Source organism: Plastoroseomonas arctica (genome assembly GCF_018128965.1).
Classification (GTDB): Bacteria; Pseudomonadota; Alphaproteobacteria; order Acetobacterales; family Acetobacteraceae; genus Plastoroseomonas; species Plastoroseomonas arctica.
In genome coordinates, this window is sequence record NZ_JAAEDH010000018.1 from 1 (window position 1) to 54,507 (window position 54,507).

General features: G+C 69.7%; 57 protein-coding genes (1 of these 57 only partly in view). 34 read left to right on the forward strand and 23 right to left on the reverse strand.

The annotated features are described in order from the left end of the window. The 3 genes from GXW79_RS15030 to speE all read left to right on the forward strand — a co-directional run. On the forward strand, positions 1 to 2,446 hold a 2,446-nt coding region (locus tag GXW79_RS15030), incomplete at its 5' end, for a hypothetical protein (protein WP_211875234.1). Positions 2,447 to 2,647: 201 nt separating this feature from the next. Then, positions 2,648 to 3,100, forward strand: coding sequence for an adenosylmethionine decarboxylase (gene speD, locus GXW79_RS15035; protein ID WP_211875235.1), 453 nt, complete (start codon positions 2,648 to 2,650; stop codon positions 3,098 to 3,100). Between the two features lie 75 nt (positions 3,101 to 3,175). Next, positions 3,176 to 4,039, forward strand: a complete 864-nt coding sequence (speE, locus tag GXW79_RS15040) for a polyamine aminopropyltransferase (RefSeq protein ID WP_211875236.1) — start codon at positions 3,176 to 3,178, stop codon at positions 4,037 to 4,039. Positions 4,040 to 4,072: 33 nt separating this feature from the next. Here speE and GXW79_RS15045 read toward each other — a convergent pair whose 3' ends face one another. The 4 genes from GXW79_RS15045 to GXW79_RS15060 all read right to left on the reverse strand — a co-directional run bounded on the left by GXW79_RS15045 (position 4,073) and on the right by GXW79_RS15060 (position 6,036). Next, a complete protein-coding gene (locus tag GXW79_RS15045) occupies positions 4,073 to 4,624 on the reverse strand; it encodes a hypothetical protein (protein WP_211875237.1) in 552 nt (183 codons plus the stop codon). A 90-nt stretch (positions 4,625 to 4,714) separates the two neighbouring features. Continuing rightward, complete coding sequence (gene fliP, locus GXW79_RS15050) at positions 4,715 to 5,455, reverse strand: flagellar type III secretion system pore protein FliP (protein WP_211875238.1); 741 nt, start codon at positions 5,453 to 5,455, stop codon at positions 4,715 to 4,717. Then, positions 5,452 to 5,715, reverse strand: coding sequence for a flagellar biosynthetic protein FliO (locus GXW79_RS15055; protein WP_211875239.1), 264 nt, complete (start codon positions 5,713 to 5,715; stop codon positions 5,452 to 5,454). The genes fliP and GXW79_RS15055 overlap by 4 nt, the downstream gene beginning before the upstream one ends. Positions 5,716 to 5,745: 30 nt before the next feature. Next, a complete protein-coding gene (locus tag GXW79_RS15060) occupies positions 5,746 to 6,036 on the reverse strand; it encodes a hypothetical protein (protein ID WP_211875240.1) in 291 nt (96 codons plus the stop codon). A gap of 108 nt (positions 6,037 to 6,144) precedes the next feature. Between GXW79_RS15060 and GXW79_RS15065 the strand changes: the two genes are divergently transcribed. The 9 genes from GXW79_RS15065 (at position 6,145) to GXW79_RS15105 (ending at position 13,436) form a co-directional block, all read left to right on the forward strand. Further along, a complete protein-coding gene (locus tag GXW79_RS15065) occupies positions 6,145 to 6,528 on the forward strand; it encodes a flagellar basal body protein (RefSeq protein WP_211875241.1) in 384 nt (127 codons plus the stop codon). Positions 6,529 to 6,542: 14 nt separating this feature from the next. Next, positions 6,543 to 6,950 carry a flagellar basal body rod protein FlgC gene (gene flgC, locus GXW79_RS15070; protein WP_211875242.1) on the forward strand — a complete coding sequence of 136 codons (408 nt, stop codon included), beginning with the start codon at positions 6,543 to 6,545 and terminating at the stop codon, positions 6,948 to 6,950. Then, positions 6,950 to 7,258, forward strand: coding sequence for a flagellar hook-basal body complex protein FliE (locus GXW79_RS15075; RefSeq protein ID WP_211875243.1), 309 nt, complete (start codon positions 6,950 to 6,952; stop codon positions 7,256 to 7,258). The genes flgC and GXW79_RS15075 overlap by 1 nt, the downstream gene beginning before the upstream one ends. A gap of 53 nt (positions 7,259 to 7,311) precedes the next feature. Next, entirely contained in the window at positions 7,312 to 7,572 is a 261-nt protein-coding gene (locus tag GXW79_RS21685; RefSeq protein ID WP_367614930.1) for a flagellar biosynthetic protein FliQ, read from the forward strand. Beyond that, the gene (locus GXW79_RS15085; protein ID WP_211875244.1) at positions 7,569 to 8,345 is read left to right on the forward strand and encodes a flagellar biosynthetic protein FliR; all 777 of its coding nucleotides are present in this window, start codon (positions 7,569 to 7,571) and stop codon (positions 8,343 to 8,345) included. The genes GXW79_RS21685 and GXW79_RS15085 overlap by 4 nt, the downstream gene beginning before the upstream one ends. After that, positions 8,345 to 9,406: an EscU/YscU/HrcU family type III secretion system export apparatus switch protein gene (locus tag GXW79_RS15090; protein ID WP_211875245.1), complete on the forward strand. Its 1,062-nt coding sequence runs from the start codon at positions 8,345 to 8,347 to the stop codon at positions 9,404 to 9,406. Before GXW79_RS15085 ends, GXW79_RS15090 begins: the two co-directional genes overlap by 1 nt. Beyond that, complete coding sequence (locus GXW79_RS15095) at positions 9,403 to 11,097, forward strand: ATP-binding protein (RefSeq protein ID WP_211875247.1); 1,695 nt, start codon at positions 9,403 to 9,405, stop codon at positions 11,095 to 11,097. The genes GXW79_RS15090 and GXW79_RS15095 overlap by 4 nt, the downstream gene beginning before the upstream one ends. 191 nt (positions 11,098 to 11,288) lie before the next feature. Continuing rightward, a complete protein-coding gene (gene recA, locus GXW79_RS15100) occupies positions 11,289 to 12,338 on the forward strand; it encodes a recombinase RecA (protein WP_211875344.1) in 1,050 nt (349 codons plus the stop codon). Positions 12,339 to 12,449: 111 nt separating this feature from the next. Beyond that, positions 12,450 to 13,436 (forward strand): Bug family tripartite tricarboxylate transporter substrate binding protein, encoded by a 987-nt coding sequence (locus GXW79_RS15105; protein WP_211875248.1) that lies wholly within the window; start codon positions 12,450 to 12,452, stop codon positions 13,434 to 13,436. 5 nt (positions 13,437 to 13,441) lie between these two features. Here the strand turns inward: GXW79_RS15105 and GXW79_RS15110 are convergent, their stop codons facing one another. Then, positions 13,442 to 14,659 carry an ABC transporter substrate-binding protein gene (locus GXW79_RS15110; RefSeq protein WP_211875250.1) on the reverse strand — a complete coding sequence of 406 codons (1,218 nt, stop codon included), beginning with the start codon at positions 14,657 to 14,659 and terminating at the stop codon, positions 13,442 to 13,444. 123 nt (positions 14,660 to 14,782) lie between these two features. On the opposite strand from GXW79_RS15110, the gene GXW79_RS15115 reads away from it, so the two are divergent. The 5 genes from GXW79_RS15115 to GXW79_RS15135 all read left to right on the forward strand — a co-directional run bounded on the left by GXW79_RS15115 (position 14,783) and on the right by GXW79_RS15135 (position 19,568). After that, complete coding sequence (locus tag GXW79_RS15115; RefSeq protein ID WP_211875251.1) at positions 14,783 to 15,790, forward strand: NAD(P)H-quinone oxidoreductase; 1,008 nt, start codon at positions 14,783 to 14,785, stop codon at positions 15,788 to 15,790. After that, entirely contained in the window at positions 15,787 to 16,563 is a 777-nt protein-coding gene (locus GXW79_RS15120) for an SDR family NAD(P)-dependent oxidoreductase (protein WP_211875252.1), read from the forward strand. The genes GXW79_RS15115 and GXW79_RS15120 overlap by 4 nt, the downstream gene beginning before the upstream one ends. After that, on the forward strand, positions 16,560 to 17,801 hold the full coding sequence (locus GXW79_RS15125) for an NAD(P)H-dependent oxidoreductase (RefSeq protein WP_246504029.1): 1,242 nt from the start codon (positions 16,560 to 16,562) through the stop codon (positions 17,799 to 17,801). The genes GXW79_RS15120 and GXW79_RS15125 overlap by 4 nt, the downstream gene beginning before the upstream one ends. 139 nt (positions 17,802 to 17,940) lie before the next feature. Next, entirely contained in the window at positions 17,941 to 18,798 is an 858-nt protein-coding gene (locus GXW79_RS15130) for a DMT family transporter (RefSeq protein ID WP_211875253.1), read from the forward strand. Then, entirely contained in the window at positions 18,795 to 19,568 is a 774-nt protein-coding gene (locus tag GXW79_RS15135) for an alpha/beta fold hydrolase (protein ID WP_367614925.1), read from the forward strand. Before GXW79_RS15130 ends, GXW79_RS15135 begins: the two co-directional genes overlap by 4 nt. A gap of 38 nt (positions 19,569 to 19,606) precedes the next feature. Here the strand turns inward: GXW79_RS15135 and GXW79_RS15140 are convergent, their stop codons facing one another. Genes GXW79_RS15140 through GXW79_RS15150 form a run of 3 tightly spaced genes read right to left on the reverse strand, consistent with a single transcriptional unit; the run spans position 19,607 to position 22,192 of the window. Further along, complete coding sequence (locus tag GXW79_RS15140; protein WP_246504030.1) at positions 19,607 to 20,566, reverse strand: Bug family tripartite tricarboxylate transporter substrate binding protein; 960 nt, start codon at positions 20,564 to 20,566, stop codon at positions 19,607 to 19,609. Then, positions 20,566 to 21,201: a flavin reductase family protein gene (locus GXW79_RS15145; RefSeq protein WP_211875256.1), complete on the reverse strand. Its 636-nt coding sequence runs from the start codon at positions 21,199 to 21,201 to the stop codon at positions 20,566 to 20,568. The genes GXW79_RS15140 and GXW79_RS15145 overlap by 1 nt, the downstream gene beginning before the upstream one ends. Before the next feature lie 19 nt (positions 21,202 to 21,220). Continuing rightward, entirely contained in the window at positions 21,221 to 22,192 is a 972-nt protein-coding gene (locus GXW79_RS15150; RefSeq protein ID WP_211875257.1) for a 2-hydroxyacid dehydrogenase, read from the reverse strand. A 119-nt stretch (positions 22,193 to 22,311) separates the two neighbouring features. On the opposite strand from GXW79_RS15150, the gene GXW79_RS15155 reads away from it, so the two are divergent. The 4 genes from GXW79_RS15155 to GXW79_RS15170 all read left to right on the forward strand — a co-directional run bounded on the left by GXW79_RS15155 (position 22,312) and on the right by GXW79_RS15170 (position 28,411). Beyond that, a complete protein-coding gene (locus GXW79_RS15155; protein ID WP_211875258.1) occupies positions 22,312 to 23,103 on the forward strand; it encodes an SDR family oxidoreductase in 792 nt (263 codons plus the stop codon). A 309-nt stretch (positions 23,104 to 23,412) separates the two neighbouring features. Next, a complete protein-coding gene (locus GXW79_RS15160) occupies positions 23,413 to 24,681 on the forward strand; it encodes a hydantoinase/carbamoylase family amidase (RefSeq protein WP_211875259.1) in 1,269 nt (422 codons plus the stop codon). Beyond that, positions 24,678 to 26,750 carry a hydantoinase/oxoprolinase family protein gene (locus GXW79_RS15165; RefSeq protein ID WP_211875260.1) on the forward strand — a complete coding sequence of 691 codons (2,073 nt, stop codon included), beginning with the start codon at positions 24,678 to 24,680 and terminating at the stop codon, positions 26,748 to 26,750. The genes GXW79_RS15160 and GXW79_RS15165 overlap by 4 nt, the downstream gene beginning before the upstream one ends. Continuing rightward, the gene (locus GXW79_RS15170; RefSeq protein WP_211875261.1) at positions 26,750 to 28,411 is read left to right on the forward strand and encodes a hydantoinase B/oxoprolinase family protein; all 1,662 of its coding nucleotides are present in this window, start codon (positions 26,750 to 26,752) and stop codon (positions 28,409 to 28,411) included. The genes GXW79_RS15165 and GXW79_RS15170 overlap by 1 nt, the downstream gene beginning before the upstream one ends. 52 nt (positions 28,412 to 28,463) lie before the next feature. Here the strand turns inward: GXW79_RS15170 and GXW79_RS15175 are convergent, their stop codons facing one another. Next, positions 28,464 to 29,771, reverse strand: coding sequence for a serine hydrolase domain-containing protein (locus GXW79_RS15175; RefSeq protein WP_246504031.1), 1,308 nt, complete (start codon positions 29,769 to 29,771; stop codon positions 28,464 to 28,466). A gap of 137 nt (positions 29,772 to 29,908) precedes the next feature. Here GXW79_RS15175 and GXW79_RS15180 point away from each other — a divergent pair, with 137 nt between their 5' ends. Both GXW79_RS15180 and GXW79_RS15185 read left to right on the forward strand, forming a co-directional pair. Next, positions 29,909 to 31,366 (forward strand): N-acyl-D-amino-acid deacylase family protein, encoded by a 1,458-nt coding sequence (locus tag GXW79_RS15180; RefSeq protein WP_246504032.1) that lies wholly within the window; start codon positions 29,909 to 29,911, stop codon positions 31,364 to 31,366. An 85-nt stretch (positions 31,367 to 31,451) separates the two neighbouring features. Then, complete coding sequence (locus GXW79_RS15185) at positions 31,452 to 32,474, forward strand: alpha/beta hydrolase (protein WP_211875264.1); 1,023 nt, start codon at positions 31,452 to 31,454, stop codon at positions 32,472 to 32,474. Here GXW79_RS15185 and GXW79_RS15190 read toward each other — a convergent pair whose 3' ends face one another. Continuing rightward, a complete protein-coding gene (locus tag GXW79_RS15190; protein ID WP_211875266.1) occupies positions 32,475 to 33,104 on the reverse strand; it encodes a hypothetical protein in 630 nt (209 codons plus the stop codon). 124 nt (positions 33,105 to 33,228) lie between these two features. Between GXW79_RS15190 and GXW79_RS15195 the strand changes: the two genes are divergently transcribed. The 3 genes from GXW79_RS15195 to GXW79_RS15205 all read left to right on the forward strand — a co-directional run bounded on the left by GXW79_RS15195 (position 33,229) and on the right by GXW79_RS15205 (position 37,269). Further along, positions 33,229 to 35,259: a hypothetical protein gene (locus GXW79_RS15195; protein WP_211875267.1), complete on the forward strand. Its 2,031-nt coding sequence runs from the start codon at positions 33,229 to 33,231 to the stop codon at positions 35,257 to 35,259. Positions 35,260 to 35,263: 4 nt separating this feature from the next. Continuing rightward, on the forward strand, positions 35,264 to 36,016 hold the full coding sequence (locus GXW79_RS15200; RefSeq protein ID WP_211875269.1) for a SapC family protein: 753 nt from the start codon (positions 35,264 to 35,266) through the stop codon (positions 36,014 to 36,016). 92 nt (positions 36,017 to 36,108) lie between these two features. Beyond that, entirely contained in the window at positions 36,109 to 37,269 is a 1,161-nt protein-coding gene (locus tag GXW79_RS15205) for a pentapeptide repeat-containing protein (protein ID WP_211875270.1), read from the forward strand. 12 nt (positions 37,270 to 37,281) lie between these two features. Here GXW79_RS15205 and GXW79_RS15210 read toward each other — a convergent pair whose 3' ends face one another. The 10 genes from GXW79_RS15210 to GXW79_RS15255 all read right to left on the reverse strand — a co-directional run bounded on the left by GXW79_RS15210 (position 37,282) and on the right by GXW79_RS15255 (position 46,080). After that, positions 37,282 to 38,589: a M28 family peptidase gene (locus GXW79_RS15210; protein WP_211875271.1), complete on the reverse strand. Its 1,308-nt coding sequence runs from the start codon at positions 38,587 to 38,589 to the stop codon at positions 37,282 to 37,284. Then, positions 38,586 to 39,554 (reverse strand): Bug family tripartite tricarboxylate transporter substrate binding protein, encoded by a 969-nt coding sequence (locus GXW79_RS15215; protein ID WP_211875272.1) that lies wholly within the window; start codon positions 39,552 to 39,554, stop codon positions 38,586 to 38,588. Before GXW79_RS15215 ends, GXW79_RS15210 begins: the two co-directional genes overlap by 4 nt. 72 nt (positions 39,555 to 39,626) lie before the next feature. After that, positions 39,627 to 39,995, reverse strand: coding sequence for a HesB/IscA family protein (locus GXW79_RS15220; RefSeq protein WP_211875273.1), 369 nt, complete (start codon positions 39,993 to 39,995; stop codon positions 39,627 to 39,629). Between the two features lie 10 nt (positions 39,996 to 40,005). After that, positions 40,006 to 40,380, reverse strand: a complete 375-nt coding sequence (locus GXW79_RS15225) for an SUF system Fe-S cluster assembly protein (RefSeq protein ID WP_211875274.1) — start codon at positions 40,378 to 40,380, stop codon at positions 40,006 to 40,008. Continuing rightward, on the reverse strand, positions 40,373 to 40,837 hold the full coding sequence (gene sufU, locus GXW79_RS15230) for a Fe-S cluster assembly sulfur transfer protein SufU (protein WP_211875275.1): 465 nt from the start codon (positions 40,835 to 40,837) through the stop codon (positions 40,373 to 40,375). Before sufU ends, GXW79_RS15225 begins: the two co-directional genes overlap by 8 nt. Further along, positions 40,827 to 42,092, reverse strand: a complete 1,266-nt coding sequence (locus GXW79_RS15235) for an aminotransferase class V-fold PLP-dependent enzyme (RefSeq protein WP_211875276.1) — start codon at positions 42,090 to 42,092, stop codon at positions 40,827 to 40,829. The genes sufU and GXW79_RS15235 overlap by 11 nt, the downstream gene beginning before the upstream one ends. Further along, positions 42,092 to 43,381, reverse strand: coding sequence for a Fe-S cluster assembly protein SufD (gene sufD / locus GXW79_RS15240; protein ID WP_211875277.1), 1,290 nt, complete (start codon positions 43,379 to 43,381; stop codon positions 42,092 to 42,094). Before sufD ends, GXW79_RS15235 begins: the two co-directional genes overlap by 1 nt. Then, positions 43,378 to 44,124 (reverse strand): Fe-S cluster assembly ATPase SufC, encoded by a 747-nt coding sequence (gene sufC, locus GXW79_RS15245; protein ID WP_211875278.1) that lies wholly within the window; start codon positions 44,122 to 44,124, stop codon positions 43,378 to 43,380. Before sufC ends, sufD begins: the two co-directional genes overlap by 4 nt. 28 nt (positions 44,125 to 44,152) lie before the next feature. Beyond that, positions 44,153 to 45,631 carry a Fe-S cluster assembly protein SufB gene (sufB, locus tag GXW79_RS15250; RefSeq protein WP_211875280.1) on the reverse strand — a complete coding sequence of 493 codons (1,479 nt, stop codon included), beginning with the start codon at positions 45,629 to 45,631 and terminating at the stop codon, positions 44,153 to 44,155. A 14-nt stretch (positions 45,632 to 45,645) separates the two neighbouring features. Next, on the reverse strand, positions 45,646 to 46,080 hold the full coding sequence (locus tag GXW79_RS15255) for an SUF system Fe-S cluster assembly regulator (RefSeq protein ID WP_211875281.1): 435 nt from the start codon (positions 46,078 to 46,080) through the stop codon (positions 45,646 to 45,648). A 134-nt stretch (positions 46,081 to 46,214) separates the two neighbouring features. Between GXW79_RS15255 and GXW79_RS15260 the strand changes: the two genes are divergently transcribed. Continuing rightward, positions 46,215 to 47,102 (forward strand): alpha/beta fold hydrolase, encoded by an 888-nt coding sequence (locus GXW79_RS15260; RefSeq protein ID WP_211875282.1) that lies wholly within the window; start codon positions 46,215 to 46,217, stop codon positions 47,100 to 47,102. A 4-nt stretch (positions 47,103 to 47,106) separates the two neighbouring features. On the opposite strand, the gene GXW79_RS15265 is transcribed toward GXW79_RS15260, so the two are convergent. Beyond that, complete coding sequence (locus GXW79_RS15265) at positions 47,107 to 48,405, reverse strand: SAM-dependent methyltransferase (protein WP_211875283.1); 1,299 nt, start codon at positions 48,403 to 48,405, stop codon at positions 47,107 to 47,109. Between the two features lie 85 nt (positions 48,406 to 48,490). Here GXW79_RS15265 and GXW79_RS15270 point away from each other — a divergent pair, with 85 nt between their 5' ends. Genes GXW79_RS15270 through GXW79_RS15290 form a run of 5 tightly spaced genes read left to right on the forward strand, consistent with a single transcriptional unit; the run spans position 48,491 to position 51,497 of the window. Further along, on the forward strand, positions 48,491 to 49,399 hold the full coding sequence (locus GXW79_RS15270) for an SDR family NAD(P)-dependent oxidoreductase (RefSeq protein ID WP_211875284.1): 909 nt from the start codon (positions 48,491 to 48,493) through the stop codon (positions 49,397 to 49,399). Continuing rightward, on the forward strand, positions 49,396 to 49,848 hold the full coding sequence (locus tag GXW79_RS15275) for a hypothetical protein (protein WP_211875286.1): 453 nt from the start codon (positions 49,396 to 49,398) through the stop codon (positions 49,846 to 49,848). The genes GXW79_RS15270 and GXW79_RS15275 overlap by 4 nt, the downstream gene beginning before the upstream one ends. Before the next feature lie 2 nt (positions 49,849 to 49,850). Further along, complete coding sequence (locus GXW79_RS15280; RefSeq protein ID WP_211875287.1) at positions 49,851 to 50,015, forward strand: hypothetical protein; 165 nt, start codon at positions 49,851 to 49,853, stop codon at positions 50,013 to 50,015. Beyond that, positions 50,012 to 50,824, forward strand: coding sequence for a nitroreductase family protein (locus GXW79_RS15285; protein ID WP_211875288.1), 813 nt, complete (start codon positions 50,012 to 50,014; stop codon positions 50,822 to 50,824). The genes GXW79_RS15280 and GXW79_RS15285 overlap by 4 nt, the downstream gene beginning before the upstream one ends. Beyond that, positions 50,817 to 51,497, forward strand: a complete 681-nt coding sequence (locus GXW79_RS15290) for an NUDIX hydrolase (RefSeq protein WP_246504035.1) — start codon at positions 50,817 to 50,819, stop codon at positions 51,495 to 51,497. Before GXW79_RS15285 ends, GXW79_RS15290 begins: the two co-directional genes overlap by 8 nt. Positions 51,498 to 51,520: 23 nt before the next feature. On the opposite strand, the gene GXW79_RS15295 is transcribed toward GXW79_RS15290, so the two are convergent. Next, positions 51,521 to 51,727, reverse strand: a complete 207-nt coding sequence (locus GXW79_RS15295; RefSeq protein ID WP_211875289.1) for a DUF4170 domain-containing protein — start codon at positions 51,725 to 51,727, stop codon at positions 51,521 to 51,523. Positions 51,728 to 51,818: 91 nt separating this feature from the next. Between GXW79_RS15295 and GXW79_RS15300 the strand changes: the two genes are divergently transcribed. Next, positions 51,819 to 52,787, forward strand: a complete 969-nt coding sequence (locus tag GXW79_RS15300) for an MBL fold metallo-hydrolase (protein WP_211875291.1) — start codon at positions 51,819 to 51,821, stop codon at positions 52,785 to 52,787. A gap of 46 nt (positions 52,788 to 52,833) precedes the next feature. On the opposite strand, the gene GXW79_RS15305 is transcribed toward GXW79_RS15300, so the two are convergent. After that, positions 52,834 to 53,820, reverse strand: coding sequence for an MBL fold metallo-hydrolase (locus GXW79_RS15305; protein WP_211875292.1), 987 nt, complete (start codon positions 53,818 to 53,820; stop codon positions 52,834 to 52,836). A 171-nt stretch (positions 53,821 to 53,991) separates the two neighbouring features. Here GXW79_RS15305 and GXW79_RS15310 point away from each other — a divergent pair, with 171 nt between their 5' ends. After that, positions 53,992 to 54,507 carry the 5' portion of a class I SAM-dependent methyltransferase gene (locus GXW79_RS15310; protein WP_211875294.1) on the forward strand. It continues 519 nt past the right edge of the window, so 516 of the gene's 1,035 nt are visible here — the first part of the coding sequence; its start codon is at positions 53,992 to 53,994; its stop codon lies beyond the right edge, outside the window.

Here is a 54,507-nt window from a genome sequence, read left to right on the forward strand (position 1 = left end):
GGCCCCGGCCTCCACCCCGGTCCGCGTAGCCCCGCCGCCCCTGGCGCGGCCCCCGGTGGCGGCGCCGCCGGCCGTGCCGCCGCCTGCGGAAGTCGTGGTGACACCGGCCCCGGTGCCAGCGGTCGTGGCCGCACCGCTTCAGCCCGAGGTTGCTCCGCCGCCGGTGGCGCCGACCGGCCGCGGCATCCGCATCCTTGTTGCCGGGCGCAGCATCGCGCTGCCCTCGCCTTCCGGGACGGGCATCGCGGTATTCCGTCGCGGGGGCGCCGTGCTCGCGGTCTTCGATGTGCCGGGCGCGCTCGACCTCGCCGGCCTGCGCGACGATCCCACCTTCGGCGAGGCGCGCAGCTGGATGCTGCCGGATGGGGCGGTGCTGCTGCTGCCATTGCCGGTCGGGATGACGGTGGAGCCGCGCCGCGAGGGCGAGACCTGGGTGCTGGAGGTGGAAGCCGTCGACGCGACGCGCCGCTCCGGCCAACGCCGCCGGCCGATCATGGCCGAGGCTGAGCCTGGTCCACCTGCCCGCCTCGTCATCGGCATCGAGGGTGGCAGCCGCGTCCTCGCCATGGAGGACCCCGAGACCGGCTCGCCGCTGCTGATCGGCACCCTGATCGTGCCTGGGCAGGCGCATGGGAGCGCCTGGCGCCTGCCGGAATTCGAGGTGCTGTCGACCCGCCAGGGTGCGGCGATCCTGGCGCGCAGCGATCGTGTCGCCCTGCGCAGCCTGCCGGGGCGTTTCACCTTGAGCGTACCGGGCGGGTCGATGCGGATCGCGATGCCGGGCGGGCTCGACCTGAGTGCGGAAGCGGTGCGCCTCACCCGCCTGCTCGATCTGCCGGCGCTGTCGGTGTCGGGGCTGCTGGACCGGCTGCGCAGCCAGCAGTCGAGCATCGCGACGTCCCTGCCGCTGGCGCGCGGCGGCACCCGGCGCGACACGGCGGAGACGCTGCTGGCCATGGGCATGCCGCACGAGGCGCAGGCGATGGCGGCGCTCGCCCTGCAGGAAGATCCGCGGATGCGCGGGGATGCCCGCCTGCTGCTCGCCTATGGCGCGTCGGCGTTGCTCGCCGGGCGCATCGGCGATGCCGCGGCCATCGAGGATGCGCGGATCCCGGCGAGCGACGAGGTCCTGGTGTGGCGCGGCCTCCTCGCGGCCGCGCGCGGCGATGCCGGGCTTGCGGCATCGGGCATCACGCCGGGAATGGCGCTGCTCTTCACCTACCCCGAGGCGCTGCGCCAGCGGCTGCTGCCGATGGCCGCGCTCGCGCTGGCGGAAAGCGATGCCGTGCCGGCCACGCGGCGGCTGCTCGCGGCGCTGCCGGAGACCCCGGCCTATGCCTATGCCCGCGCTCGGCTGAGCGAAACCGAGGGCGAGGCGGCCGAGGCTGCGCGGCAATACGCGGCGCTGACCGAAAGCGCGGACCGGCCGGCGCGTGCCCGCGCGATGCGACGGCTCGCCGAGCTGCGCCTGGTCGCCGGCGAGATCGACGCCAGGTCTGCCGCCGAAGCGCTCGACCGCGCCATCTTCTCCTGGCGCGGTGATGCGGATGAGCTGGCGCTGCGGTTGCGTGTCGCCACGTTGCGGCGTGCGGCCGGCGAACCGCGCATCGCCTTCGACCTGCTGCGCGAGACGGCGTCGCTTTTCCCCGAGCACGCCCCGCGGCTGCGCCCCGACATCGCGGCGAGCCTCGCCGAGGCGATCCTGCGCGAGCCACCGGTTGCGGCGGTGGCGTTGTTCGAACTGCATCGCGACCTCCTGCCGACAGGCGCCGAGGGCGCCGAGACCCTGGCGCTGCTGGCCGAGCGCCTTGTCGCGATGGAGTTGCCGCAGCGCGCCATCGCCCTGCTGCAGGAGGCCGCGGAGCGCGCCTCCACCCGCGAGGGCCGCGCCCGCCACGGCACCCGGATGGCGGTGCTGCGGCTCGCCGAGCGTGACGCCGCGGGCGCCCTCGCCGCGCTGGACGCGACCAGCCTGCCCGAGCTTCCGCCGCCCTTGATGACCGCGCGTGCTCTGCTGCGCGCGCGTGCCTTGGCCGCCAGCGGCGAGCGCGGCGCGGCCGCGACCCTGCTCGCGACAGTGGGGGCGGAGGGCCGCACCACGCTCGCTGCGATCCTCGCCGAGGCGCAGGACTGGACGGGCGCAGCCGCAGCACTCGGCGAGCACCTGGCCGAGGTGCTGCCGCCCGGCGACGCCGCCTTCGATCCGTCCCTGCGACGGGAGGTCGCGCGCCTCGCGGCCTTCCACGCCTTGGCCAGCGAGACGGTCGCACTTGCGGGCTTGGCGGCGCGGGTGGCGGGCCGAATGGGCGAGGGACCGGTGGCGGAGCTATTCGCGCTGCTCGTCGCGGACCCGATGCGCGGCATCGCGGATGCGCGGCGCCTGGGGCGGGAGCTTGATCTGTTCCGCGCCCTGCCGGGTCGTCTGTCGGCGCAGGGATTGTTCTGATTGGCGCAATGGACCGGTGAAGTTTCCCGCGTCCCCCGGGGGGAGACAAGCGGAGTGACGCGCCGCCCCAAGGGGGTAACCGCAGAATTTTCGGTCGCATCACCTTAATTTCTCTTGCGGTGCGGGCGCGCTTGCCCCATATGCGCGGCCCGTTGACCTGTATGTTGTGTTGGTCATCTGCTGGCTGGAAGGAGCCCAACTATGGAAGCTCTCGTCCAACTGGGGATGGTCTCGGACGCGCCGAGCGAAGCCCAGAGTGATGAGTCTCGTTCGGTGGAGGCGAAGGATTACTTCGTTGTCCGCGATGGTGTGCGCTACGCAGGCACGCACCTGATCATCGATTTGTGGGGTGCCACGAATCTCGGTGATCCCGAACATATTGACGAGGTGTTGCGCGAGGCCGCGATCGCCACAGGCGCGACGATCCTGCACGGGCATTTCCACCATTTCTCACCCAATGGTGGCGTCTCCGGCGTGCTGGTGCTGGCGGAGAGCCATGTCTCCATCCACACTTGGCCCGAGCGGGACTATGCCGCGCTGGATATCTTCGTGTGCGGCGAGTGCAACCCGTACAAGGCGCTGGCGGCCTTGAAGCGCGGCTTCCTGCCCGAGCGCGTGCAACTCGCCGAGCACAAGCGCGGCCTGATCGGCTAGCGTTCTCGTAGACAAAAACAAAAGAGTGGGGTCCGGGGAAATTCCTTTCCCCGGCCTTTTTTCTTGTGAGGCGCCATGACCGACATATGGGTGAACGAGGGTCTGTACCCCGCCTGGGGCCAGCGCTTCCGCGTGGTGCACGAGTTGGCGCGCGTGCGCTCGCCGTTCCAGGACATCATGGTGTTCGAGAGCGAGACCCATGGCCGCGTCATGCTGCTCGACGGCGTGGTGCAGATCACCGAGGCGGATGAGTTCGTCTATCAGGAGATGATCGTTCACGTGCCGATGCTCGCGCATGGCGATGCGTCGCGCGTGCTGATTATCGGCGCCGGCGACGGCGGCGTGTTGCGGCGCGTGCTGCAGCACCGCGGCGTCACGCAGGCGGTGATGGTGGAGATCGACGGCGAGGTGATCCGCCTCGCGCGCGAATTCCTCCCCGCGATTGGCGGCGCTGCCTGGGAGGATCCTCGCGCCGAGGTCATCGTGGGCGACGGCATCGACTATGTGCAGCGCGCGCCGGATGCGAGCGTCGACGTGGTGATCGTCGACAGCACGGACCCGATCGGCGTGGGCGAGGTGCTGTTCACCGATGATTTCTATGCGCATTGCGCACGCGTGCTGACGCCGCATGGCGTGCTGGTGAACCAGTGCGGCGTGCCCTTCATGCAGGCCGAGGAGCTGCGCGAGACGAGCCTGCGCCGCGCGCGGTTCTTTGCCGAGGTGTCCGCCTACGTCGCGGCTGTACCGACCTATGTGGGTGGCTTCATGACGCTGGGCTGGTCGGCCAAGGCGGCGGGGATGCGGGCGCTGCCGGTGGAGGTGCTGCGCGAGCGCGCCGCCGCGGCGGGGGTGCTGGGGACGACGCGCTACTGGTCACCGGAGATGCAGGCGAGTGCCTTCGTGCTGCCGCCCTACATCCAGGATCAGCTTTCAGTTTAGAAGATGTCGCACGCGCCGCGCTGACGCGGCACCTCAACGCGTCCCGGTCTCATCCTCGTCCGGGTCGCGCCCCGCGATCATCGCTTCCAGTCGTGGCCAGCTGCGCTTGAAGATTTCGCCGTAGATGGCCTTCTCCGCCTCTGTCCGGCCCTGCTGATCGGGATGGAGTTCGCGCGCCAGCAGGCGCTTCAGCCGCCGCCGCGTCACCGACATGGGGCGGGTCTTGGCCCCACCGTGTTTCTCGGAGACCGATTTGGCGATGTCGCGCGCGCTCTCCGCATCGTAGAGGGCGTGGCGCAACCGGGCCACCTCGACCTCCAGTTGCGCGATGCGGGCTTCGGGTGAGGGCGCGAAGGCCGGCTGCTGCCAGCGCCGCCGCCCTGAGGGCTGAATGGGGTGGTGCCAGCCAAGGCCGTTATCGGGCCCGATATACCCGTCCTGCTCGAGCCGCCTCAGCATGTCGTCGGCGGCCAGGTCACTGACCCCTAGCGCCTGCGCCAGGCTGTCCACGCTCAGGCGCTCGACGCCGGCGACCACCGCCAGCGCGTCTTCATATGTCGCAAACCGTGCCATCATCCCCATCACGACTTATTCCGGAAGGGATTCTAAACGGCTCGCCGCAAATCGCCAACAGAATCAACGCCGCACGCGAGGCATCGCGGATCAGCTGGGTGACTAGCCAGCCGAAAATCCCTGCACCAGGCTTGCGGCGAGAAGGCGCCAGCCATCCACGATCACGAAGAACACCAGCTTGAACGGCAACGCCACGACCGATGGCGGCAGCATCATCATGCCCAGCGACATGAGGATGGAGGCCACCACCATGTCGATGACCAGGAAAGGCAGGAAGATCAGGAAGCCGATCTCGAAGGCGCGCTTCAATTCGCTCACCATGAAGGCCGGTACCAGGGCGCGCCAGGGCGCCTGGGCGTTGGCCTCGGGCCTGGGCAGGTTGCCGAGTTCGAGGAACAGCGCGAGGTCGGATTCGCGCACATGGATCGCCATGAAGCGGCGGAAGGGTTCGGCCGCGGCCTGGATGCCGGGAAGCTCCGCGAGGCGCCCTTCGCTCATCGGCAGCAGCCCTTCGGTCCAGGCCTGCTGGAACACCGGCTCCATGACGAAAAATGTGAGAAATAGCGCGAGACCGATCAGCACCGGGTTGGGCGGGATGGATGGCGCGCCGATCGCGCTGCGCAGCAGGCCGAGCACGATGACGATGCGCGCGAAGGCGGTGCCCATCACCAGCAGGGAAGGGGCCAGCGAGAGCAGCCCGATCAGCGCGGTGAGCTGCACCAGGCGCGACGTGGTGCCGGGCTGACCGGCCGCGGCGCCGAGGTCGATCGCCACGCTCTGCGCCAGGGCCGGCAGCGCGAAGAGCAGCAGGATGGCGGCGACCAGGATCATGCGTGCGATCATGGCGCGGTCTCCGGCACCCAGCCGAGGCAGAGGTCGGTCGCCCCGCCGGTGAGCAGCACCATGGCGCGGCCATCGATGCGCACCAGCGTGAGGCGCCGGCGCGCATCGAGCGCGAGGCTTTCCTCGACCCGCAGCCGTTGCCCGCCACCGCGCGGGGCGAGGCCCGTCAGGCGCGCGGCGCGGCCGAGCAGCAGCATTAGCGCCACCATGGCGATGAGCGCGCCGGCGGCCCAGATCCATTGGGTCGTTTCGAGGAGCATGCCGCGGCCTCCTGCCGGCGGTTGAGGGTGTCAGGGCGGTGGCAGCGCGGCGTGCAGCTGTGCGAGTTGCTCACTGAGCGTTTCGAGCATCGGTCGCAGCGCCTGGCCTTCGGTGAGCGGCAGGGCGAGGATACCGGCGCAGAGGCGGCCGAACTCGTCATCGAGGCCGGCGAGATCGACGCGGCGCCCGCTTTCGATCAGCGCCGCGGTGATGCTGAGGATCATGCGCGCACCCTCGACCATGTCCTCGACGATGACGGCCGCATCGCTGCGGCGGGCCGTCCGGGCGGGCGTCAGCAATGCGTCGGCTGTCTGCTTCATGCCGTGATCGAAGCACGGTTTTCCTTACCGGATGGTTGCGCCCGGCGCGGTTTGCGGTGCCGTCGCGCATTAACCCGATATTGCGCATTGCCGTGCGAAGCAGGGTGCATGGACCCGACGCAAACCGGACCGATCGCCCTCGCCGAACGCCGCCTGCACTGGCTGGATGCGCGGCAGCGCGTGCTCGCCCAGAACATGGCGAATCTCGACACGCCCGGCTATCGGCCGAGCGACCTTCGCCCCTTCGCCGAGACGCTGGCGCGGACCGGTTCGGGCCTCGCGCGCACCAACGCCGCGCATGCCGGCGGTGGCCGCGCCAGCGATGTCCGCGCCGACCGCCAGCTGGTGGAGCGCACGCCGGATGGCAATGGCGTCTCGCTCGAGGACCAGGCGCTGAAGGTCGCCGATACCGACACCGCGCATGCTCTCGCGCTGTCTCTGCATCGCCGATTCCTGACCATGTTCCGCACCGCCCTCGGGCGCACCGGCTGAGGAGGCCGCTCACCATGGATATCGAAAGCGCGCTGCGTATTTCCGCGGCCGGGATGAACGTGCAGGGCACGCGGCTGCGGGTGGTGGCGGAGAACCTCGCCAATCGCGACAGCACCGGGCAGACGCCGGGCGGCGACCCCTACCGGCGGCGCACCGTGACCTTCGCCAATCGGCTCGACCGCGAGATCGGCGCGAACACGGTGCGCGTCAGCCGCGTGGGCACGGCGCAGGGCGAGTTTCCGTTGCGATTTGATCCCTCGCATCCGGCGGCGAACGCGCAGGGCTATGTGCGCACGCCGAATGTGGACTCCCTGGTGGAGACGATGGACATGCGCGAGGCGCAGCGCAGCTACAGCGCCAATCTCGGCGTGCTCGAAGCCTCCCGCGCCATGCTGACCCGCACGATCGAGGCGCTGCGCTGATGGCCATTCCCCTGGTCGCGGCCGGTGTCGCCGCCGCCTATCGCCGCGCCGATGGTATGGCCGAAGCGGTGGCACCGATCGCGGCGAATGATGGCGGCTTCGGCGCAGCGCTGACCCGCGCGGTGCAGGGCACGATCGAGGCGGGGCGCGCCTCGGACCGGATCGCCTCCGCGGGCCTGACGGGACAGGCGAGCGTGACGGACGTGGTGCTTGCGCTCAGCCGCGCGGAGCTTGCCTTGCAGACGGTGGTGGCGGTTCGGGACCGGGTGGTCGCCGCCTATCAGGACGTGATGCGCATGCCGATCTGAGGCGGTCTGCGCGTGGCGCCGCAGGATGCGGTGAGGAGTTCGACTTGGAACAGGTGATGCTCGCCTCGCGAGAGGCCCTGTGGGTCAGCCTGCAGATCGGCGGGCCTGCGCTGGTGGCGATGCTGCTGGTCGGCCTTGCCGTATCGGTGTTCCAGGCGCTGACGCAGATCCAGGAGGCGAGCCTGGGCTTCCTGCCGAAGATCGGCGCGCTGGCGGGCGTGCTCGTACTCCTCGGCCCCTTCATGGCCGGCGTGCTGCGCGGTTATGCGGAGGGGCTGTTCCTGACCATCGTCGCGGTGGGCGGCGCGCCTTGAGCGAGGCGGAACTCGTCGCGGCCCTGCCGGCGCTGGCGTTCCAGGCGGCGCTGCTCTTCGCGCGCGTTGGCGCGGCGGCGATGCTGCTGCCGGGCCTTGGCGAGCAGGAGGTCTCGCCGCAGATCCGTCTGGCACTGGGGCTCGCCATGGTGCCGCTGCTCCTGCCCGCGCTCGCGCCCGCGCTGCCGCAGGCGCCCGATGATGCGGCGGCGGCTGTGCTCCTGGTGCTGCTGGAAATCCTGGTGGGCGTCTGGCTCGGCGGATTGGCGCGGCTTGTCACGCTTGCTTTCGCCGTCACCGGGCAGGCGGTGGCGCTGATGCTGGGACTCGCGAGCGCCCTGGTCCCGGATGCGCAGTTCGGCGGCCAGGGCACGGCCACCAGCCGGATGTTCGCGCTGCTGGCGATCGTGCTGGTGCTTGGGACGGGCCTGTACATGCTGCCGCTGCGGGCCCTTGCGCAGAGCTACGCGGTGCTGCCGGCGGGCGGCGCCTGGCCGGCCGGCGACGCGGCCGAGACCTTCACGCAGGCCGCCGCCGACAGCTTCACCCTCGCGCTGCAACTGGCCGCGCCCTTCATGCTCGGCGGCATCGTGCTGAACGTCGCACTCGGCCTGCTGACGCGCCTGGCGCCGCAGGTGCAGATCTACTTCGTCGCAATCCCGGGGCAGATCCTGGCCGGGATCGCGCTGCTGGCGCTGCTGTTGCCCGCCATGCTCGGCGCCTATGCGGATGCCGCGCGCTTCGCCTTCGCTGGCCTGCCGGGCAATCGCTGATGGCCGAGGACCAAGGCGGCGAGGACCGCACGCAGGACCCCTCCGAACGCCGCCTCGAACGCGCGCGGGAGGATGGCAAGGTCGCGCTGTCGCGCGAGGCGGTGATGCTGGCGACGCTGCTGGCTGGCCTCGCCGGGTTGATGATCGGGCTGCCGCCGATGGCGCGCGATCTCGCCGCCGCGCTGCGCGGCATCCTCGCCGCCTCGCATCGACTTGAGCCGGGCGAGGCCCTCACCGCTCTGGCGGTACCAGCGCTGTTCGCGGTGCTGCCGGTGGCGGGGCTCACCGCGCTGGGTTCGCTTGCGGGGACCATGCTGCAGACGCGCGGGCTGGTCTCTGCCAAGGCGCTGGCGCCGGATTTCGCCAAGCTGAACCCGCTCACCGGCCTGCACCGGCTGTTGGGCGTGGAGGCGGCGATCGAGCTGTTGCGCACCGCGGTAAAGCTCAGCCTGGTTGGCCTCGCGTTGTGGACGGCGGTCGGCGATCCCGGCGGGTGGCAGGCGCTGCTGCACAGCCCGGTCGCCGCCGTGCTGGGCGTCTCGGCGGAGACCGCCTTCCGGCTGATGCGCGCCGCACTCGCCGCCTTCGCGGTCGTCGCGGTGCTCGACCTAGTCCTGGTCCATCTGCGCCACCGCAACAGCCTGCGGATGAGCCGCGAGGACATGAAGGCCGAGCAGAAGGAAGCCGACGGCGACCCGCAGGTGAAGGGCCACATGAAGCAGCTTCGCCTGGCAAAATCCCGGCTGCGTATGATGGCGGCAGTGCCGCGCGCGGCGGTGATCATCACCAACCCGACCCACTACGCGGTGGCGCTGGCTTATGACCGGGCCGGTTCGGCGGCACCGCGGGTGGTGGCCAAGGGCATGGACGCCGTGGCGATGCGCATCCGCGAGGTGGGGCAGGCCCATGGCGTCCCAATCGTGCCCAATCCGCCGCTGGCCCGCGCGCTGCACAAGATGGAGCTTGAGGCGGAAATTCCGCCCGAGCATTATCAAGCCGTGGCCGAAATCATCGCATTCATCTGGCGTCTCAACGCCCGCGCCGCCGAGGGCGTGCGATGACGCCCGAAGCAACCGCCGCACCGATCGACGAGCAGCTGAGCCTGCCCTTCCTTCCCGCGGCCATCGACGCGCCACGGCCGCGCCGCGGGCGCGACGTCAACGCGCGCGCCATGCAGCGCGACGTCAACGCCGCCGCCCTGCTGCGCGAGGCCGCGGCCGCGCTGCGCCCTCTCTTCGCGGCGGAGGAGGCGGGGCTCGCGATCCTCGACGCCGCGGGCCAGGTCGTCGCTGCCAACGCCGGATACGCGCTGCTCGCCGGCGGCGACGCCTGGGCCACCGCCGGCACCGCGCCGCCGCCCGCAGCATTGGTCGCACCCGGCGAGCGCGAGGCGCTGCGCCACCTGATCAAAGCTGCGCTCGACGGCCCGCGCGCGCCAGCACCCATCGAGCTGCGCCCGGCCGATCCGAACGCCACGCCCGATGCCTGCCTGCTGATCTCCTGCCGCCGCCTGCGTGCCGAACCCGGCGTGCTGCTGCGCGTGGCGGATGCCACCCATCGGCGCCGGCTGGAGCGCGAACTGGCCGAGGCGAGCCGGCTGCAGGCGGTGGGCGCGCTTGCCGGCGGCGTCGCGCATGATTTCAACAACCTGCTCACCGCCATCATCGGCAGCGCGGAAGCCGTGCTGGCGCAGGCGCCACCCCCCGAGACCGCCGACGAGATGGCCCGCGTGATGGACGCGGCCACCCGCGGCGGCACGCTGGTGCGGCAGCTGCTGGCCTTCGCCCGGCAGCAGGCGCTGCGCCCGCGCCTCGTGGCGCTCGACGAGGCGGTGCACAGCCTCGCCGTGCTGCTGCCGCGCCTGCTCGGCGGCGGGGTGCGGCTCACGCTCGGCCTCGATGCCGCCGGGGACGGCGTGATCGTGGATCCCGGGCAGCTCGACCAGGTGCTGCTGAACCTCTCGGTGAATGCCCGCGACGCGATGGGCGGTGGCGGCGAGCTGCGCCTCGCGACGAGCCGCATCCGGCTGCGGCGTCCGCGCACGGAAGCCGCCGGAGCCATCCCGGCCGGCGACTGGGCCGTGCTGGAGGTGGGTGATACCGGGCCGGGGATTCCGCCCGAAATCCTGCCGCGCATCTTCGAGCCGTTCTTCACCACGCGGCGCGAATCGGGCGGCACCGGCCTCGGCCTCGCGACCGTGCATGGCATCGTGCAGCAATCGGGCGGCCACCTGTCGGTCGCGAGTGATCCGGGCGTGGGGACGGTGTTCCGCCTGTGGTTCCCGCGCCAGGCGTTGGAGACGCCGGTCCTCACGGCGCCACCCTCAGCTGCCACCCGGCCGACGACGACGCAGGCGCATGTGCTGCTGGTCGACGACGAGCCGCTGATCCGCCGCATCGCCGAACGCACGCTGGTCGCCGCCGGCCACCGCGTGACCTTGGCTGAGGATGCCGAGGCTGCGCTCGACCTGCTGCCCGAGGGTGCGCGGGCGCCCGACCTTCTGCTCAGCGACATCAGCATGCCCGGCATGGACGGGGTGGAACTCGCCCAGCGCCTGCAGCGCCGCTTCCCTGATCTCCGCGTGCTGCTGGCGTCGGGGTATTCCGAGCGGCTCCTGGGCCTTGATCTCGACGCCGCAAGGCTGCGCCTGCTCGCCAAGCCCTATCGCGCCGCCGAACTCACCGAAGCGGTCGGCGCCCTGCTCGCCGGGGTCGTGGACCCGGCTGCTGTCGAAGGCTCGGCGACGCGTTAAGAATTTGTTTATGTATTGTTCTTGTTTGCGAAGGCCAGGGACCGCATAGTCTTGGCAACGGCGGCGTGTCGATTCGCGCGATCTTCTCGGGCAACGCGACAATACTGATGCGCGCGAGAAATATTATCGCTACACAACGTAGGGTTGACGCCGCTCTCCAGCGGCAGCGGAAGGATCGGGAGTTGGCAGCTATGGACAAGGGCAAGGCGCTGGATGCCGCGCTGGGGCAGATCGAGCGGGCCTTCGGCAAGGGTTCGATCATGCGCCTGGGCGCGAAGAACCTCACCGACGGGGTGGAGGTGATCCCGACCGGCTCGTTGGGCCTCGACCTGGCACTGGGGATCGGCGGGCTGCCCAAAGGGCGCATCGTCGAGATCTACGGGCCCGAAAGCTCGGGCAAGACCACGCTGGCGCTGCACGTGATCGCCGAGGCCCAGAAGGCCGGCGGGACCTGCGCCTTCCTCGATGCCGAGCACGCCCTCGACCCCGGCTACGCCCGCAAGCTCGGTGTTGATGTGGACAACCTCTTGATTTCGCAGCCCGATGCCGGCGAGCAGGCCCTCGAGATCGCCGATACGCTGGTGCGTTCGGGTGCGATCGACGTGCTGGTGGTCGACTCCGTGGCCGCCCTGGTGCCCCGCGCCGAGCTCGAAGGCGAGATGGGCGACAACCACATGGGCCTGCACGCGCGGCTGATGAGCCAGGCACTGCGCAAGCTCACCGGCTCGGTCTCCAAATCCAACACGCTGCTGATCTTCCTCAACCAGATCCGCCTCAAGATCGGCGTCATGTTCGGCAATCCGGAGACGACGACGGGCGGCAACGCATTGAAGTTCTACGCGTCCTGCCGGCTCGACATCCGCCGCATCGGCGCGCTGAAGGACCGCGACGAGGTGATCGGCAACCACACCCGCGTGAAGGTGGTGAAGAACAAGATGGCGCCGCCCTTCCGCGAGGTGGAGTTCGACATCCTCTACGGCGAGGGCATCTCCAAGGTGGGAGAGCTGATCGACCTCGGCGTGAAGGCCGGCATCGTCGAGAAGTCCGGCGCCTGGTTCAGCCATGACTCCACGCGGATCGGGCAGGGGCGCGAGAACGCCAAGCAGTTCCTGCGCGACCACCCCGCGATGGCCCAGGCCATCGAGCAGAAGGTGCGCAACCAGGCCGGGATCCTGGTGGACAAGATGCTGAACGGCGCCATCGCCGACGAGGTCGGGCCCGAGGCGAAGGCGGCGGAGTAACCACGCCCCAGCGGCCGGCGCCCCTTGCGCCGGCCTTACGCCGGTTTAAGTTTCTCGGCAGCAGAGCGGTGTCCAGCGTTTCGGAACACGCCGCCCCGGGAGACGATCCGAATGATCCAACGCCGCAGCATCCTCGGCGCCGCCGCGCTGATGCCTTTCGCCACCACGCCGCTTGGCGCCCTTGCCCAGGCACCGGCCTGGCCGGCGCAGCCAGTCCGCATGGTGGTGCCCTTCGCCGCCGGCGGCCCCACCGACGTGCCGGCGCGCCTGCTGTGCGACCGCCTGTCGGAGGCGCTGCCGCAGCGGGTGATCGTGGAGAACCGCACCGGATCGGGCGTGGTGATCGGCACCGACCTGGTCTCCAAGGCACCCAAGGACGGGCATACGCTGCTCTACACGACCGTGGCGCATTCGGTACTGCGCGCCTTGTTCCCGACGCTCCCGTTCGATCCGGCGGCGGATTTTGCGCCCGTCGCCTTCGTGGGCAAGGTTCCCATGCTGCTGCTGCTGAACAAGGACATTCCGGCCAATACTCTGCCGGAGTTGATCGCACTTCTGCGCGCCAACCCGGGCAAGTATGACTATGCGAGCAGCGGCAATGGCGGCGCCGTGCACCTGGCGACCGAGCTGTTCCTCTCCATGGCGGGCGGCCTGCAGGTCGGCCACATCCCCTATCGCGGCTCCTCCGCGGCGATGCCGGACGTGTTGAGCGGGCGCGTCGCGATGATCATCGATGTAGGCTTTGCCGGCCTCGAATACACCCGTCGGGGCGAGCTCAAGGCGATCGCGGTCAGCTCCCAGGCGCGCATGCCCCAGGCGCCGGACCTGCCGACCTTCATCGAGGGCGGGGTTGCCGGCTACGAATCCTACACCTGGCACATGGTGATGGCGCCGGCCGGCACGCCCGCCCCGGTGCTCACTGCGGTCAACGCGGCAGTGAACCGGGCGCTGGCGCAGGACGCGCTGGTGCAGCGCCTGGTCGAGCAGGGCATGGATGTGGTGCGCGATTCCACCCCGGACTCGGCGGCCACCTTCCTGCGCAGCGAGACCGAGAAATGGTCCGCCATCGTGCGCGCGCGCAACATCCGGGTGAATTAGGCGGCCTACCCGCCGAGCGGCGTGCGTAGCCGCGCCGTCGCGGCGGGCTCGGGCCCGATGACGTGCAGCGTCCCGGATTGCCACTGCATCAGGAAGGGCCGCGCCCGGGTATTCTGGCCTCGCTCGTCGAAGCGCAGGCCCCAGCCGGCGGGCGAGGCGCCCTCCGCGATCTCGGCCGCGAGCATGACGGCGCGGATGCGGTCCTTGTCGAGCGATCCGGCGCGATGAAACGCCTCGAAGGCGATCAGCCCGGCAGCGTAGTTCGCCAGTGACAGCGCCGATCGCGGCTCGCTGCCGTAGCGCCCCTTATAGGCCTCGACGAACAACGGCACGCTGGGCGCGAAGCTCTCCTTCACCGCGAAGGGGGAGAATTCCAGGGTGAGCACGCCCTCGAAGCCGGCGCCGACAGCGCGCGCCGTCTCCGCCATCGCATAGCCGGCGCCGGTGCCGAGCAGCATGGCCGGCCGCCAGGCCGCATCCTGCATGGCGCGGAACAGCGGCGCGATGTCGCCCTGCGGACCGCTATGGAGCAGGATCTGGGTATTGGCGGCGCGCAGTCGCTGCAGCAGCGGCGCAAAATCCATCATCCGCGCCGGGTAGGCGAGCCGCTCGACGGGAACCAGGCCGGCCGCCCGCAGCGCACCATCCTGCGCTGCCGCCATCGCCTGCGCGTCACCCTGGTCCTCGGCGAGTATGGACACGCGCAAGCCCTGTGCCTCCACCGCGAGGGCAGGGGCGAGGCTTTCGGCCACCGCCTCCACTGTCGCTATGGCGAAATCGGCAATGCGCGGGCAGGTGCGGAACAGGGTGCGAAAGCCGCGCTCGGTAATGGCGTCGGCGGTCGCGCCCATCTCGATATAGGCGATGCCCTGCAACTCCGCGATCTGCGAGGCAGCAACCGAGAGGGCAGAGGCGTGAGTGCCGAACATCGCCACGGCGCGCTCGGCCCCCAGCAAGCGGCGGATCTCGGCGATGGCCTGGGTCGCGTCCACCGCATCGGCCTTGAGCAGGCGGATGGGGCGGCCGAGGATGCCGCCGGCGGCGTTGCGTTCCTCCGCGGCGAGCTCGAGGCCGCGGAAACTCTCATCGCCTTGCAGCGCCAGCGGACCGGAGAGGGGGAACAGGGCGCCGAAGCGATGCTCCGCGCCTTGCGCCAAGGGCTCACCCGGAATGGCCGCGAGCGCGAGGGTGGCGAGAAGCGGGCGGCGGCGAAGGCGGATCAAGACGGGCGATCTCCGGATGGAGGCAGGCGCGACCCTCTTAGGAACCGTCTCTCCACGCAAGCCCGCTTGACGTGGTGGCCTTCAGGCGCGAACCCTCGGGCGCCAGAACCAAGAGGAACGCCGATGCGAACGCTGCCCGCCGAGATGAGTTTCATCGACCACGGCGCCGGTGGCGGGCCCGAGGTTCTGGTGCCGGGTCGGCGGCCGCTGCCGGTGCCGGCGGCCGATGAGGTGCTGATCCGCGTCGAGGTCGCCGGCGTCAACCGCCCCGACGTGCAGCAGCGCAGCGGCAACTACCCGCCGCCGCCGGGTGCGAGCCCCGTGATGGGCCTGGAATGCGCGGGCGAGGTGGTGGCGCTCGGCAGCGCGGCGGCCCGCTTCCGCATCGGCGACAAGGTCTGCGCGCTGACCAATGGCGGCGCCTATGCCGAATACTGCACCGCCCCGGAGGCGCAGACCCTGCCCTGGCCCGCCGGCTACGACGCGCTGCGCGCGGCCGCACTTCCGGAGACCTACTTCACGGTCTGGGCGAACCTGTTCGGCCACGGGAAGCTGGCGGCCGGGGAGACGGCGCTGGTCCATGGCGGCACCTCCGGCATCGGCGTCACCGCGATCAAGCTCGCGCGCGAATTCGGGGCGAGGATCTTCGCGACGGCCGGAAGCGCCGAGAAATGCGCGGCCTCCGTCGGCTTCGGCGCGGATGCCGCGATCAACTACCGCGACGAGGATTTCTACGAGCGCACCAAGGCGTTGACGGACGGGCGCGGCGTCGACGTGATCCTCGACATGGTGGGCGGCAGCTACTTCCAGAAGAACCTGCGCAGCCTGGGGCGCGACGGGCGGCTGGTGCTGATCGCCTTCCTCGGCGGCTTCAGCGTGGAGGCCGCGGATTTGCGGCCGATCATGCTCAAGCGCCTGGTCATCACCGGCTCCACGATGCGGCCGCGCACCACCGCGGAGAAGGGCGTGCTGGCCGATGCCCTGCGCGAGAAAGTCTGGCCCGTGCTCGAGGCCGGGCGCTGCGGGCCGGAGATATTTGCCAGTTTCCCTCTCGCGGAAGCGGCGGAGGCGCATCGCCTGATGGAGAGCAGCGCGCATATCGGCAAGATCATGCTGACGGTGGCGTCGTGAGCGGCGAGGGCGCCGCGGCCGAACCGCAGACCCATGCCGGCAAGGTCGCGATAGTCACCGGCGCCGGGCGGGGCATCGGTGCGGCCATCGCCACCCTGCTCGCCGCGCGCGGCGCCTGGGTGGCCGTGCTGGACTTGGACGTCGACCTCGCGCGCGAGACGGCGGCGCGCTGCGGCGGCTTCCCGCTCGCCTGCGATGTCGCCGATCGCGCCCAGGTGGAGACCGCCTGCGCCGCCGCCGAGGCGGAGCTGGGGCCGGCCGATATCCTGGTGAACAATGCCGGCATCAGCCCCAAGACCAATGGCCGCGCGCTCGGCGTGCACGAGATGCCGTGGGAGGAGTGGGACCGGGTGCTGGCGGTCAACGTCTCCGGCGCCTTCGCCATGATCCGTGCGCTGGCGCCGGGCATGATCGCGCGGAAATCCGGCCGCATCGTCAACCAGGCGTCGGTCGCGGGGAAGCGCTACACGCCGATCGTCGCCTGCCACTACACGACCTCCAAGGCGGCGCTGATCGGGCTGACCAAGCACCTGTCCGCGGAGCTCGGGCCGCACGGCATTACGGTCAATGCGCTCTGCCCGGGGCGGATTGGCACGGCGCTCGCCAGCACCGTCGATCCCCGGCTGAACGAGGATGTCCTGCGCGATACGCCGATGGGCCGCTTCGGCACGCCCGAGGAAGTCGCCCGCACCTGCTGCTATCTGACCGGGCCGGACGCCGCCTTCGTAACCGGGCAGGCGGTCGATATCGCGGGCGGGTGGATGCAGACATGAACCTGCACGCGAAGCTGGTCGCCCGCGCCGCCGAGGGCCGCCCGATCCGCGTCGCGCATATCGGCGCCGGCAAGTTCGGCTCGATGTTCCTGCATCAGGCGCGACGCATGCCGGGCCTCCATGTGCTGGGCATCGCGGACCTCTCCATCCCCGGCGCGCGGGCTGCGCTCGCGCGGGTGCACTGGCCGGATGGCAGCTACGATGCGGCGAGCCTCGATGACGCGGTGGCCTCGGGCGGCACCCATCTCACTCAGGATTCGATGGCGCTGATCGCCGATCCGCGCGTGGATGTTGTGGTCGAGGCGACCGGCAATCCTGCCGCGGGGCTGCGCCACGCGCGCCACGCGATCGCCCATGGCAAGCATGTGGTCATGGTCAACGTGGAGGCCGACGCACTGGCCGGGCCGCTGCTCGCGCGCGAGGCGCAGGCGGCGGGCGTGGTCTATTCCATGGCCTATGGCGACCAGCCGGCGCTGGTCTGCGAGATGGTGGACACCCTGCGTGCGGCGGGTTTTTCTATCGTCGCCGCCGGCAAGGGCACCAAGTACCTTCCCGCCTTCCATGCCAGCACGCCCGAGACGGTGTGGGATTTCTATGGCCTGACGCCGGAGGCGGCGCAGGCGGGCGGGATGAATCCGCAGATGTTCAACTCCTTCCTGGATGGGACGAAGTCGGGCATCGAGATGGCGGCCATCGCCAATGCCACGGGGCTCGACGTGCCTGAGGACGGGCTGGCCTTCCCACCCGCAGGGACATCGGAGATCCCGGACATCCTGCGCCCGCACAACGCAGGCGGCGTGCTGCCCCACGCCGGCATGGTGGAGGTGATCTCCTCCTTGCGGCGGGATGGCAGCGCGATCCCCGACGATGTCCGCTGGGGTGTGTTTGCCGTGTTCGAGGGCGAGACAGAGTACGCGCGGCGCTGCTTCGCCGAATACGGCGTCGCGACCGACAGCACCGGCCGCTACGCCGCACTCTGGCGGCCCTACCACTTCATTGGGCTGGAGCTCGGCGTTTCCATCGCCTCGGCGGCACTGCGCGGCGAGGCGACGGGCTGCGCGACTGCCTGGCGCGGCGATGTCGCCGCGGTGGCCAGCGCGACCTTCGCCGCGGCGAGGTGCTGGATGGCGAGGGCGGCGCGCTGGTCTGGGGCAAATGCATCCCGGCGGCGCGTGCGCGCGCGATCGACTCCGTGCCGATCGGCCTGGCGCACTGCGTGGCGCTGGCGCGCGACGTAAAGATGGGCGCCATCCTCACCGGCGCGGACCTCAGCGCGGCGTTTTCGGGCGATGCGGCGGAGATACGCGCGGCGATGGTGGCAGCCTGCGGTTGAGCGTCACTGGTGTCCGGCCGCCCGGTCGGGTTTAGTGCGCGACGATGCGCTCCGCCATTCCTCATCTCCTCGTGGCCATCGTGCTGTTCGGCGGCGCCTGGCCGATTACCAAGGCCGCCTTCTCGGATGCGACGCCGATGTGGTTCGCGGCCGGGCGCGCGGGGCTTGCCGCGGTGGCATCGGCGATCGCGCTGCTGGCGCTGGGCCGCCTGCATTGGCCGCGGCGGGCGGATTGGCCGGCGGTGATCGCACTCGGCACCTTACAACTCGGCGGCTATTTCGCGCTGGCGCACACCGCCGTCGCGATCGTGCCCGCCGGACGCACCGCGATCATCTCCGCGGTCACCAGCTACTGGCTGCTGCCCATGTCGATCCTGGTGATGGGCGAGCGCATCTCGGCGCGCGGCTGGCTGGGCGCCGCGTTCGGCCTTGCCGGCGTGGTGGTGCTTGCGGGGCCCTGGTCGCTGGACTGGGGGGCGCGCGACGTGGTGCTCGGCCATGGCATGCTGATGCTGGCCGCAGGGCTCTGGAGCGTCGCGATCATCGTCACGCGCGCGCGCATCCCCGCCTCGCCGATGATCGAGCTGCTGCCCTGGTGCTTCGCCATCGCCTTCGCGATGCTGGGGCCCTTCGCGATGTACCTGGAGCCCGAGGGCGGCATTCGCGGCCCGTCCTGGCCCATCATGCTGTATATCGGCGTGATCGTAGCGCCCATCGGCACCTGGTGCGTCATCGAGATCGGGCGGCGGTTGCCGGGCGCGGTGTCCTCGCTGGCCTTCCTGCTGGTGCCGGCCTTCGGGGTGACGCTGTCGGCGGTGTGGCTGGGAGAGGCGGTGGGCATGGACATCCTCATTGGCAGCGTCCTGATCGTGACGAGCGTCGCTCTGGCTGCCCGCGCATGACCGCGCTGCGCCTCAACGCGGTAGAGGTCGGCGCGGGCCCGCCCGTGGTGCTGCTGCACGGGCTGCTCGGCGCGGCGCAGAATTGGGGCACGATCCAGACCGCGCTGGCGCCCGACCATCGCGTGATCACACTTGACCTGCGCAATCACGGCGCATCGCCGCATGCGGCCGAGATGGACCACGGATCCATGGCGGCGGATGTCGCGCAGACGCTGCAGGCGCTGGGCGTGCCGCGCGCCGCGGTGGTGGGTCATTCGATGGGCGGCAAGGTCGCGATGATGCTGGCGCTGACCGCGCCGGCGCTGGTGGAGCGGCTTGTGGTCGCCGATATCGCGCCCGTGCCGTATCCGCCGAACCTTCGCGCGATCGTCGCGGCCCTGCAGGCGCTGCCGGTGACGCCGGGGCTCACGCGCCGCGCCGCCGACGCCTTGCTTGCGGCCACCATCCCCGAAGCCGGCATGCGCGCCTTCCTGCTGCAGAATCTGCGCTTCGATGCGACGCCGGCCTGGCGGATCGGCCTAGCCGAGATCGCCGCGGCGATGCCGGCGATCGAGGATTTCGCGGCGCCGGCGGCGGTGTTCGAAGGCCCGGTGCTGTTCCTCGCCGGGGCACGCAGCGACTACATCCGCCCCGAGCACGAAGCGGCCATCGCGGCGCTGTTCCCGACCGCGCGGCACGCGGTGGTGCCCAACGCCGGCCATTGGGTGCATGCCGAGAACCCCGGCGGCTTCCTCGACGCGCTGGAGCCATTCCTGGGCCAAGCGCCTTAAAGCGGGATGCGTTGCGGCGGCCTCGCCGAGAGCTTGCTCTAGTTCGCCGTCACACCCGCGCGGCGGATCACCGGTGCCCAGCGGGCGGTATCGGCGGCGAGGAAACCCGCGAAGGCGTCCGGCGACTCGGAGGGGATGATGTCTAGCCCATTCTCCTCCAGCCGCTGGCGCACCGTGGGATCGGCGAGCGCGCCGTTCAGTGCCGCGTGCAGCCGCGCCACCCGGTCCGGCGGGGTGCCGCCGGTCGCGAGCAGCGCATACCAGGTGGCCGCATCGACCTCCGGAAAGCCCTGTTCCGCCATGGTGGGAACCTCGGGCGTGGTCGCACTCCGGTTGCCGCCGGCGATGCCGATCGCGCGCACCGATCCGGCGCGGATATGCGGCAGCATCGGTGCAACGGCATTGCTCATCATCGACAGGCGGCCGGCGATGATGTCGTTCAACGCGGGACCCGAGCCGCGATAGGGGATGTGCTCGATCTCCACGCCAAGAGCCAGCGCGATCATCGCGCCCACCGCGTGGCTGGTGCTGCCGACGCCGGAGGAGCCATAGGTCATCGGGCGAGCACGCGCCTCGGCCTGCAATTCGCGCATGGTGGTGGCGCGCACCGATGTGTGGACGACCAGCACGTTGGCGCCTTCCACCATCATCCCGATCGGCGCGAATGCCGTCGCGGGATCATAGGGAATGGAGCGGCGCACCAGGTGGTTGATCGTGAGGCTGCCGCTGCCGCCGAGCAGCAAGGTGAGCCCATCCGGCGCGGCCTTGGCCACGACCTCCGCGCCCAGCGCGCCGCCGGCACCGCCGCGATTCTCGATGACGATGGATTGGCCCAGCCGCGGCCCCATCGCATCGGCGACGATACGGCCGACGATGTCGTTGGTGCCGCCCGGCGTCCAGGGAATGATCAGGCGCAGTGGACGATCCGGAAATCCCTGCGCGCGCGCGTGACCCGCCAGCGCGAGCGCAGGTGTGGCCAGAAGCGCGCGCCGGCGCATCACTTGCCCTGCTTCGCCGCCCACTCCTCGGGCGACATGCGGGGGATCTCGATGCGGTCGGTCGTGCGCGCGTACCAGCCGCGGCCATGCATGCGGCCGACCAGGTTGAGCTTCTCCGTGTCGATGTAGTTCTTCGCCTGGTCCAGCACGCAGTCGTCGCGCACATGCATCGCCAGCACGCGGCCGAGCACGATGGTGTGATGGCTCACCGGGATCAGCTGGAAGGTCTCGCATTCGAGTGCGACCGGGCTTTCCGCGATGCGCGGCGGCTTGATGAGGGTGGACGGCGTGGCGGTGAGCCCCGCCTCCTTCAGCTCATCCACCTCGGGCGGGAACTGGATGGCTGTGATGTTCATCTGCTCGGCGTTTTCGGCGGAGACCAGGTTCACCACGAACTGCCCAGTGTTGCGGATGTTCTGCAGCGTGTCCTTCTTGGAGCCCTCGGGCGTCGGGCCGCAGCCGATGGCGATCACCACGGGGTCGTCGGTCAGCGCGTTGAAGAAGGAGTAGGGGGCGGCGTTGTTGATGCCATCGGCATCCTGCGTCACCACCCAGGCGACCGGGCGCGGCACCACGGTGGAGACGATGAGCTTGTAGCGCTCGCGCGTCGGCAGCGTTGCGAAATCGAAGAACATCGTGAACTCCCGTGATGGATCAGAGGACGCGGTGCGGCGGCTCCTCGCCGCGCAGCAGCACCGCATCGAGATTGTCGAGCGCGCGGAAGCCCATGGCGTCGCGCGTCTCGATGGTGGCACTGCCCAGATGCGGCAGCAGCGCGACATTCTCCAGGCCAAGATACCCCGGAAAAATGCGTGGCTCGCCATCATAGACGTCGAGGCCGGCGGCGCGGATGTGCCCGCTGGAGAGCGCCGCGACCAGCGCTGCATCATCCACCGTGGTGCCGCGGCCGGTGTTCACCACGATCGCACCCTGGGGCAGCAGCGCGATACGTTCTGCATTTAGCCAGTGTCGTGTCGCCGCGCCGCCGGGGATGTGCATGGACAGGATATCGCACGCGGCGAGGAACGGCGCGTCATCGGCGTGGAAATGCGCGCCCTGCTCCTGTTCGAGCGGCAGCTGGCTGCGGTTTCGATAATGGATCTCCATCCCGAACCCACGCGCCATGGTCGCCAGCGCCCGCCCGATGCGGCCCATGCCGAGGATACCCAGGCGCTTGCCCTCCAGCGTCACGCCCATGAACTGCGTGGGCGTCCATCCCGACCAGGCGCCGGCCCGCAGCACGCGTTCGCTCTCGCCGGCGCGCCGCGCGGCCATCAGGATCAGCAACATGGCGATCTCGGCGGTCGCGACCGAAAGGACATCGGGCGTGTTGGCGATCAGGATGCTGCGGTCGGCGGCCGCCTTGAGGTCGATATGATCGGTGCCGACGGAGAAGGTCGCGATGATCTTCACCCCCTCCGGCAGCGCCGCGATGGTCTCCGCGTTCATCCGGTCGCCGGCGGCACAGAGGATGCCGGCCGCACCCGCCGCGCGCCGCGCAATCTCGGCGCTGTCATTGGCCCAGCCGGTGTCGCCGGAGGCGAGCCGCGCGTCGTAGTCGCGCGCGGCGCGCGCCTCGACAGCCTCGGGGAAGGTGCGGGTCAGCAGCAGGGGCGGCTTGGTCATCGGCGTCCTCGTCCTTCGCCGCACCATACCGGCGGTGGCGGGGCTGACCAGAGGGGGTCGCTTGTCACCCGACGACGAAGCCGGCAGGCTTGTCACACACAAGAAAGCGGAATGCGAACATGGATCTCGGTTTGAAGGGCCGTCGCGCCCTGGTGATGGGCGCGTCCAAGGGGCTGGGGCGCGCGATCGCCAACTCGCTCGCCGCCGAAGGTGCGGCGCTGGTCATCTCCGGCCGTAGCCAGGCGAGCCTTGACGTGGCGGCCGCGGAACTGCTCGCCCTCGGCGCCAAGTCCTGCGTCGGCATCCCCGCCGATGTCGCCAACGGCGAAGACATGGACCGCCTGGCCGATGGCGCTGTCGCCGCGATGGGCGGCGTGGATATCCTCGTCCTCAACCATGGCGGCCCGCCGCCGGGCACCGCCATGCAGATCACGGAGCCTGACCTGTTCACCTGGTTCCAACGCATCACCGTCTCGCCCATCCGCATCACCATGCGGCTGCTGCCCGCCATGCGCGCGCAGAAATGGGGGCGCATCCTGGTCGTCGGCAGCACCGGCATGCAGCACCCCATCCCGCAGATCGCGCTGTCCAACACGCTCCGCGCCTCCATCTGGTCGTGGCTCAAGACCCTGTCCGGCGAAGTCGCCGCCGATGGCGTGACCATGAACGTCATCGCGCCAGGCACCATCAAGACCGACCGCGTGCTTGAAACCGCCGGCAAGAACGCCGCGACCAAAGGCATCACCGTGGAAGAATCCCTCGCTGCCTCGGCCAAGGAAATCCCGGCGCAACGCCTCGGCATCCCCGAAGACTTTGGCCCCGCCGGCGCGTTCCTTGCCAGCGAACAAGCCAGCTACATCACCGGCACCATGATGCGCATCGACGGCGGCCGCGTCCGGGCGATGCTGTGATGGGTGAGGGGAGCAAGGCCAGGGGCGCTGCCCCTGGACCCCGCCAGGATCGTGTCGATCCTGAACCTCCATTTGTTGGTTCTTGGGATTGGGAGTGGGGCAGGCTCGCCGGAGGCGAGCCGGGTTGGGGAGAGGGCGCATGGAGGTAACATTGGCATGGGCGCATTCGCGACCCGCCCTCTCCCCAACCCGGCGCACATCGATGAAACACACCCCTACCCAAGCCAGGACCAACACACGCAGGCGTCCGGGGATCGGCGCGATCCCCGGCGGGGGTCCAGGGGGCAGCGCCCCCTGGCCCTGCTTCCCATGACCCTTCCCAACCTCACCCCGGATGTGGACCTCGCCGCTGCGTTGTTCGATGCGCTGCGGGAGCGGAGTTTTGATGGCGTTGGCATCACGCGCGAGGCCTATGGGCCCGGCGAGCGGATGGCGCATGCGTTGGTGCGCGCGGAGGCGGATGCGTTTGGGTTGGAGACGCGGGTTGATCCCGTGGGCAATTTGTACATGACGTTGCCGGGGGTGGATCGGGCAGCGAAGCGGGTGATTTTAGGGAGTCATTTGGATTCCGTGCCGCAGGGGGGAAACTTCGACGGCGCGGCGGGGGTGCTGGCGGGGTTGGCGGTGGTGGCGGGGATGCAGCGGGCGGGGTTCGTGCCGGGGCGGGATGTGACGGTGATGGCGATTCGCGCGGAGGAGGCGGGGGCCTGGTTTCCGACGTCGTTTCCCGGAAGCCGTGCGGCGCTGGGGACGATGGGGGCGGAGGAGCTGGGCGTGCGCCGCATGGATAGCGGGCGGTCGCTGGCGGAGCATATGGTGGAGGAGGGGTTTGACCCGGGGTTCGTCGCGCGGCGCGAGCGGGTGATCTCGCCGGAGGACACGGCGGCCTATGTCGAGCTGCACATCGAGCAGGGGCCGGTGCTGGAGGCGGAGGGCGTTGCGGTCGGGATCGTGACGGGCATTCCGGGGAGCCGGCGGCTGCGCGGGGCGCGGGTGTTGGGCGAGTACAATCATTCGGGCGGAACGCCGCGGAAGTATCGGCGCGACGCGGCGATCGCGCTGGCGGAGCTGGCGGCGTCGCTGGACGAGTATTGGTGTGAGCTGGATGCGGCGGGGCGGTCGCTGGTCTGCACCTTCTGCACGCTGGGGACGACGGCGGAGGCGGGCTTCACCAAGGTCGCCGGCGAGGCGCGGTTCATGCTGGATGTGCGTAGCCTCGACGTGCGGAATTGCGACCTGATTTTCGAGCGCCTTTCCATGCTCGTGCCGGCCATCGAGGCGCGGCGTGGCGTGCGGTTCGAGTTGGGTGCCGAAGGCGGCAGTCGCGCGAGCCCGATGGATGCCGGCGTGCAGACGGGGCTGCTGGCCGCGGCCGCGGCGCTGGGGGTTTCGCACAAGCCGATGCCCTCGGGCGGCGGGCATGATGCGGCGGCCTTTGCCCAGGCGGGGGTTCCCGCGGGGATGGTGTTCGTGCGCAACCAGCACGGCAGCCACAACCCGCACGAGGCCATGCGCATGGAGGATTTTGCAGCCGGCGCGGCCGTCATCTCTCGTTTTATCCAGGATTTTGGCGAATGAGCGCACGCCTGGCCGTCGATATCGGCGGCACCTTCACCGACCTCGCGCTGGAGCGCGACGGGCAACGCTGGACGGCGAAGACGCTGACCACGCCGCAGGCGCCGGAGGAAGGCGTGCTGGTCGGCACGCAGCAGATCTTGGCGGCCGCAGGGATGGCGCCGGCGGATATCGCGCTGGTGATCCACGGCACCACGCTGGCCACGAATGCGCTGATTGAGCGCAAGGGGGCGCGGACGGCGCTGCTGACGACGGAGGGGTTCCGCGACGTCATCGCGCTGGCCAATGAGGCGCGCTACGACCAGTACGACCTGAATATCGATTTGCCGCAGCCCCTCGTGCCGCGGCGCTGGCGCCTTACGGTGCCGGAGCGGCTGGACAATGAGGGCAAGGTGCTGCTGCCGCTCGACGAGGCGGCGGTTCGCACGCAGATCGAGGTGATGCGCGCCGAAGGGATCGAGGCGCTGGCCATCGGCTTCCTGCATGCTTTCGTGAACCCGGTGCATGAGCAGCGCGCGGCGGCCATCGCGCGCGAGATGTGGCCGGGGCTGCCGATTTCGTTGAGTGCCGAGGTGTCTCCCGAAATGCGCGAGTGGGAGCGGTTTTCAACCACCGTGGCCAATGCCTATGTGCAGCCGATGATGGCGCGGTATCTGGGGCGCCTGGAGACCGGGCTGCGCGAGGCGGGGCTCGGGTGCCCGCTGTTCCTTATGCTGTCGGGTGGTGGGCTGACGACCGTCGAGACGGCGGCGCGGTTTCCGATCCGCCTGGTGGAATCGGGGCCGGCGGGGGGTGCCATCTTCTCCGCCCATGTCTCGAAAGAACGTGGCTTGGAGAAGGTGCTGTCATTCGACATGGGCGGCACCACGGCGAAGGTCTGCCTGATCGACCACTACGCGCCGCAGGCGAGCCGCACCTTCGAGGTCGCGCGCGTGGGGCGGTTCAAGAAGGGGTCGGGGTTGCCGCTACGCATCCCGGTGATCGAGATGGTGGAGATCGGCGCCGGCGGCGGGTCCATCGCGCAAGTCGACAGCCTGGGACGGATCACGGTGGGGCCGGAGAGCGCGGGCGCGATGCCGGGGCCAGCCTGCTATGGGCGCGGCGGGACGAAACCCGCGGTGACGGATGCGAACCTCGCACTTGGTCGGTATGAGCCGGAGTTGTTTGCGGGCGGGGCGATGAAATTGCAGGTGGCGCCGGCGTTGGCGGCGCTGGGCGCGCATGTCGGCGGGAAGCTGGGGCTGGGGCCGGAGATGGCGGGGCTCGGCGTGGTCGAGATGGTCGATGAGAACATGGCCAATGCGGCGCGGGTGCACGCGATCGAAAGCGGGAAGGGGTTTGGCGGACGTGCGATCATCGCCTTCGGTGGCGGCGGGCCGGTGCATGGCTATCGCGTGGCGGAGAAGATCGGCGTGACGCGAGTACTGGTGCCGAGCGGGGCAGGGGTGGGCAGCGCGATCGGGTTCTTGCGCGCGCCGGTGGCGTATGAGGTGGTGAAGTCGCTGTACCAGCGGTTCGGGACGTTCGATGTGGCGGCGGTGAATGGTCTGCTCGCCGCGATGTCGGCGGAGGCGTACGGCGTGGTCGCGCATGGCGCGCCGGGAGCGCCGGTGCGGGAAAATCGCATCGCGTATATGCGCTATGTCGGGCAAGGGCATGAGATCGCGGTGGTGCTGCCGGCGCGCGCCCTGACGGTGGCGGATGTCGCGGCGGTTCGGGCTGCCTATGATGCGGAATACACGCGCTTCTATGACCGGCCGGTGCCGGGCAGCGACGTCGAAATCCTCTCCTTCGCGGTCACTGTCGCCACCGAAGTGCCCGACGTGGCGGCGGCGGCCGATGTGGCGGATGCCGCGGCACCCGCGCCGATCCGGGTACAGCAGGTGCGCGACACGCGGACGGGCGCGGTGGCGGCCTGGTCTGTCTACGACCGCGGCGAGATGGCACGCGGCGCGCGCGTCGCGGGCCCATGCATCGTTTCCGAGGATGAGACGAGCACGCTAGTCGGGCCGGGCTGGTCGTGCCGGGTGGATGCGCTGGGGTATCTGGAACTGACGCAGGAGGCTCGCTGATGGACGCGCTCGAAAAGATCCAGCGACAGATCCAATGGAATCGCCTCATCGCGGTCGTGGAGGAGCAGGCGCAGACGATGATCCGCACGGCCTTCTCCACCACGGTGCGGGAGGCGGGCGATCTCTCCGCGGGCGTCTTCGACCTGCAGGGGCGGATGCTGGCGCAGGCGGTCACCGGCACGCCGGGGCACGTCAATTCCATGATGGAATCGGTGGGCCATTTTCTCGCGAAGTTCCCGGCCGCGTCGATGAAGCCTGGAGACCACTACATCACCAATGACCCCTGGCTCGGCACCGGTCATCTGCATGATCTGACCGTGGTGACGCCGGCCTTTCGGCGCGGGGAGATCGTCGGGCTGTTCGCGAACACGGCGCACATCATCGACATCGGCGGCCTAGGCATGGGCCCCGAGGGGCGGAGCGTGTTCGAGGAGGGGCTGTATATCCCGATCGTCAAATGCTTCGACCAGGGCGTGCCGAACGAGACCTTCTTCGATTTCCTTCGCGTGGGCTCGCGCACGCCGGTGGAGCTTGAGGGCGATGTCTACAGCCTGTGCGCCTGCAACGACGCCGGCGCCAAGCGGCTCGTCGAGATGTTGGACGAGTTCGCGATGGACAGCATCGACGACCTCGCGGGATATATCTTTGACAGCTCGCTGGCCGCGACCATCGCGGAAATCGCGCGCCTTCCGCGCGGCACCTACAGCGCCTCCATCAAGTCGGACGGGTATGAGGCACCTGTGACTTTGCGTGCGGCGTTGACCATTCTTGAGGACGCCATCGAGGTGGATTTCGCCGGCACCTCGGGCCTGTCGCAGCGCGGCATCAACGTGCCGCCCGCCTATTGCCGGGCCTATTCGTGCTTCGGCATCAAGGTGGTGGTCGCCCCGGACATCCCCAACAACTGGGCCTCCCTTGCGCCCTTCCGCATGGTGATCCCGGAGGGGTGCATCCTCAACGCGCCGCGTCCCTATCCGGTGAGTGTGCGGCATGTGACGGGGCAATTGCTGCCTGACTTGATCATGGGCTGCCTGCACCAGGCGGTGCCGGACCGGGTGGTGGCGGAGGGGTCGTCATGCCTGTGGAATCCGCCGCTGCGTGGCGGCGCGCAGGTGAGCGGGCAGCAGGCGGAGGTCGCGGATTTCGAGGTGATCACCTTCAACTCGGGTGGCACGGGGGCGCGGCCGGGGAAGGACGGGTTGGATGGCACGGCGTTCCCGTCGGGCGTGCGCACCATGCCGGTGGAGGCGACGGAGAACGTCGCGCCGGTGATCTTCTGGAAGAAGGAGCTGCGGCCGGACAGCGCGGGTGCGGGCCGCACGCGCGGCGGGTTCGGGCAGATCATGGAGATCGGTGCGAAGGGCGATGCGGAGTTCGCGGTGAATGCGATTTTTGACCGCGTCGCCAATGCGCCGAAGGGCCGCGATGGCGGCGGAGATGGCGAGGCCGGCTGGGTTGGCCTGAATGATGCGAACGGCACGGTGCTGCGGACTAAGGGATTCCAGGTGATCCCGAAGGGCCGGCGGTTGCTGCTCAAGCTGCCCGGCGGTGGCGGCATGGGCGACCCGGCGGCGCGTGATCCTGCACTGGTCGAGCGCGACGTGGCGGATGGCCTGGTGACTGCGGACGCTGCGCGCCGCGTTTACGGCGCATCCAAGTAGCCAAAAATAAAAGATTGGGGGTCCGGGGGAAACTCCTTTCCCCCGGTCTTTCTTATCGCCTCAGGCTCTCCACCATCGCCCCATACACCAGGTCCTTGAAGATCATCCGCGTCCGTCCGCGGTTGCTCGGCCCCTGCGCCATCAGGATCGCCACCAGCCCTTCTGCGCGGTCGATGGTGAAGCTGGTCCCCCAGGCCCCCGCCCACATCGCATCGCCCGTAGACCCTGGCGCTGTCCCCATCCCATCCTGTCGCCGCACGGCGAAGCCAAGCCCGAAGCCGTAGCCTGGCCCGGTGGAGGCCGCGGGCGTGCCTTCGAAGCCGATCATGTGGTCCGAGAGCATGAAGTTCACTACCGGTGCCGCAAGGTAGCGGCGCCCGGTGAAGGTACCGTTGTTCGCGATCATCTGCGCGAACTTCGCGTAGTCGCTGGCGGTGGAGACGAGGCCAGCGCCCCCTTTGAGGTAGGAGGTCTCGCGCTCATCGGTGAGGATGCGGTAGGCGCGCCACATATCCGCCTTCAGCGGGTCTGAATCGAGCGTCTCGGCAAGACGCGGGCGCCGGTCGGGGCTCACGAACCAGGCGGTGTCGCGCATGCCGAGCGGGCCGAGGATGCGTTCCTCCAGCACGCGGTCCAGGCGCTGTCGGGCCACGCGCGCGACCAGAAGGCCGAGGACGTCCACGGCGATAGAATAGAAGAAGCGCGTCCCCGGTTCGAAGGCGAGGGGGATGGTGCCGAGGCGGCGCAGCATTTCGTCGCCGGTGATCGGCCCGTCGCCGGCCTGGATGTTGTTGCTCCGGTACGCGTCGCGGATGGACGCGGTGGGCGCTGCGTCGGCGTAGACGAAGCCTGCGGTGTGGCGCAGCAGGTCTTGCACGATGGGCTGACGCGCGGGTGCGACCAATTCGGTGTTGCCGTCGCGCACGCGTTCGAACTTCAGGTCGCGCAGCTCCGGCAGGTAGACCGCGATCGGGTCATCGAGCTTCAGGCGTCCTTCCTCGACCAGCATCATCGCGGCGGTGGAGACGATGGGCTTGGTCATGCTCGCCTGGAGGAAGATGGCGTCGCGCGTCATGCGGCGCGTCTTCGCCGCGTCGAGATGGCCATGGGCCTCGAAATGCACGGTCTCGCCCTGGCGGGCGATGTAGGTGACGGCGCCGGGGAAGCTGCCGCGTTCGGCTTCGGCCTGCATGACGGTGGCGATGCGCGCCAGGCGGTCCTGCGCGAAGCCGCGCATCAGCGGCCGGGGGCGCGGTGCGGCGCGCGGCGCGGTCTGCGCGGCGGCGGGCCGGGATTGCGCGAGCAGCAAGGCGCTCGCACCGAAAAGCCCGGCCCTGCGGCCAGTGGGGGTGTCGGTCATGATCATCTCCTCCCGCGGCGGCGATGTTTCCTGCCGGCTTCGCGCGGGGATGCTGCCCCCGGCGCGCCGGCGCGGCAAGGCGGCGTCTGGCGCGGCTCGGCTGCGCACGGCATCATCGCCACGCGAACAAGGACAACATGACCATGGCCCTGCGCTGCGACCTCATCATCCGCGATGCCACCATCTTCGACGGCACGGGCGCGCCGCGCGCGCTAGGCGACGTGGGTGTGACCGGCGACCGCATCGTGGCGGTGGGCGATCTCGGCGGGGCGAGTGCGGATCGCGAGGTGATCGCGACCGGCCGCGCGCTCGCGCCGGGCTTCATCGACGCGCACACCCATGATGACCGCGCTGTGCTGTGCGGCCCGGCCTGCACGCTGTGCAAGATGAGCCAGGGCGTCACCACGGTGGTGGTCGGCAATTGCGGCGTGAGCCTGTCGCCGTTGCGGCAGACAACGCGGCCGATCCCGCCGCTCGACCTGCTCGGCGATGAGAGCTGGTGGCAGTACGACAGCTTCGGCGACTACGCGCATGCGCTGAAGACCAAGGGATCGGAGCTCAACACCTACGCCTTCGTCGGGCACCAAACGCTGCGGGTGGAGGCGATGGGCGGCGATGTCTATCGCGCTGCGACGGATGGCGAGATCCAGCGCATGCATATGCGCGTGAAGCAGTCGCTGGCCGAAGGTGCCTCGGGGTTTTCGACGGGGCTGTATTACGCGCCGAATGCGCAGGCGAGCACGGAGGAGGTGATCGCGGTGGCCGAAGCGCTTCGCCCGACCCAGGGCCTCTATGCCACGCATATGCGCGACGAGGCGGACCGGGTCTGCGCCTCGATCGAGGAGACGCTGAAGATCGGCCGGCGCGCGGGGATCCAGGTCTGGATCAGCCACCACAAATGCTCGATGCCGGAGAATTACGGGCGCAGCACGCAGACGCTCGCACTGCTGGACGCGGCGGCGCAGATGCAGGACGTCGCGTACGACATGTACCCTTATCCGGCGGGGTCCACGGTGATGATGCCGGACAAGCTGCGCGACGATATCCGCGTCATCTGCACCTGGTCGGTGCCGCATCCGGAGATGGCAGGCAAGGACCTCTCCGACATCGCGCGCGGCTGGAATACGGACATGAAATCGGCTGCCGAAAAGCTGCTGCCGGCGGGGGCGATCACCTTCCAGATGGATGAGGAGGATGTGCGCCGCATCATGGCGCATCCGCTCTCGGTGATCGGGTCGGACGGTATTCCGCATGACGCGCATCCGCATCCGCGGCTGTGGGGCACCTTCCCGCGCGTGCTGGGCTTCTACGCGCGGCAGCTCGGGCTGTTCTCGCTCGAAACGGCCGTCCACAAGATGACCGGGCGCACGGCGCGGCTGTTCGGCATGGTGGATCGCGGCGAGATCCGCGTCGGCGCCTATGCCGACCTGGTGCTGTTCGACCCGCATACGGTCATCGACGTCGCGACCTTCGAGCAGCCGATTCAGGCCTCGCTCGGCATCGAGGAGGTCTGGGCGAATGGCGTGCCGACCTTCGCGCAAGGCAAGGCGACGGGCGAGAAGCCGGGGCGGCTGGTCACCCGGCACAAGGGCTGAGCGTATACTTGCGGCTCGGCGGCGTTTACCTTTTGCATTGGATGGGCGCACCGGCGGAGACTGACCCCAGACAGGGGAGGCTCCGATGCCCGACGTGTTCTTCATCACCAACCGCGACCTCGTGGGCCCCGCGAGCCTGCCCGACAGCTACACCGGCGCGCTGAGCGAAGGCCGGCTACGCACCGGCATCGCGCGCGTCACGCCGGCGGATACCCTGGCGCTCGTGGAGGGCAGCATCGAATCCATCGGCGCCGCAGCGCCCGACGAGTTCTCGGCCACCGCCGCGGCGGAGCTGAGAACGGCGACCAACCTGATCTTCTTCATCCACGGGTTTGCCAACACCTTCTCCGACGCCATCACGCGCGCCGCCTTCAACCGGGATTTCCTTGCGGCCTCAGGCGTGCCGGCGGCGGATTGCACCGTGCTGACCTTCACCTGGCCCTCGCCGGGCATCACGGTCACAATCAAGGGGGTCGTCGGGACGCTGGCGACGCTGGCCTTCACGCCCTTCGTCTCGCTCATCCATGGCCGTCTCATCACGCCGGCGGCGGAGGAATACCTCGCCGACCAGAAGCGCGCGACGGACTCCGCCGACGGTCTGGTCAGCGCCTTCGACCGCCTGGTCCCGGTGTTCGAGGCGGTGCGCAAGCGGGGGGGCAAGTGCTTCCTGATGGCGCACAGCATGGGTCACCAGATCCTCGGCGCCGCCCTGGCGCGGCCGCAGGCGCCGACCTCGATCCTGTTCGACGAGGCGTTCCTTTGTGCGGGCGACCATGAGAGCGCGCCCAAGGGCATGGCCCCGGCCTGGATCAAGACGCTGCAGATGATCGCCAAGCGCGTCCACATCTACGCGAGCCAGGCAGACGACATCCTCAAGGTCAGCCAGGGGGTGAACGGGCATGAACGCCTCGGCCAACGCGGCGAGGCCGGGCTCAACTTCGCGAAGGTGAAAGGCGTGCGCCGCATCGACTGCACCGGCACCAAGGCGCTCGACGTCACCTCGGACGGCAATACCGGCCACTACTATTACCGGCGCGTGCCCGCGGTGCGCGACGACATTGCGGCCGCGATGGCCGGCGGCAAGGCCGGCGCGGTGTCGCTGCCCTAATCAGGTGGGCACGCCGTACTGGAACACGCCGCGATTATACGGCCCGACCGCGCGCCAGCCCGATCCCGCGCCCACCAGGTAGCTGCGCAGCGTCTTGGGCAGCGTGTAGCGCCCGTCGAGCTTGATGAAGCTCACGTGCTTTTCGCCCAGCGCGATCTGCATCGCGAGCACGACGAACTGGCTGCACACCAGATTGGCCGGCTTGCCTTGGTCGCTTTTCGTGGCGAAGACGCCGTTGATGTACATCTCCTGCATCGACGCCTTCCACGCGGCCGCACCCGCGCCGTATTCGGCCGAGCCGAAGACGAGCGTCGCGTAGTTCGTGCCGAACTTCATCTTCGGCGCCAGCGCCTGGCAGACGCGCCAGAGATTGGCCGTGTCCGGATAGGTGAGGTTCGGGTTGGCGCGATAGACGGTGCCCTTGCCCTTCTCGAAATCCAGCAGCGAGCCGAGCAGCGGCACGCCGCCCATCGCATGCGCGATCTTGTCGTCTTCGACGCAGACGGCGCTGTGCGAGACGAGGACGGCTTCATCGCTGATGAGGATGTCGCCCGGCCAGATGCCCTTCGCGTCGAGGGGTTTTGCCGCGGGCGGGGCTGCGGCGGCGGCGGAACCGGCTGCGGCGGACATGATGACGTCTCCGTGATTGCGGCCTGACGCTAGCGCAACGATCGGGTTGCGTCATCGCCATACCGCCGCTTGAGCGCCCCACCCCCCTCGCCTAGTCTCCGCCCCAACTTCGGGAGATCGCCAGATGCGCCGCACGAGCCTTGCCCTGCTGCTGCTCAGCAGCACCGCGCTGTCGGCCGCCGACCTGCCGGTGCGCAGCGTCACGCTCTCCTCGGGCGGCCTCGCGCAGATCGAGCGGGTGGGGGAGGTTGCGGCCGGCGGCTCGGCGACTTTCCGCGCGCCGACCGACGACATCGACGACCTGCTGCGCAGCCTCGTCGTCGCCGACCCGGCTGGCACCGTCGAGGGCGTCCGCCTGCCGGCGCGCGACCTCGCCGAGGAAGCCTTTCGGGGATTGCCGCTGCGCCCGGCCGACTTCGCCTCCCGCGCCGCGCTCATCACCGCGCTGCGCGGGCAGGAGGCGACGGCCTCGGGATCCACGGGCCGCATCGCCGATGCCGCCGAGGTTCCGGCCGGTCTGCGCGTCACGCTCATCACGCCCACCGGCCTCGTCACCGTGCTGCTGCGTGAGGGTGAGGATATCCGCCTCGCCGACACCACGCTGGCGGCGCGCGTCGCACGGGCGGCGGAGGCGGTGGCCGCGTCGCGCACGAATGACGAAAGGCGGGTGGAGATTGGGCTGCGCGCCGATCGGGCGCGCGATGTCGCGGTCCTCTACGTGACCGGTGCGCCGGTGTGGAAGCCGTCCTGGCGGTTGCTGGTACCGGCGCCGGGGTCTTCGCAGACCGTGGCGCGGCTGCAGGGTTGGGCCGTGGTGGAGAATGCCTCCGGCACCGATTGGGATCGCATCCGGCTTGCCCTGGTCTCCGGCGAGGCCGCGGCCTTCCACCAGCCGCTCTATGACCCGATCCGGGTGCCGCGCATCGAGATGCCGGTGCGGGTGCCCGACGCGGTGCGCGTGACCGCCGATACCGGCACGCGGCCGCCGCCCCCGCCCGCACCGCCACCGGTCGGGCGCGCGGCGCCCGGCATGGCGGCAGCGATGTCGCCCGCGCCGATGGCGCAGGCCGCGCGCGGTGGCGCGGCCGAGCAGGGGCGTGCCGAACCCTCCGCGCCCGCCTTGCCGATCCAGGCCGCGGCGACGGCCGGTCGCGTCGCCTTCGTCCTGGGCGAACGCGTCACCATCCGCGCCGGCGAGACGGCCAACGTGCCCTTCCTCGATGCCCGCCTGCCGGCCGAGCGGGTCTGGTGGATCCAGGATCTCTCGGCGCGCAACCCGCTCTCCGCGCTGCGCCTGCGCAACGCATTGCCCACCGCGCTGCCCGATGGCCTCGCCACCGTCTATGGCGCCGAGGGCAACGAGGCCGGCGCCTTCCTCGGCGACGCCGAAATCCGCACCATGGCGGTGGGCGACACGCGCCTGCTCGCCTTCGCGCGCGATCGCGACGTGCAGTTCACCACGGCCTCCTCCTCGACGGATCGCGTGGTGCGCGTCGCCGCGGCGCGGGGCATCGTGAAGCTGGAGATCAGCCGTACCGAGGAGGTCGCGATCGCCATCGATCCGCGCGAGGGCCGCGGCCCACTGGTGATCGACCTGCCGCGCCGCCCCGGCGCCACGCCGCGCTTCCCGGTGCTGGCCGAGGGCGATTTCGGCCTGCGCGCGGAGGCGACGATGGCCGCCGCGCCAGCCACGCTGCGCTTTCCCTTTGAGCGCCAGGTCGGCCAGGACATCCCGCTGTGGGATCCGGGCCTGGGCGACCTGGTGCTGCTGCGCTGGCGGGAATTCGACATCGAGCAGAACCAGCGTCGCCTGCCCGGCGGGCCGGGGACGCTCGAGAACCTCCAGGCAATCCTCGGCCGCACCGCCGCGGATGTGCCGGGCCGCGCCGAGCTCGTCGCCACGGTGGAGGCCCTGCAGGGCGTGCGCCGCCAGTTCGACGATCTGCGCACCCGCGTGCGCGTCTGGCGCGTCTCCGAAGCGAGCTTGACCCGGGCCCGCCAGGCGGTCGAAGACCGCACCGGTGCCGAGCGTGCCGAAGCCCAGCGGCGCCTCAACCAGGCGTCGCGCGATTCCGAAACGGCGGCCGCGGCCGCCGACACCGCTTGGGAGGCATGGCTGCGCGCCGTGCAGGCCCTCATGGCCCGAGGAGCCTGAACCGATGTCCGAGACCAATCCCGCCCCCGACGCCGGCCCGATCCCCGCCATCTTCCGCGCGGTCGAGGCCGTCGAGGCCGGCCGCCACGCGGCGCTGCGCCTGGATCGTCGCACCGGCTTCGCCTTCGCCCGCCAGCTCAACGCGGTGCCGCTCGGCCTCACCGAGATCGTGGCGGCGTCCGAGATCCCGATCGTGCTGAGCGCGGGCCCCGTGCCGGTTCCGGTCGCGGTGCTCGGCGTGCGGGCCGAGGAAAACCTGCTGGTGCAGGAGGACGGCAACTGGCGGCCGGGCGCCTATGTGCCGGGCTGGCTGCGCTGCTACCCCTTCCTTCTGCTGCCGGCGACCGATGCCCCGGACAAGCTCGTCCTGGCCCTCGAGAGCGGCGCGCCGCTGCTCGGCACCGAGGCGGGCGAGCCCCTGTTCGCCGAAGGCCAGCCGACCGAGATCCTGAGCGCCGCGCTCCGCTTCGCCGCCGCGATGCGCGCTGCGCTGCAGGATTCCGTGGCCTTCGGCCGCGCGCTCAGCGACGCCGGCCTGCTGCGCCCGCAGCAGGCCGACCTGACCCTTCGATCAGGCGGCAGCATGCGCGTCGATGGCTTCCTCACCATCGACCCGGAGAAGCTGGACGACCTGCCGGACGAGACCTTCCTCGCCTGGCGCAGGCGTGGCTGGGTGGCGCCGCTCTACGCCATACTGCATTCCAGCCCGCGCTGGGGGCGGCTGCTCGACTGGGCCGCGGAACGCGCCACGGCGTAGGCTGCGCACTCCCGGCGTGGCGCGGGTCGCGAGACCCCGCCATTCTGCCGGGCAGGCACCGCCGATGCGCGGCGGGCACGAGGACCTCAACCGTGGCCGCTGAAGCCGCCGGCAACCCAGCGCTGTTCGACCGCGAGGGACAGGTCCTGGTCGCGCCGGCCACCGATGCCTCCCCGCGCGCGCTGCTGGAACGTCTGGTTCGCGAGGGCATCGTGCTCGAAGGTGCGGACCTCACGCGGCTGCTTCGTGACTGGCCTGGCGGGCACAGTCTCGACGGCGCGGCGTTGGACGGTGCGGACCTGCGCGGCTGCCAGGGCAGCGGGCTGTCGCTGCGTGGCGCCAGCCTGCGCGGCACCATCCTGCGCAACGCCGTATTGCGTGCCGTCGACCTGACCCAGGCGGATCTCTCCGGCGCGATCCTCGATGGCGCGGGCCTGCCGGGCGCGGTGCTGCGCCGCGCGCTGCTCGGGCCGATGCCGCAGGAGCGCGGCGCGCCGGCGCGGCACATCCTGCGGCCGGAGGCGGATGAATTCGTCCCTTTCCATCGCTGCCTGATCCGCACTGCCGACCTCTCCCGCGCCGACCTGCGCGGTGCGAGCATCCTCTATGCCGAGCTGTCCAGCGCGGAGCTGTCGCAGGCCGACCTCCGCGGCGCCCGCATCGAGCGCTCCACCTTCCAGGGCGCGGATCTGGGTGGCGCGCGCTTCGACGGCGCGCTGGTGTTTCGCTGCCTGCTCTCCTCGCCCAACCTGCACGAGGTGACCGCCGCGGGCGCGGTGTTCCGGTCGAACGTCTACATGGAGCTGCCCGCGCTGCCGCAGATCCTGCTCGCCGGGTGGCGGTTTCCGTTGCAGCTGTTCCGCTACCTGCGCGAGGAGGCGCAGCAACGCAAGCTGCTGCCGCGCGAGATCCGCACCGATCTCGATCGGATGCTGGGCATGCGCCTGTTCGTGCTGCTGTCGATTCCGCTTGCGGTGACACTGGCCTGGCGCAGCATCGAGACGGCGCCGGGCGTGAGTACAGTGCTCGCCTTCGGCGCGGTGAGCGTGTTCGCGGCGCGCCGCTACGTCACCATGGCGCTGCAGGCGGTGATCGTCACCATCCTCGGCCGGTTGAACGACGCCGACGGGGCGCTGCGGGCGGGACGCCCCGGTGCGGCGCTTGCCGTGCTGTTCCTGCCGGGCATGGCCTCGCACCGCATCATGCCGCGCGAGCCGGAGGATGAGGAGCCGCCGCCGCCGCCGTCAGCTTGATGGCGCACCGGTTCAGACGGGAAGCGGTGCCAGGACCTTCATGGCCTCGGCCACGCTGTCCGCGTCCTGGCGAAGGGCGTCGAGCTCCGACTGCGTCGCGGTCAGCCCGCGCCACAGGATCGCACCGGCCACCTCGGTGGCTTGGCGCAGTTCCGTCAGGGGCACGCAGCCTTGGGTGTCCGCGCCCGTCAGAAGGCGAGAAAGCACGCTGTCCGGCTCGTTGAAGCCGGCGATGAGGCGCATGGCCGGCACGCCGTGATGGGCGAAGTTGGCATGATCGCTGCTGATCGAGATCGGCAGGTGCACCGCAAGCTCGAAGCCGGCCTCGGCGGCCGCGGCCTGTACGAAAGCGCCCAACCTGTGAAAGCCGGACGTCATCGCCGTCAGCCGCGGCGAGCCGGCGATGCTGTCGAGGTTGAGGTTCATCGCCATCGCCGACACCGCATCGCGCGACAGGCCCGCGAGCCAGGCGCGCGAGCCGGAGAGCGACCATTCCTCTGCCCCGAAGACGCAGAGCTTGAGCCCGCGCGGCAGCTCCGCGACACGCGGCGCGGCGGCGCGCGCGAGGCTGAGCAAGGCCGCAACGCCGGTCGCGTTGTCGATGGCGCTCTGCCCCAGCGGATGGCCGTCGAGATGGGCGGACAGCACCACATGGCCGGGACCCTTGCCCGGGAGATCGAGGATGAGGTTCGTCGTCTCCGCGCGATGGCGCTGCGTCAGGCTGGAAAACCGGGCACGGCCGGCGGCGAGCATGCGGGTGGCACCCTCAACCCCAACCCCGAAGGCGGGCACCGGGCAGCCATTCGCGCCGCCCGAAACCGGGCCATGGCCAGGCCCCGGCTGGACCATAATGATCGCCGCGGCGCCGGCATCACTCGCTGCACGCAGCTTGACCCGGCGATGGATGGTGTCGGTGGCGAAGGCGTATTCGTGCTGGACCAGCACCGCGCGCCCGCGCACCTGGTCGCCGGCGGCGGCCACGTCCGAGGGGGCGCCGCGGCCAAGGTCGAGCAGCTCGAGGACCACGCCGCCGGCCTCCGTCGAGACCGAACCCACAAGCGCCGCGCAGGGCACCGGCTCCGCCTCGCCGGGGATGGTGATGGCGGCCGCATCGAGGCTCCAGCCATGATAGGCGGTGGTGACGCGGGCGAGACTGCCGGTGCCGATCCGCGCCAAGGCGTCCTCCACCAGGCTGAATGCGGCATCGGCGCTGGGCGTGCCCTGCAGACGGCCACCGGTCGCGCAGATGGCTGCGAAATCCGCCTCCAGTCGCGCGGCATCGGACCGGACGGCCTGGAGGAAGGTCTGCACGCCGCTCATGGCACGCGCACGCCGGTGTCACGGGCGACGCGCGCCCAGTTGAGGAATTCCTGGGCGAGAAGCTCGGCGAAGGGCGCAGCGCCGCGGGGACGTGCCTCGATACCCAGCGCCGCGAACCTCTCCTGCACCGCCGCATCGTCCAGCGCGACGGCCAGCGCCGCACCCATGCGATCGACAGCCGTGGCCGAATTCGCCTTCGCGGCCAAGACGCCCCACCAATTGCTCGACACCATGTCGATGCCTTGTTCGCGCAGCGTCGGCACCTCCGGAAACGCCGCAAGGCGCGCGGTTGTGGCGGTGCCCAGCGGCCTCACCTGGCCGTCGCGCAAGGGGCCGGAGGCGGCGAGCGTGCTGGAGAAGATCGCGTTGATCTGCCCCGCGACGACATCGAGCAGCGCCGGCCCCGAGCCGCGGTAGGGGACGGTGGTGAAACGGGCGCCAGCGAGCAGGCCCAGCCACTTCGGGAGCAGGTCCGTGAGGCTGCCGACGCCCGAGCTGCCGAAGGTCACCTCATCCGGCCGCGCCCTGGCGTCGGTGATGAAGGCTGCGATGCTCCGGGCGGGGAGGGAGGCATTCACCATGACCATCATCGACACAGCGCCGATCAGACCCACCGGCGTGAAATCGGCAGCCGGGTTATAGGGAACGCGCGCCTGGACGGCGGGGATGATGGTGTGCGGGCTGTCGGCGACGAGGAAGGTGTGGCCGTCGGTGGCGCGGGCTGCGGCTTCCGTGCCGATGATGGCGCCGCCGCCGGCACGGTTCTCGATGACCACGGATTGCGCGAGAACGGACTGGAGTGGCCCCTGCAGCGAACGGGCGATGATGTCGGACGGGCCGCCGGCCGCGTAAGGGACGATCAGCCGGACGGGCTGGCTCGGCCACGGTGCCTGCGCGGTCGCTGGCGTGGCGCCGGCGGCGCCCAATCCCAGCGCCAGAACTCCGCGGCGCCTGATGCTGTCCATGATCGCTCCACTGCGTCCGCTATCATGGCAGCATGCAGGGGGCTCAGGTCGCAGGCAACGACCCGCGGGTTGTCAGACGTGGAAACTCTCGCCGCAGCCGCAGCGGCCCTTCTCGTTCGGGTTGGTGAAGGTGAAGCCGGCCGACAGCGTCTTCACCTCGTAATCCATCACCGTGCCGATCAGGAAAAGCGTGGCCTTGCGGTCCACCAGGATGGTGACGCCCTTGTCCGTTACCGTCTCGTCGCCGGGCCCCGCGGCTTCGACCCAGGTAAGATCGTAGCTCATCCCCGAACAGCCCTTGGTGCTGACGGCCACGCGCAGCAGCTTGCCCTGCTCGCCCTTGGCATAGAGCGCCCGGAGCCGTTCGGCGGCGCCGTCAGACAGCGACATCAGGGGTGGCAGGGCGCGGCGGATGCGGGGCGCTTCGGCGGTGGTGCTCATGGCGCGATCCTCAATACATGTTGAGCGCGAGTCGGGCGTCTTCACTCATCCGGCTCTGGTCCCAGGGCGGGTCCCAGACGATCTCGACCGTTACGTCGCCCACACCGGGGATAAGGCGCACCGCCTCCTCCGCCATGCCGGGCAGTTCCTGCGCCGAAGGGCAGGAGGGCGTGGTCAGCGTCATCTCGACCTTGACGTTGGCGCCGTCGCCAATCTCGATCGCGTAGATCAGGCCGAGCTCGTAGATGTCGACCGGGATCTCCGGGTCGAACACGGTCTTGAGCATGCCGATCACGGCATCCTCGGAAATCGGCGCGGCAGGCGGTGGCGTCTCGCCCTCGGGCGTCCAGGCGCCGTGCACGGGCGCGCTCACATCATCACTCACTGCTCGCCTCCTTGGTGCCGGCAAGCGCTGCGTGCAGCGTGTGCCAGGCGAGGGTCGCGCATTTCACGCGGCTGGGAAATTCATGCACGCCTGACAGCGGCGATAGGCGCTCCATCTCGTCGGCGAGCGCGGCGTCACAATGCGGGCAGGTGCCGGTCATCGCCAGGTCGCGGAACTGGGCGGCGAGTGCTTCCGCCTCGGCCGGCAGCTTGCCGCGCACCGTCTCCGTCATCAGCGAGGCGGAGGCGGTGGAGATGGCGCAGCCGCGGCCCTGGAAAGCGACGTCGTCGATGCGTTCGCCCTCGCCGAGCTTGACGAACAGCTCGATCCGGTCGCCGCAGAGCGGGTTGTCGCCGCGCGCGGTGCGCGTCGCATCCTCCAGCCGGCGAAAATTCCGCGGCTTGCGGCCATGGTCCAGGATCACTTCCTGGTAGAGGTCGCGCAGATCATCGAACACGGGCGGCCTCCTTCGGCGTGAAGAACTTCCGCGCCTCGACCAGCGCATCGGCGAGGAAATCGATCTCCTCGAGCGTGGTGTAGAGGCCGAAGGAGGCGCGGCAGGTGCCGGCCTCCACCCCAAATCGGGTGTGCAGCGGCTCGGCGCAATGCCGTCCCGCGCGCACCGCGATCCCGACACGGTCGAGCAGGGTGGAGAGGTCATGCGCATGCGCATTGTCGAGCGCGAAGGCAAAGACCCCTCCGCGATCCTGCGCCCGGCCGAGGATGGTGAGGCCCTCGATGGTGGAAAGCCGCGCCATCGCATGTTCGGTAAGCGCCCGCTCATGCGCTTCGAGCGCGGGCATGCCGATGGCATTCACATAGTCGATCGCCGCATGCAGCCCGACCGCCTCGATGATCGCCGGCGTCCCGGCCTCATGCTTCGCCGGCACCTCGGCCCAGGTCGAGCGTTCCAGCGTCACCGAAGCGATCATGTCCCCGCCGCCATAGACCGGCGGCATCGCTTCGAGCAGCGGCAGCCGGGCCCAGAGAACGCCGATGCCGGTGGGCCCGTAGAGCTTATGGCCGGTGAACACATAGAAATCGGCGTCGATCGCCTGCACGTCGACGGCGCGATGGACGGCGGCCTGGCTGCCGTCGAACAGCACCAGCGCGCCCGCCTCATGCGCCATGCGCGTGATCTGCGCGGCGGGGGTCACGGTACCGAGCACGTTCGACATATGAGTGACGGCGACCAGCTTCACGCGTCCATCGCGCAGCTTTGTCGCGTAGTCTTCGAGGTCGATCTCGCCCGCATCGGTGACGCAGAGGATGCGGAGTTCGACCCCGTGCGCGTCGCGCAGCATCTGCCAGGGGACGATGTTCGCGTGGTGCTCCATCTCGGAGATCAGCACGGCATCGCCGGCCTTCAGCACGCCGCGGCCATGGCTGAGGGCCACGAGGTTGATCGCCTCGGTGCTGTTGCGCGTGAAGACGATCTCGCGAGCGTCGGCCGCATTGATGAACCGCGCGACGGCGGCGCGCGCCGCCTCATGCGCTTCGGTCGCCGTCTCGCTGAGGCGATAGGCGCCGCGATGGACGTTGGCATAGGCCTCCTCCATGCACCGCGTCATCGTCGCGATCACCTGGCGCGGTTTTTGGGCCGAGGCACCGGAATCGAGGAACACCAGCTTCTTGCCGCGCACGACCTGGCCAAGGATGGGGAAATCCTCGCGGATGCGCGTGACGTCGTATCGCGGGTTCATGCCATCCATCACGCCGCGGCCTCCTGCCCCTGCCACCAACCGGCGATCGCATCGGTCAGGCGCTCGCGCAGCAGCCCTTCGGGCAGCTGTTCCACCGCCTCGATCAGGAAGGCTTCGACCAGCATGGCCTTGGCTGCGGGCTCAGGGATACCGCGGGCGCGCAGATAGAACATCTGGTCGGCATCGAGCGCGCCGACCGTCGCGCCATGGCTGCACTTCACGTCGTCCGCGTAAATTTCCAGCTGCGGCTTGCTGTCCATCTCCGCGTCCTCGGAGAGCAGCAGCGCCTGGTTCATCTGGTAGCCATCGGTGCGCTGCGCTGCCTGGTGCACATGGATGCGGCCCTGGAACACGCCGCGCGCACGGCCCGCGAGCACGGTCTTGTAGGTCTGGCGGCTCGCGCAATCAGGTGCGGCGTGGTCCAGCACCGTCGCGGTGTCCGCGTGCTGACCGTCGCCGATGAGCTGGGCACCATTCATGTGGCACGCACCCTTCGGCCCGGTGAGCGCCACGTGGATCTCGTTGCGTACCAGCCTGGCCCCCGCATTGAGGGTGAAGTTGTCGTAGACGGCGCCGCCCGCGACACGCGCATAGATGGTCGAGAGATGGAAGCCCGCGCGGCTTTCCTGCTGCAGCCGTCCATGAGTAAGGCGCGCGTCCTCCTCCAACCCGATCTCGAAGACCGGGTTGTGCAGGTAGGCGGCTCCCGCCGTACCCATGGCGGTCTCGATGATGGTGAGGCTGGCGCCGCGGCCGAGGCGGATCAGGTGGCGCGGGTGGAAGGCCTGCGGCCGCTCGCTCGCCGTCGCGACGGAGAGCAGTTCCAGCACACCGCCATCGACGCCGTCCTGCACATCGATCAGCAGCCCATCCTCGAACAGCATCGTGTTGAGCGCCGCCATCGCGTCCCGCGCCGGCTGCGCGAGGGCACCGAGGGGGCCCTCGACCTCATCCAGGGCACCGGCAAGCGATCTCGCGCTGAAAGCCAGGCCATCCAACGTCGCAAGATCGGCGCGGAAGCGGCCATCCACAAAGACGGCGCGCGCTGCGCCAGCCGGCGGCAACGCAACGCTGCCCTCGAGCAGAGTCAGCGGCTCATCGAAGCCGGCATCGCCGATGGGGGCGAGATCGGTGTATTTCCAGGCTTCGGCGCGCCGCGTCGGAAAGCCGAGCGTCGCGAAGGTGGCCGCCGCGCCGTCGCGCAGCGCCGTGAGCCAGGGAAGGCGGGCGCCAGGCAGGCGTTCGCGCAGACCCTCGAAGCGATGCGAGAAGCGGGCGGCGCCGGAGACCGCGTTCATGCCGCCTCCTGCACCGAGGCGTAGCCATCCTTCTCGAGCTCGAGCGCCACTTCGGGCCCGCCGGATTTCACGATCCGGCCCTTAACCAGGACATGCACGCGGTCCGGCACAATGTAGTCAAGCAGGCGCTGGTAATGGGTGATGACGAGCGCGGAGAAGTTCTCGCCGCGCTGCGCGTTGACGCCATCGGCCACGATCTTCAGCGCATCGATGTCGAGGCCGGAATCCGTCTCGTCCAGGATCGCGAGCTTGGGCTGCAACAGCGCCATCTGCAGCACCTCGTTGCGCTTCTTCTCGCCGCCGGAGAAGCCGACATTCACGCCGCGCTTGAGCATGTCCTCGGGCATCGACAGCGCTGCCATCCGGGCGCGCGCGACCTTGAGGAACTGCATCGCGTCGAGCTCGGGCTCGCCGCGGTTCTTGCGAATGGAATTGAGCGCGGTGCGGAGGAAATTCGCGTTGCCGACGCCGGGAAGTTCCACCGGGTACTGGAAAGCGAGGAACAGGCCCGCGGCAGCGCGCCCCTCCGGCTCCATCGCCAGCAGATCCTGGCCGTTGAAGGTGGCGGAGCCGCCGGTGACCTCGTAGCCATCGCGGCCGGCGAGCACGTAGGAGAGCGTGGACTTGCCGCTTCCGTTCGGACCCATGATGGCGTGGATCTCGCCGTTCGGGACCTCGAGCGAAATGCCGTTCAGGATGGCCTTGCCATCCACGGTCGCAGAGAGATTGTCGATCTTCAGCATGGTAAAGTTCCTTTGGCGACGCGGGCGATCAGCCCACGCTGCCTTCGAGCGAAATCTGGAGCAGCTTCTGGGCCTCGACAGCGAATTCCATCGGCAGCTCCTTCAGCACCTCACGGCAGAAGCCGTTGACGATCATGCCGACCGCCTCCTCCTGGCTGAGACCGCGCTGGCGGCAGTAGAAAAGCTGGTCCTCGGCGATGCGGCTGGTCGTCGCCTCATGCTCGGTCTTGGCCGTCATGCAGCGGTTTTCTATGTAGGGCACCGTGTGCGCGCCGCACTTGTCGCCGATCAGCAGGCTGTCGCACTGGGTGAAGTTGCGCGCACCCTTGGCGCGAGGCGAGATGCGCACCAGGCCACGATAGGTGTTCTGCCCCTGACCAGCGCTGATGCCCTTGGAGACGATCGTGCTTTTCGTGCGCGCGCCGATGTGGATCATCTTCGTGCCGGTGTCCGCCTGCTGCCAGTTGTTGGCGATGGCCACCGAGTAGAACTCGCCCACGCTGTCCTCGCCCTGGAGGATGCAGGACGGGTATTTCCAGGTAATCGCGGAGCCCGTCTCGACCTGCGTCCAGCTCACCTTGCTGCGCTTGCCGCGGCAGGCCGCGCGCTTGGTAACGAAATTGTAGATGCCGCCCTTGCCGTTCGCGTCGCCCGGATACCAGTTTTGCACCGTGGAATACTTGATGGACGCATCATCGAGCGCGACCAGTTCGACCACGGCCGCGTGCAGCTGGTTCTCGTCGCGCATCGGCGCCGTGCAGCCTTCGAGGTAGCTCACCTGGCTGCCAACATCGGCGATGATCAGGGTGCGCTCGAACTGCCCTGTGCTCTTCGCGTTGATGCGGAAATAGGTGGAGAGCTCCATCGGGCAGCGCACGCCCTTGGGAATATAGACGAAGCTGCCATCGGTGAAGACGGCGCTGTTGAGCGCTGCGAAGAAATTGTCGCCCTGCGGCACCACGGAGCCGAGGTACTTCCTCACCAGCTCGGGGTGTTCCTGCACTGCCTCGGAGATCGGGCAGAAGATGATGCCCTCCTTCGCGAGCCGATCCTTGTAGGACGTCGCGACGGAGACGGAATCGAACACCGCGTCGACGGCTACGGGCATGCGACCCTCCGGCTGCACACCGGCGAGCCACTCCTGCTCGCGCAGCGGAATGCCCAGCTTCTCGTAGGTACGCAGCAGCTCGGGGTCGACCTCGTCGAGCGACTTGGGGCCGATCTTTTCCTTCGGCGCCGCGTAGTAATACGCGTCCTGGTAGTCGATCGGCGGATACTTGGCCGAGGACCAGCGCGGCTCCTCCATGGTTTTCCACACGGCGAAGGCGCGAAGGCGCCATTCCAGCAGCCACTCCGGCTCGTTCTTCTGGGCCGAGATGTACCGCACCGTGTCCTCGTTGAGGCCCTTCGGTGCGAACTCCATCTCGATGTCGGTCGAGAACCCGTATTTATAGCCGCCATCGTTCACGGCGTTGACGGTGTCGATGGTCTCGGTGACGGCAGCCATGGCGTGTCCTGACGTTATTCTGCAGCGGCGCTGAAACTGGCGTGGACCGTGGGTCCGGCAAGGTCCGCGATCGTGATGCCGGCAAGCGCATCGCGGATGGCGCGGTTCACAGGGTCCCAGCGGCCACGCACCGCACAGACCCCCTCGGCCTCGCAACTGCCGAAGCCGTTGTCGACACAGGCGGTGAGCGCGATGGGCCCCTCGATGGCGGCGATCACGGTCGAAAGCGGCATGTCGCGCAGGGGGCGCATCAGCCGGTATCCGCCGCGCGCGCCGCGTTGACCCTCGACAAGGTCATGATGCGCGAGGATCTTCAGGACCTTGGCCACGGTGGGCTCCGCGACGCCGGTTCCGGCGGCCAGGCCGGGTGCTGTCTGCACACCGCCCTCGGCACCGAGGCGGGCCAGCACGACCACCGCATAGTCGGTCAATTTCGACAGCCGGAGCACGGTTTCGCTTCCCTCAGCCTTATACCGGACCGCTGTGGTCCTGTTTGCCAGATGCGCCCGGCACCCTCCGAAGTCAAGGTCTGGACGGCCTTCGCGGCGCCCCGCAATCTGGTTTTCGGCCCGAGGAGAACACGATGCCGACGATCCGCACGAGCGATGGCGTTGACCTGCATTATGTGGAGGCCGGCAGCGGCATGCCGCTGGTCTTCGTGCATGAATTCGCCGGCGACATGCGAAGCTGGGAGCCGCAGCTGCGCTTCTTCGCGCGGCGCTATCGCTGCATCGCCTTCAACGCCCGCGGCTATCCGCCCTCGGCGGTGCCGACCGACCCGAAGGCCTATTCGCAGGACCGCGCGACCGATGACATCGCCGATGTCATCCGCGGCCTGAACCTGGCGCCCGCGCATGTCGTGGGGCTTTCGATGGGCGCCTTTGCGACGCTGCATCTCGGCCTGCGCCACGCCGGGCTGGCACGCAGCCTCGTCGCGGCCGGCGTCGGCTATGGCGCGGCCGCCGGCAAGCGCGACCAGTTCCGTGCCGAGACCGATGCCGCCATCGCCCGCATGCGCGCCCAGGGCATGGCAGAGTTCGGCAAATCTTACGCTCATGGCCCGACGCGGCTGGTCTTCGAGGAGACAGACCCACGCGGCTATGCCGAATTCCACGACCAGCTGCTGGGCCATTCGACCGAAGGCTCCGCGCTGACGATGCAGGGGGTGCAGCGGCAGCGGCCTTCGCTGTTCGACCTCGCCGACGGCTTCGCCAAGATGATGGTGCCGACCCTCGTCATCGCCGGCGACGAGGATGACCCGACGCTGGAGCCGGCGCTCTACCTCAAGCGCACCATTCCCTCGAGCGCGCTGCTGGTGATGCCGAAATCGGGGCACACGATGAACCTGGAATGGCCGGATGCGTTCAACCGCGCGGTGCTGGACTTCATCACCCAGGTCGATGCCGGCGCGTGGCGCAACCGGATCCCGGCGAGCCTGTCGGGGTCGATCATCGCGGCGGCCGAGAAGTAGGCGTTCAGCGATAGAGGTCGGCGCGCGTCGGCGGCAGCCCGCTGGCGCCGCGCGCCCGCTTGGTCGCGACGGTCTGGCAGATGCCGATCGTCCCGCGCTCGAAGCCCAGCGCGACGCCCGCGAGATAGAGTAGCCAGATGCGCGTCTTGGCCGCACCCACCTCCGCCTCGGCGGTCTCGCGCGCGGCGTAAAGACGCTCCGTCCACAGCCGGCAGGTGCGGCCGTAGTGTTCGCGCAGGCTTTCGACGTCATGCACCTCGAAGCCGCCACGTTCCAGGTCCTGTACCGTGTTGCCGATATGGTCGAGCTCGCTGCCGGGGAAGACGTAGTTCACCACGGCTGCGTATTCCGGCCGCTTGCGGCTGAAGGCGCGGGCGTCGCGCTTGGCGGGGCGCGTGATGGCGTGGTGCAGGTAGATGCCGCGCGGCCGCAACAGCGCGCGGATCTGTGCGAAATAGCCGGCGCGATTGGCGAGGCCCACATGCTCGTACATGCCCACGCTGGCGATCTTGTCCCACTCGCCGCTGAGCTTGGAGAAATCCTTCAGCTCGATGGTCACCCGGCCCTGCAGGCCGAGCCGCGCGACCTTCGCGACGGCAAAATCATACTGCGCCTGGCTCAGAGTCACGCCATGCGCGGTCACGCCGTGATGCTGCGCCGCGTGGCAAACGAGGCCGCCCCAGCCGCAGCCGATGTCGAGGAAACGCTCGCCCGGGGTCAGGCGAAGCTTTCGGCACACGTGCTCCAACTTCGCGACCTGGGCATCGCCGAGCGAGGCCTCCCAGTCCGGGAAGTAAGCGCAGGAATAGACCATCTCCGGGTCGAGGAAGAGCGCGTAGAAGGCGTTCGCCAGATCATAGTGGAACTGCACCAACGCCTTGTCGTCGCGCCCACCCTCGCGCCGCTCGGCGGATGGCCCTGCATAGGCGTGGCCGGCGCCGGCGGTGCCGCCGCCGAACAGGAACGGCAGCAGCGTGCGCGCCGCCCTCAGCTTGCCCACGCGCCGCAGCAGCCCGCGCGTCCCGCGCCCCTCGCCGCGCCGCGCGGCGAGGTCGAGCAAGGTGCCGCCCTCGATCGCGATCAGCCCTTCGGCAAACAATTCGATCAGAGTCGTCAGGCGCGGGCGTCGCAGCAGGCGCGTGATCGCCTCCGGCGCGTGGACCGCGACGGCCAGGTCCCCCGACCACCGCGGACCGAGCGGTATCGGCACCCCGTCCCACAGCTTCACCGCCACATCCATCGCGAGGTGCGGCGCGAGTTCGGCGATCAGGGCGGCAAGCCGGGCGAGGCGCAGGTCGGGCATCGCTCCCCTCTAACCTGTGCCACGGCTTCCCGAAACCCCAGGGCGGGACTAGAACCGAGACACAAGCAAAGAGGGAAACGCATCGATGATGCTCGAAGGAAAAGTCGCGGTCGTCACCGGTTCGGGCGGCGGCATCGGGCGCGAGATCGCGCTCGCCATGGCGCAGGCGGGTGCCAAGGTCGTCATCAACGACATCGGTGCGAGCCTCACCGGCGAGGGCCTCTCCGCAACCCCGGCAGAGCAGACCAAGGCCATCATCGAGCAGCGTGGCGGTGCGGCGGCCATCAACACCGACAGCGTCAGCGAATGGGCGAATGCGCAGAAGATCGTGCAATGCGCGCTGGATAATTTCGGGCGCATCGACATCGTCGTGAACAATGCCGGCATCCTGCGCGACCAGATCTTCCACAAGACCTCGCCGGAGGAATGGCTGGCGGTCATCAACGTCCACCTCAATGGCAGTTTCTTCGTCTCCCGCGCCGCGGCCGAGCATTTCCGCAAGCAGGGGTCGGGCGCGATGGTGCACATCACCTCGACCTCCGGGCTGATCGGCAATTTCGGGCAGGCGAATTACTCGGCGGCGAAGCTGGGGATCGTCGCGCTGTCGAAGTCGATCGCGCTCGACATGCAGCGCTTCGGCGTGCGTTCGAACTGCCTCGCTCCCTTCGCGTGGAGCCGCATGACCAGCTCGATCCCGGCGGAAACGCCCGAGCAGAAGGCGCGCGTGCAGCGGCTGATGGCGATGGGGCCGGAGAAGAACGCCCCGCTCGCGGTGTTCCTTGCCTCGGATGCGGCGAAGGAAGTGACGGGACAGGTGTTCGCGCCGCGCATGAACGAGCTGTTCGTGTTCAACGCGATGCGCCCGGTCCGCGGCATCCATCGCAGCGAGGGCTGGACGCCGGAGACCATCGCCGAATACGCGCTGCCCGCGCTGAAGCCGGCCTTCTCGCCGCTCGAGCGTTCGGGCGACGTGTTCTGCTGGGATCCGGTGTGATCCTGCGCCTGGTGGTGCCGCTGGTCCTGCTGGCCTCGGCTGCCATGGGGCAGGGCGTCTCGCCGGTGCTGGCCCGGGCCGCGGACGGGCTTCCCGTGGTGGACACCCTGTCGGTAGTCCTGCCGTCCCTCGGTTGCCTGCTTCATGGTTCGGCGCGCCACCTGGAGGAGCTGCCCTCGGCGCAGCCCTGGGCGCGGCCGCCGGCGCTGGTGGTCGTGGATGGCCTGCCCGGCCAGCCGGAAGGGCGGCGCGGCGCGTTGGTGCGCGTCACGCGCAACCTGTTGGCGCGGCAGGCGACGCAGGCGATGATCGTGGCACAGCGCGCCGTGCCGTTGACGCGCGACCTGGCCGCGCCTGGTCCGGGCGACACCACGCCCTTCCTGCTGCTGCTGGCCGACGAGATCCCGGCCGAGCCACCCGAGACCTGCACCCCGAGAGGCCTTCGTTGACCATGGACATGTTCGAAAGCGTCGCCGGGCGCGGTTGCCCGCTGTGGCCATCATCGGCTTCCGCCGCGACCTCGAAGCGCCCGGCCATCGCGGAAGCCGAGATCAACCCGCTGGTGGTTCACGAGCGCGACTTGACCGTCGCCGATGCCTGGCTGACGCGCGCATGACGGACCTTCTGCAAGCCCGCTACGGCAACGCCGATTTTGCCCTTCCCGACGCGGTGCCCGAGGCGTTCAAGGCGCTGCTGGACCGCCGGGTGACGCGCCGCTATCGCGCGGACCCCATCCCCGAGGCGCTGCTGCAGGCGGTGCTTGCCGGCGCCCAGTCGGCGCCGTCCAAGTCGGATCTGCAGCAATATTCCATCCTGGTCACGCGCGACGCCGCCAAGATCGCTGCCGTCGCCGCTTGGATCGGCACCATGCCCTGGATCACCGAGGCACCGGTCCTGCTGCTGTTCTGCGGCGACATGCGGCGCGGCCAGCAGGTCACCGCCCTACGCGGGCGCGAGCACGCGAACAACAATCTCGACACCTTCCTCAACACAGCCGTGGACGCTGCGCTTGCCATGGGCGCGGCGATGGCGGCGGCGGATGCGCTCGGCTTGGGCACCTGTCCGATCAGCTATGTGCGCAGCCACATCGAGAAGGTGGGGCCGCTGTTCGGCCTTCCCCGCGGCGTCTACCCCGTCGCGGGGCTGACGCTGGGCGTTCCTGCCGCGCGCGGGCCTGCCTCGCCACGGCTTCCGCAGGCCGTGGTCGTGCACCAAGAACGCTATGCCGATGACGATGATGCGCTCGCCGCGGCATTGCCCGCCTATGACGCGCTGCGCCCACCGGGAAAGCCACGCTATCCCGAAATCCACGGCCCGGCGCCCGAAGGCTGTGTCTGGTCTGAGAATGTCGCGCGGCAGCTTTCCGTGCCTGAGCGCTTCGGCTTCGCCACCTGGCTCCGCGGGCGCGGCTTCGACCTTGCCTGAAACCACCCACAAGCCGGCAGAGGACGACAATCCCGGCAGCGCCGATGCCGGCGGCAAGCCGCCGCGCAAGCGCGCCCATCCCCGCAACGCCGCGACGCTGATCCTGTGGCGCGACACCCCGCGGGGCCCCGAGATCCTGATGGGGCGGCGCCACGCCTCGGCGCGCTTCATGCCGGGCGTGTTGGTCTTCCCGGGCGGGATGGTGGATCGCGCCGATCATGCCGCGGAGGCAGCCTCGGAACTCCGTGCACCGGTGCGCGCCATGCTGGAGCGTCGTGCGAAGCCTTCGCTCGCCCGTGCCCTCGCCATCGCGGCATGCCGCGAGTTGCAGGAGGAGACCGGTCTGTCCTTCGGGTCGTGGCCGGGACCCGAGCTGGCCGCACTCGACTATCTATGCCGCGCAGTCACGCCCGCGTCGCGGCCGATCCGGTTCAACGCGCGCTTCCTCATCGGGCCTGGTGAGGTCGCAACCGGCTCGCTGGCGGGTTCGGGCGAACTCGACGAAATCGCCTGGTATCCCGAGGATGCCGCGCGAAGTGGCCGCATGGCGCCGATCACCGCGCTGGTGCTGGATGAGTTCCACGCCTGGCACGCCATGCCGGCCGCCGCGCGCGACGAGCGTGACCTGATCGTCTTCATGGGCCTGGACCGCCGCAGGCCCGAAGGCGCCTGAGCGGCTCTCGCGAACCCGGCCGTCTAGGCGCCGGTGTCGCGTGCCACCATGACGAAGAGCCGGTGTGTCGCGATATCGACCTTGCGGCGCGTTCCGTCCTGCCAGGCGCGCAGCGCGCTTGCCTCGTCATGGAACGGCCCGTGCAGCTCCTCGGTGCCAGGCTCGAGCGTCACGAATTGGGTGTCGGTGAAGACGCCACCCCAGACCACCCAGATGTGGCGTTCACTCATCGATCGATACTCCTTGGCGCGCGCGAGGAATTTAGCGAGTGTGGCGCGCTTTAGGCCACAAGCAGGTTCAGGGCCAGCAGGGGAGACGACCATGACTGACACCACGCGCCGCTTCGCGCTAGGCGCCGCCGTGGCGGCCGGCCTGACGCCCGCCGCCGCCGAGGCGCATATCTGCCCGCCGGCGCTGAGCGCCACGGCCGACGTGTTCCGCTTCCGTGTGGGCGGCTTCACCGTGACGCAGCTCCATGACGGCCACGGGCGGCGCGCCGTCGAGGGCCTCGTGCTGAATGCGGGCGCGGACGAGGTCCGCTCCGTGCTGGCCGAGAGCATGCTGCCGACCGACCACTATCTCGGCCCCTACACCGTCACGGTCCTGCAGACCGCCGACAAGCTGGTCATGTTCGACACCGGTACCGGCGGCCAGGCGGCACCCACGGCCGGGCGGCTCGCCGGCAACATGCGCGCGGCCGGCATCGATCCGGCCGCGATCGACATGGTGGTGATCAGCCACTGCCATCAGGACCACATCCACGGCCTCGCGACGGCCGAGGGCCGCGCCGTGTTCGAGAAGGCGGAGATCCTGCTGCCGGAACTGGAATGGGCCTGGTGGGGCGATGCCACGAATGAGGGCCGCAGCCCGGCCGGTCAGAGGGTCAACTTCGCCAATTTCGCGCGCCGCTTCGCGCCCTATAATGGCCGCGTGCGGCGCTACGGCGACGGTGCCGAGCTGCTGCCGGGGGTTCGCGCGATCGCCGCCTATGGTCACAGTCCCGGCCACACGGTGTTCCAGATATCCGATGCAGGCGCGGCGTTCATGCTGCTCGCGGACATCACCCACCGTCCGGAGCTGTTCGCGCGCCGGCCGGACTATACCTCCGTGTTCGATTTCGACGGTGCTGCCGCCGTGGTGAGCCGCAGGCGGATCCTCGACATGGTCGCGACCGATCGCGTGCTGGTGGCGGGGTACCATTTCCCGTTCCCGGCCACCGGAAACATCGCGCGGGAGGGCGGCGCGTTCCGCTTCCACCCGGCTGACTGGACCGGGCTCCGCGCCGGCTGACCCGAGGCGTTAGCCGGTGCATGACACCGGCCAACGCCATCTTTGGTCAGATGCCGGCGGCCCAATCGCCGGGAATGAAGCGGTAGCCATTGCCTTCCTTCGCGACGTAGCCCTGGGCCGGGAAGGGGAAGTGATAGCCGGTGACGCGGATGCGATCGGTGGCAACCCGGTCGAAGACGCGACGGCGGGTCGCTTCCGCCACGGTCGGGTCGGAGTCGAAGACGATTTGGAAATCCGGGCGGCGTGCCAGCAGCTCCGGACGGTTGGTGACGTCGGCGAGGAACATCATCTGCTCGCCGCCATCAGCGATGTGGAAGGTCGTGTGGCCGGGCGTATGGCCATAGGCGGCATGGGCGCGAATGCCGGGCAGGATCGTCGCGCCGTCGGCGAATCGCTGCACGTCGGCGCGCCAAGGGGCGAAGCGCCGCGCCGCATTGGCGAAGTTGCCCCGCTGGTTTTCCGGCGTGCGGCCGGTATTGCCCTCATCCATCCACCAGGCCCACTCGGTCTCGGGCACCATGACGGTGGCGTTGGGGAAGGCGCGGGCGCCGCCGGCATCGATCAGGCCGTTGATGTGGTCGCCGTGGAAATGGCTGACGACGACATGCGTGACGCGCGCCGGGTCGTAGCCCGCCGCCCGGAAATTGGTCATGAACAGGCCCACCGGGGCGCCGGCGGGCTGCGCGCCGTTGCCGCTGTCGAACACGATCAGGTTCGCGCCGGCTTCGACCACGGTCAGCGTGAAGGGAATGCGCAGCTGGTCGGTCGGCAGGAAGCTCTCCGCCAGCACGCGCTGCACATCCTCGATCGGCGCGTTGCGCACGAAGCCGGTGAGCGGCACAGGGCGCGAGCCATCATGCACCGTGGTCACGGTGAAGCTGCCGACCTTGAACTTGTAGAAGCCGGGCGAGCCCGGCATCGCGGGCGCGGCCGGCGCGGCCGGCGCGGTCTGGGCGCTCGCGCCTTGGCCGAGGATCGGCATGGCCGCGGCGGCAAGGCCGGCGGCGAAAGCGGTGCGGCGTTGGATGGGCATGACGTTCCCTTGGTGCGATGAGGCTGGTAGAGTGACCAGGACCGGCGTGTTTTCAAGCCCATAAGTGCCGAGCCGGGCGTGATTTCGCCAAACCGATCTGATATCCGTCATGGAGGCACAAGCCCCTGCACGGGGGTCTTCGCGGCAGTGCAAAACGAAGGAAGTGCGCGTTTGCCCAAGGATGAACCGCCCCCGCCGGCCGCCATGCGCAAGGGCAGCCTTGCCCGGTTCCTCGGTCTCGATGGCGGCGGCGGCGGCAACGCCTTCGGTGATCTCGGCGCCATGCACGAGGACCTGTTCCGCATCCGCGGCGACCTTGCGCAGATCAGGGCCGATCTCGACCATGTCCGCTCGGCGGTCGGCCGGCGCGACGTCACCGCGCTCGATGAACTCATCCAGACCGGCAACCGGCGCGACATCGAGGCCACCATCCGCGACCGCAGCCAGACGGTGCCGCTGCCCGACGGGTCCGTGCTGTGCCGCATCCTCGGGCGCTACAAGTTCCACGTCGACGCCGCCGATACCGGCATGGCGCCGCATCTGCTGCTCGATGGCTACTGGCAGTACTGGGTGACCGAGTTCATCGCGCGCAACCTGGCGCGCGGCGAGCAGGTCGTCGAGATCGGTGCCCAGTACGGCTATTTCAGCGTGGTGATGGCGGACCTGATCGGCCCCGGCGGCCGGTTG

Excerpts from the sequence above, each read along its gene's own strand:
- GXW79_RS15165 (WP_211875260.1), top strand. The coding sequence starts at position 24,678 with ATGAGCGCACGCCTGGCCGTCGATATCGGCGGCACCTTCACCGACCTC.
- GXW79_RS15285 (WP_211875288.1), top strand. The coding sequence starts at position 50,012 with ATGACGGACCTTCTGCAAGCCCGCTACGGCAACGCCGATTTTGCCCTT.
- speE (WP_211875236.1), top strand. The coding sequence starts at position 3,176 with ATGACCGACATATGGGTGAACGAGGGTCTGTACCCCGCCTGGGGCCAG.
- GXW79_RS15060 (WP_211875240.1), bottom strand. The coding sequence starts at position 6,036 with ATGAAGCAGACAGCCGACGCATTGCTGACGCCCGCCCGGACGGCCCGC.
- GXW79_RS15295 (WP_211875289.1), bottom strand. The coding sequence starts at position 51,727 with ATGAGTGAACGCCACATCTGGGTGGTCTGGGGTGGCGTCTTCACCGAC.
- GXW79_RS15180 (WP_246504032.1), top strand. The coding sequence starts at position 29,909 with ATGACCATGGCCCTGCGCTGCGACCTCATCATCCGCGATGCCACCATC.
- GXW79_RS15235 (WP_211875276.1), bottom strand. The coding sequence starts at position 42,092 with ATGGATGGCATGAACCCGCGATACGACGTCACGCGCATCCGCGAGGAT.
- GXW79_RS15270 (WP_211875284.1), top strand. The coding sequence starts at position 48,491 with ATGATGCTCGAAGGAAAAGTCGCGGTCGTCACCGGTTCGGGCGGCGGC.
- GXW79_RS15265 (WP_211875283.1), bottom strand. The coding sequence starts at position 48,405 with ATGCCCGACCTGCGCCTCGCCCGGCTTGCCGCCCTGATCGCCGAACTC.
- GXW79_RS15305 (WP_211875292.1), bottom strand. The coding sequence starts at position 53,820 with ATGCCCATCCAACGCCGCACCGCTTTCGCCGCCGGCCTTGCCGCCGCG.
- sufB (WP_211875280.1), bottom strand. The coding sequence starts at position 45,631 with ATGGCTGCCGTCACCGAGACCATCGACACCGTCAACGCCGTGAACGAT.
- GXW79_RS15160 (WP_211875259.1), top strand. The coding sequence starts at position 23,413 with ATGACCCTTCCCAACCTCACCCCGGATGTGGACCTCGCCGCTGCGTTG.
- GXW79_RS15130 (WP_211875253.1), top strand. The coding sequence starts at position 17,941 with ATGCGCTCCGCCATTCCTCATCTCCTCGTGGCCATCGTGCTGTTCGGC.
- GXW79_RS15210 (WP_211875271.1), bottom strand. The coding sequence starts at position 38,589 with ATGAGCGGCGTGCAGACCTTCCTCCAGGCCGTCCGGTCCGATGCCGCG.
- speD (WP_211875235.1), top strand. The coding sequence starts at position 2,648 with ATGGAAGCTCTCGTCCAACTGGGGATGGTCTCGGACGCGCCGAGCGAA.
- GXW79_RS15145 (WP_211875256.1), bottom strand. The coding sequence starts at position 21,201 with ATGTTCTTCGATTTCGCAACGCTGCCGACGCGCGAGCGCTACAAGCTC.
- GXW79_RS15215 (WP_211875272.1), bottom strand. The coding sequence starts at position 39,554 with ATGGACAGCATCAGGCGCCGCGGAGTTCTGGCGCTGGGATTGGGCGCC.
- GXW79_RS15300 (WP_211875291.1), top strand. The coding sequence starts at position 51,819 with ATGACTGACACCACGCGCCGCTTCGCGCTAGGCGCCGCCGTGGCGGCC.
- GXW79_RS15140 (WP_246504030.1), bottom strand. The coding sequence starts at position 20,566 with ATGCGCCGGCGCGCGCTTCTGGCCACACCTGCGCTCGCGCTGGCGGGT.
- GXW79_RS15260 (WP_211875282.1), top strand. The coding sequence starts at position 46,215 with ATGCCGACGATCCGCACGAGCGATGGCGTTGACCTGCATTATGTGGAG.
- GXW79_RS15150 (WP_211875257.1), bottom strand. The coding sequence starts at position 22,192 with ATGACCAAGCCGCCCCTGCTGCTGACCCGCACCTTCCCCGAGGCTGTC.
- GXW79_RS15075 (WP_211875243.1), top strand. The coding sequence starts at position 6,950 with ATGGCCATTCCCCTGGTCGCGGCCGGTGTCGCCGCCGCCTATCGCCGC.
- GXW79_RS15115 (WP_211875251.1), top strand. The coding sequence starts at position 14,783 with ATGCGAACGCTGCCCGCCGAGATGAGTTTCATCGACCACGGCGCCGGT.
- flgC (WP_211875242.1), top strand. The coding sequence starts at position 6,543 with ATGGATATCGAAAGCGCGCTGCGTATTTCCGCGGCCGGGATGAACGTG.
- GXW79_RS15095 (WP_211875247.1), top strand. The coding sequence starts at position 9,403 with ATGACGCCCGAAGCAACCGCCGCACCGATCGACGAGCAGCTGAGCCTG.
- GXW79_RS15125 (WP_246504029.1), top strand. The coding sequence starts at position 16,560 with ATGAACCTGCACGCGAAGCTGGTCGCCCGCGCCGCCGAGGGCCGCCCG.
- GXW79_RS15195 (WP_211875267.1), top strand. The coding sequence starts at position 33,229 with ATGCGCCGCACGAGCCTTGCCCTGCTGCTGCTCAGCAGCACCGCGCTG.
- GXW79_RS15105 (WP_211875248.1), top strand. The coding sequence starts at position 12,450 with ATGATCCAACGCCGCAGCATCCTCGGCGCCGCCGCGCTGATGCCTTTC.
- sufC (WP_211875278.1), bottom strand. The coding sequence starts at position 44,124 with ATGCTGAAGATCGACAATCTCTCTGCGACCGTGGATGGCAAGGCCATC.
- GXW79_RS15220 (WP_211875273.1), bottom strand. The coding sequence starts at position 39,995 with ATGAGCACCACCGCCGAAGCGCCCCGCATCCGCCGCGCCCTGCCACCC.
- fliP (WP_211875238.1), bottom strand. The coding sequence starts at position 5,455 with ATGATCGCACGCATGATCCTGGTCGCCGCCATCCTGCTGCTCTTCGCG.
- GXW79_RS15190 (WP_211875266.1), bottom strand. The coding sequence starts at position 33,104 with ATGTCCGCCGCAGCCGGTTCCGCCGCCGCCGCAGCCCCGCCCGCGGCA.
- GXW79_RS15170 (WP_211875261.1), top strand. The coding sequence starts at position 26,750 with ATGGACGCGCTCGAAAAGATCCAGCGACAGATCCAATGGAATCGCCTC.
- GXW79_RS15055 (WP_211875239.1), bottom strand. The coding sequence starts at position 5,715 with ATGCTCCTCGAAACGACCCAATGGATCTGGGCCGCCGGCGCGCTCATC.
- GXW79_RS15280 (WP_211875287.1), top strand. The coding sequence starts at position 49,851 with ATGGACATGTTCGAAAGCGTCGCCGGGCGCGGTTGCCCGCTGTGGCCA.
- GXW79_RS15175 (WP_246504031.1), bottom strand. The coding sequence starts at position 29,771 with ATGACCGACACCCCCACTGGCCGCAGGGCCGGGCTTTTCGGTGCGAGC.
- GXW79_RS15200 (WP_211875269.1), top strand. The coding sequence starts at position 35,264 with ATGTCCGAGACCAATCCCGCCCCCGACGCCGGCCCGATCCCCGCCATC.
- sufD (WP_211875277.1), bottom strand. The coding sequence starts at position 43,381 with ATGAACGCGGTCTCCGGCGCCGCCCGCTTCTCGCATCGCTTCGAGGGT.
- recA (WP_211875344.1), top strand. The coding sequence starts at position 11,289 with ATGGACAAGGGCAAGGCGCTGGATGCCGCGCTGGGGCAGATCGAGCGG.
- GXW79_RS15065 (WP_211875241.1), top strand. The coding sequence starts at position 6,145 with ATGGACCCGACGCAAACCGGACCGATCGCCCTCGCCGAACGCCGCCTG.
- GXW79_RS15090 (WP_211875245.1), top strand. The coding sequence starts at position 8,345 with ATGGCCGAGGACCAAGGCGGCGAGGACCGCACGCAGGACCCCTCCGAA.
- GXW79_RS15185 (WP_211875264.1), top strand. The coding sequence starts at position 31,452 with ATGCCCGACGTGTTCTTCATCACCAACCGCGACCTCGTGGGCCCCGCG.
- GXW79_RS15135 (WP_367614925.1), top strand. The coding sequence starts at position 18,795 with ATGACCGCGCTGCGCCTCAACGCGGTAGAGGTCGGCGCGGGCCCGCCC.
- GXW79_RS15155 (WP_211875258.1), top strand. The coding sequence starts at position 22,312 with ATGGATCTCGGTTTGAAGGGCCGTCGCGCCCTGGTGATGGGCGCGTCC.